Consider the following 57,149-nt stretch of genomic DNA (forward strand, 5'->3'; position numbering starts at 1 on the left):
CTGCCGAGCCTGTAAGGCCCCTCCTGTAGGAGCGAGCCTGCTCGCGAAAAACGCCTGGGCAACGCGGGCATTCAGGCAGGGCGCGTTATCGTTGACGACTATCGCGAGCGGGCTCGCTCCTGCAGTGGATTGTGTAAACCCTGTGGGAGCGGGCTTGCCCGCGATAGATTTTGCGTCGGACAAGAATAAATAAGGACGAGAAATGCAACAGCCAGCGAAAGGTTTGAAACGAGGGCTCTCAGCCCGACATATTCGCTTCATGGCACTGGGGTCGGCGATCGGCACCGGGCTGTTCTACGGTTCTGCCTCGGCCATTCAAATGGCCGGCCCGGCGGTCCTGCTCGCTTACCTGATTGGTGGCGCGGCGGTGTTCATGGTCATGCGCGCCCTCGGTGAGATGGCGGTGCACAACCCGGTGGCCGGCTCGTTCGGCCAGTATGCCAGCACCTATCTGGGGCCGATGGCAGGCTTCATCCTCGGCTGGACCTACGCGTTTGAAATGGTCATCGTCGGTATGGCCGACGTGACGGCGTTCGGCATTTACATGGGGTTCTGGTTCCCGGAGGTCTCCCGCTGGATCTGGGTGCTGGGCATCGTCTCGGTGGTCGGCGGCCTGAACCTGTGCAACGTCAAAGTCTTCGGTGAAATGGAGTTCTGGCTGTCGTTGCTCAAGGTCGCGGCCATCGTCGCGATGATCCTGGGCGGCTTCGGCATCATGCTGTTTGGCATCAGCAGTGCGCCAGGTACCCAGGCGACGGATATCAGCAACCTCTGGACCCAGGGCGGCTTCATGCCCAATGGCGTGGGCGGTCTGATCGCCTCGTTTGCGGTGGTGATGTTTGCCTTTGGTGGCATTGAAATCATCGGTGTTACCGCCGGTGAAGCCAAGGATCCGCAACATGTGCTGCCAAGAGCAATCAATGCCGTGCCGTTGCGTATTCTGCTGTTCTACGTGTTGACGATGCTGGTGCTGATGTCGATCTTTCCATGGCAGCAGATCGGCAGCCAGGGCAGCCCGTTCGTACAGATTTTCGACAACCTGGGCATCAGTTCGGCGGCCACTATCCTCAACATCGTGGTGATCTCGGCGGCAGTGTCGGCCATCAACAGTGACATCTTCGGTGCGGGTCGCATGATGTATGGCCTGGCTCAGCAAGGGCACGCCCCGAAAGGCTTCGCCCGATTGTCGCGCAATGGCGTACCGTGGCTGACGGTCGTTGTGATGAGCTGTGCGCTGTTGCTGGGCGTGTTGCTGAACTACCTGATCCCGGAAAACGTCTTTCTGCTGATCGCCTCCATCGCGACCTTTGCCACGGTGTGGGTCTGGCTGATGATTCTGTTGACTCAGGTGGCCATGCGTCGCTCCATGAGTGCCGAGCAGGTTGCGCAACTGAAATTCCCGGTGCCGTTCTGGCCCTATGCGCCGATGGCGGCGATTGCCTTCATGCTGTTCGTCTTCGGTGTGCTGGGCTATTTCCCGGACACACAGGCTGCGTTGATCGTCGGCGTGGTCTGGATCGTGTTGCTGGTGCTGGCCTACCTGACGTGGGTTAAACCGATGGCAGGACAGGCGGCCCTCATTACCAACGATCAGCCTCTCTCTCAGCGTTAATCTGATTTGAGTGAGCTACGAGAGAAACTGGCCGGCTGACAATTGTCAGCCGGCCAGTTTCGCTTTCAAGGCATCACCAAACGATAACGGCGTCACTTTTTCGCTGATTTACCGCTGGTTGGGATGTGCAGGTACGACATCACGCTTTCTGTCAGTTCGGTCGCCAGTTTGACCGCCTCTTTGTTGCGCGCCATCACGCCGGCAACCAACCCTTCGATCAGGGCAAGCATTGCGATGTTGGAACTGGTCAACACCGGATGATCGCAAGGCGCAAACAGCACGTGCTCGGCAATGCCGGTAAGCGGCGAGGCGGGCGAGTCGGTAATTGCCAGCACCGATGCGCCACGTTCATTGGCGAAGCGTGCCAGTTGCAGGGTGTCGAGGGAGTAGCGCGGCAGGGAGATCGCCAGCAATACGTCCTGATCAGTGATCGCGGCCAGTCGGTACGCGGCATTTTCGTTGCCGCCTTCCATGCTGATAGCGGTGGCGTCGGCGCAGAAGGGCATCAGGGTCGAGGCGGCGAGGCCGGCGAAGTAGACACTGTTGCCGAACCCCAGGATATAAATCTTGCGTGCGGTGGTCAGGCGAGTGACGAACGCTTCAAAGGTGTCGGCGTGGTTATTGGTCGACGCCGTGGCGAGGTTGCTGCTGGCGCTCTGGATTTGTTCATGCAGGCCGAACGCGCCGCCCGGACGATGGGCCAGTTCGTTGCGTAGCTTGTCGACCGGCGACACCATCTGCTGCAACGTTGCGACCAGTTCGGTCTTCATGCCGGTGTAGCCACCGAGGTCCAACGCCTTGGCCAAACGGTTGACGGCGGCGGGTGAGGTAGACGTTTCGTGAGCCATTTCCTCGATGGTCAGCGTCGCGGCTTTCAACGGGTGGCGCAGGATAAAATCCGCGACCTTTCGCAGTGACGGTGGTAGCTCGGAAACGATTTCCGTCAGTTTGCGCATGACCGGCGCGGCGTAGACCGTGGTGTCTCTGGATGGGGTTGGCATATCCGGCTCAACAGTTCCTGAAGGTGGGAGAAGGGCTGTGCCTGATGCCCCGACAAGGTTGGCTGGAGTGTATCTGAAGCCAACCCGGTCAGGGCAGCGCAGCGCAATCGATCGCCGAGCAGCAGACTACTTCAGGCTCCCGGCCAGAAACTGCTGAAGTCGCTCGGACTGAGGATTGACCAGCACTTCACGCGGGTCGCCGCGCTCTTCGACCAGGCCCTTGTGCAGAAACACCAGTTGGTTGGAGACCTCTCGGGCAAACCCCATTTCGTGGGTCACGACCACCATGGTGCGACCTTCCACAGCCAGATCCTGCATGACTTTGAGCACTTCACCCACCAGTTCGGGGTCGAGGGCCGAGGTTGGTTCGTCGAACAACATTACCTCCGGCTCCATCGCCAGTGCGCGGGCAATCGCCACGCGCTGCTGTTCGCCACCCGACATATGGGCTGGCCAAGCATCCTTGCGGTGCGCCACACCGACTTTGTTCAGGTAGTGCTCAGCCTTTTCCCGAGCCTCTTTCTTGCCCAGGCCCAGCACATGTACCGGGGCCTCCATGACATTTTCCAGCGCACTCATGTGCGACCACAGGTTGAAGTGCTGGAACACCATCGACAGGCGTGAACGCATGCGTTGCAACTGCCCGGGTTCGGCAGCCTTGAGCCCGCCAAGTTTGTTGGCCACAAGTTTGAGCGGTTCGCCGTTGAGCACAATGTTGCCGGCGTTGGGCTGCTCCAGCAGGTTGATGCAGCGCAGGAAGGTGCTTTTGCCCGAGCCACTGGAGCCGATGATGCTGATCACATCGCCGGCCTGGGCTTGCAGGGATATGCCCTTGAGTACCTGGTGGTCGCCGTAGCTTTTGTGCAGGTCCTGAATTTCAAGTTTGTACATGGTTTGAACTCTCTGGCATCAGTCGCTGAGCAAGCGGCCTTGGCGAATAGGGGTGAAGCCTGCGACTTTGGCCAGCCACAGACCGGGCTGGGCAAAACGCAGACGTTCGCGGGCGTAGAGGATGCCGTCGGTGCTGGCGCGCACTACGCTATGACGGTCGTTCAGCGGGTCAATGACTTCGAACAGTGGATCGCCGACCTTGACTCGAGCTCCCAGCGGTTGCAGAAAACTCACCACCCCCGGATGCGGTGCACACGCGTATTGCGCCCCGGCGAAGGGCATCGCTTCGCAGCCATTCGGCGGGGCCGCCGGCCATTCACCGCTGATCAGGCCTTGCTCTGCGAGGTAACCGAGAATGGCCTGAGCGCTGTCGATGCATTGCTCGCGTTCGGTGTCCGCCATGCCTCGCAACTCGATGGTGGTGGCCGTGCACGACAGCGGGATATTGGCTTCAGGGAAGAGTTCGGCCAGGCGTAACCAGGGAATCGCGCAGGCTTCGTCGAAGGCACTGCCGCCCGCACCTTCGGCCAACAGCGTAACCCCGGCGCCTAGGCGCGCAGCCAGTGACTGCAAGCGTGGCCAGTGTTGGGGCATCGCGTACAACAACATGATCGATTCGAAATCGCAGTGCAGGTCCAGCACTACATCGGCGTCGCAGGCATGCTGCAGTAGCACGCGGAGCAGGCCGTCCAGCTCCGAGGCCGGTGGCGGCATGTCGGCGAGCGCATCGGCCATGGCACTGCGGATCAGTGCGACGTTGGCGTCGGCGTCATTTCCCAGTCGACCTTCCAGCAACGGTGCGACGGCTTCGGCCAGCTCCGGGAAGTCGCGGTTGAAGTTCTTGCCGCTGGAGAACTCGAAGCGACCTTGGTGAGTGGCCTGGAACATCTGGCCGATACCGATCGGGTTGGCCATCGGTACCAATTCGACGACCCCTGTCAGGCGGCCTTGTGCTTCCAGTTCAAGCAGGCGGCGCTTGAGTTCGACGGCGACACGCATCCCCGGCAACTCGTCGGCATGCAAGGAGGCCTGGATGTATGCCTTGCGTGGCCCGCTGCCAAAACGAAACAGCGACAGCGTTCGTTCAGTGCCCGAAGCACTCCACGGCAGCAGGTATTGAATGTGTTCCATATCAGCTCCTTAATGCTTGCGCGGTGCCAGATACGCCAGCCAGTGGCGCTCGGCCAGCTTGAACAGACGCACCAGAATGAAGGTCAGGGCGAGGTAGATGAGGCCGGCGGTGATGAACGCCTCGAACGGCAGATAGAACCGTGAACTGACCGTGCGTGCCGCGCCGGTGATATCCACGAGCGTGACGATGGAGGCCAGGCTGGTGGTTTGCAGCATCATCAGCACCTCGTTGCTGTACTGCGGCAATGCGCGGCGCAAGGCCGACGGCAAGAGAATGCGGCGATACAGGGTCAGGCGGGACATGCCCATGGCCCTGGCGGCTTCGATCTCGCCATGGGCGGTGGCTTTCAGACTGCCGGCCAGCAGCTCTGCGCTATAGGCACTGGTGTTGATTGCGAAGGCCAGGCAGGCGCAAAAGGTGGCGCTGGAGAGGTAAGGCCAGAGCACGCTTTGGCGCACGGCTTCAAACTGCGCCAGGCCGTAATAGATCAGGAACAATTGCACCAGCATCGGCGTGCCACGAATCACATAGGTATAGAGCCAGGCCGGGAAATTGATCAGCGGCGATCGTGACACCCGCATCAGCGCCAGTGGAATCGCCAGGACCAGGCCCAGGGCCAGGGAAATGAGCAGGACCTTGAGGGTCAACAAGGCGCCATTGAAGTACAGCGGTAGGTTTTCCCAGATCAGGTTGTAGTCGAGAATCATGGGCGGGTTCCCCTCACAATTCGGCGGCTTTGATGCCGACCGAGTAGTGTTTTTCCAGATAGCGCAGCACCAGCAAGGACAGGCTGGTGAGCATCAGATACAGCGCTGCCACGGCGAGGAAAAACGTGAACGGCTCGTGTGTGGCATCTGCTGCGTTCTTGGCTTTGAACATCATGTCCTGCAAGCCGATCACCGAGATCAGCGCGGTGGATTTGGTCAGTACCAGCCAATTGTTGGTGAACCCGGGAATGGCGAAACGAATCATCTGCGGTACCAGAATTCGCCAGAACACCTGCGCCCCGCTCATGCCATAGGCCAGGCCGGCTTCGGCCTGACCTTTGGGGATCGCCATGAACGCGCCGCGAAAGGTTTCCGAGAGATAGGCGCCAAAAATGAAGCCCATGGTGCAGATGCCGGCGATAAAGGGGTTGATGTCGATATAGCGGGTGTAACCGAGCACCAGGGCGATGCGGTTCACCAGGTCCTGGCCGCCGTAAAAGATCAGCAGGATCAGCACCAGGTCTGGAATGCCGCGTATCAGGGTGGTGTAGCTTTCCCCGAGCATGGCCAGCCATTTGAGTGGCGACAATCGGAAGGCCGCACCGATCAGCCCCAGGGCAATCGCCAGGGACATGGAGGTCAAGGCCAGGTTTATGGTCAGCCAGGCGCCATCGAGAATGCTCGATCCGTAGCCGTGAAGCATGATGAAGTTCCTCAAGCGAGCGCCGCAAGGCGCGCAAGACAAGCCCGAATCGGCGCCTGCAATGAGCTGGCACCGGGGCTGTGGGTAAGGCTTACTCGCCGTAGATATTGAACGCGAAGTACTTGGCCATCACTTGCTGGTACTTGCCGTTGGCGCGGATGGCGTCAATCGCCGCACTCAGGCGCGCAACGTTGGCGGTGTCACCTTTGCGCACGGCGATCCCGGCGCCCCTGCCGAAGTATTTCGGGTCGTTGATGTCCGGCCCGGTCAACGCAAAACCCTGGCCGGCCGCAGTCTTGATAAAGCTTTCGTCGGTGTTGACGATGTCGGCGAGGGTGGCGTCCAGCCGACCCGACGCGAGATCGAGGAAGGCTTCATTTTGTGAGGAGTAGCGCACCACGACAACGCCGGCTTTTTCCAGTTGCTCGCTGGCAAAACGATCGTAGGTCGAGGAGCGTTGCACGCCGAGTTTCTTGCCCTTGAGGTCCACCAAAGGGTCATTGATCACGTTGCCGGCCTTCATCGCGAACTTGCCCGGTGTGTGGTAGTACTTTTTGCTGAAGTCCACGGACTTCATCCGGTCTTCGGTGATCGACATCGACGACAGCACGGCATCGATCTTGCGCACCTTGAGCGACGGGATCATGCCGTCGAATTCCTGAATGACCCACTCGCATTTGACCTTCATTTCTTCGCACAAGGCGTTGCCGATGTCGTAATCGAACCCGCTGACGTTGCCCTCCGGCGTCTTGAAGGAGAAGGGCGGGTAGGCGGCTTCGATACCGATACGCAGGCTGTCTTCGTCGGCATGTGCCAGGAAGCTGAAAGCGCACAGCGCCAGAGCACCTAGAAGTTCTGTCTTGTTCATATTGTTGACTCCTTGGAGGGCATTGGGGGGAAACGGGTGCCCGCCATCCGGGTTGGCGCGGTGGATCAGTTCTGTGATCGGCGGGACTATAAATGACACAATAAAAATCAATATGCAATAAAATGAAAAAAAACATATCAGAGTCGGATGTGACAAAGCGCAACGACACCTGGCCGGTGCGGGCACTTCAGCACACGACGAAAGCGTCGGTCATACTGTGGTCGGCATCTTCCAGCCAGCAAGGTATTGCGCGACGCAGCATCAGTCATTCCCTCGGAGCAACGAGGCCATGCTCGGCGATCAACCCACGAATCTGATTACCTTTGGCCGTCGGCAGTACGATTAAGCCGGCCCGGATGCGATAGTTCGCGTTCCTGTAGCTGCTGCGCCCAATGGTGCGCACCGCCACAACCTTCCATGTCGGTTCACAGCCGGGTTCGATCCCTTCCAGTACCGTTTGAAGCCTGCGATCGTGCGACAAACACTGACGCCAGACTGGCCAGGATAGCGAGGTGAGGGGGAGTCAATGCCATTGCCATTGCCATTGGCTGGGGATTCAGCGGTCGGCAATCGACTCCGTCAGGCATAAATTTTTTACGCATTTTTTACGGTAGCTGTTTTTGTTCGCAACGATACTGGCTGCGATTTTTTATCGTCCATGCGCCCGTACCTCCAATGCCCCTGGCAAATCGTATTGCCCAAGGATGGCGTGCAGTTCCTTCCCGTAGTTTGAGAGAAACGTCCCTTGAGTAAAAAAGTCGCCAGTGCGAACGAAGGCTCCGAAACCAAAACGTCAGGAGTGGCCTTGCTTGTTGCCGCTGTCGGAGTGGTTTATGGAGACATTGGCACCAGTCCCCTCTATACGCTCAAGGAAGTGTTTTCCGGCCACTATGGCGTTCAGTTGAATCACGACGGCGTACTGGGCATTCTGTCGTTGATCTTCTGGTCACTGATCTGGGTAGTCTCCATCAAGTACGTGCTGTTCATCCTGCGTGCCAACAACCAGGGTGAAGGCGGCATCATGGCGTTGACGGCCTTGGCCCGCCGTGCGGCTGCGCCTTACCCCTGCATGAGCAAAGTATTGGTTCTGCTGGGGCTGTTCGGTGCGGCATTGTTTTATGGGGACAGCATGATCACCCCGGCCATTTCGGTGCTCTCGGCGGTTGAGGGGCTGGAGCTGGCATTTGATGGAATAGAGCACTGGGTCGTACCGCTGTCAGTGGTGGTACTGGTTGCGTTGTTCTTGATACAGAAACACGGCACAGCCCGGATCGGCATTCTGTTTGGCCCGGTCATGGTGCTGTGGTTTGTGGTGTTGGGGACACTCGGGATCTATGGCATTTTGCAGCGCCCGGAAGTGCTACAGGCGCTTAATCCCGTTTGGGCGGTGCGTTTCTTTGTAGTCCACCCGGGAATGGGCGTGGCGATTCTGGGCGCTGTAGTGCTGTCGCTGACCGGTGCTGAAGCTTTGTATGCCGACATGGGGCACTTTGGTCGAAAACCGATTTCTCGTGCCTGGTTCATGCTCGTCTTGCCCGGTCTGGCACTCAATTACTTTGGCCAGGGCGCCTTGATCCTGGGATATCCGGAAGCGGTGCGCAATCCGTTCTATTTACTGGCACCTGACTGGGCGCTGTTGCCGATGGTCGCTCTGTCCACACTGGCAACCATCATCGCCTCTCAAGCCGTAATCTCCGGCGCGTTCTCCCTGACTCGCCAGGCCATTCAGCTGGGTTACGTGCCTCGCATGTTTATCCAGCACACTTCCGACCAGGAGCAGGGGCAGATATACATAGGCACAGTCAACTGGGCGTTGATGGTCGGAGTTGTATTACTGGTGATCGGTTTCGAATCCTCCAGTGCCTTGGCTGCCGCTTATGGGGTTGCGGTGACGGGAACCATGTTGATCACCACCATCCTGTCCTCGGCTGTCGTACTGCTCCTCTGGAAAACACCGCGCTGGCTGGCCATCCCGATGTTGCTCGGATTTCTGTTGGTGGACAGCCTGTATTTCGCGGCCAATGCGCCAAAGATTTTACAGGGCGGTGCGTTCCCGGTGATTGCCGGCATCGGCCTGTTCATTTTGATGACGACCTGGAAGCGGGGGCGGAAGATTATTGTTGAGCGGCTGGACGAAACCGCGCTTGCGCTTCCGTTCTTCATCAGCAGCCTTCGTACGCAACCTCCTCATCGCGTACAAGGCACGGCAGTGTTTCTTACCGCCAGGTCCGATGCTGTTCCTCATGCACTGTTGCACAACCTGCTGCATAACCAGGTGTTGCATCAGCAGGTGGTGTTGTTGACTGTGGTCTCCGAAGACAGTCCGCGAGTGCCTGTGGATCGTCGGTTCGAAGTTGAATCCTATGGCGAAGGCTTCTTTCGGGTCAGCCTGCACTTTGGTTTCACCGAAGAGCCCGATGTCCCGCTCGCATTGCGAGCCTGCCATCTACCCGAACTGGATTTCAGCCCTATGCGCACAACCTATTTCCTGAGCCGGGAGACGGTTATCCCGACCAAACGCATCGGTATGGCGAAGTGGCGTGAGTACTTGTTTGCGTTCTTGCTCAAGAACGCAAACAGCAACCTGAAGTACTTCAAGTTGCCATTGAACAGAGTCATCGAGTTGGGCACACAGGTCGAAATGTAGTGATAGGTTGCAATTGAGTCGGGATCAGGAGCAGCGCCGAGCACGGTTGGAAGCGCCACGCTTCGATATCGAGCAGAAACGGGTCGGTCTGTTAAGCCCTGGCGGTGCGTCCTGTGCCTTACATCCGCAGGCGCAACGTTTCAAAGAGTTGTCGATCTTCCTTTCTGGCCGAACGGGCATGACGCCGAATGACCTGCAACAGGCAGTCGGTGAAGCAGAGTGCCGGGTTGCTCAGCGACCCGTTGCGTCGGGTGACGATGCTCAGTTGTCGGGGCTCGAATTGCTCGGTCAGCCCCAGGGACACCACGCGACCCAGGAATGGCGGGGCTGTGCTCACAATGGACGGCCCCCAGGTGCACATGTTGGCCCGTTCGACCATCATCTGCAAAATGGCCAGTGAATGGGCGCGCACGATTCGGTTCTCATCAATTTGCGCGCCGTGTTTCCAGAACAGTTCCTGCATCAGCCCATCGTGTCCGTCCGGTGCGTAGTTCAGGGTCCAGTTTTCCTCCAGTAACTCGTGGATCGATCGTGCGTGTTGTCGGGCGTGACCCTCGCGGACCAGCACCGAAGTCTGGTAATCGAGCAAGGTTTCGCAAGCGAATTCCTGAGTCGATTGTGCTGGATGGAGCTGACCGATCGCGAAATCCATGCTGCCGTCGCGCAACAGCGGTTGGGCAACGGCCATCAGGCTTTCAAACAGCTCCAGTTTGATTTGCGGCATGCGCTCGCGAAAAGCCAACACCACTTCGGGCAGGAAGGTCAGGGCGATCCATGGGGTGATCCCGACGCAGAGCCGTCCCTGGGCCTTGCCACGCATATGATCGAGCTCGGTCTGCGCATGTTCTAGCTGCTTGATCACCAGCCGCGCGTGGGTCAACAAGACTTTCCCGTATTCGGAGAAGTGCAGGCCGCTGGGGGTTCGGGTGAACAACGGCAGTTGTTGACTGGTTTCCAGTTCGCGCAACGCTTTGGTCACGGCGGCCTGGGAAATCCCCAGCGAACGCGCGGCCGCGCGGATGCTGCCGGTTTCGGCGCTGGCAATCAGCGCCTGTAATTGATGCAGTTTCATCTGACCACCTTGATGACAACCAGTGGTTGTCATCATAACCAAACTGCGCCTCCCCAGCCCAGCGCCCGTTCCCTAAGATCGACCCCAACAGCGCTTTCGCTGCTGCACAGACCCTGTCGAAGGAGAACACCCATGAATGCCGGCCTGGTCCTGCCTGGTATTGCCGCGATGCAAGATGAAATGATCGCGATACGTCACAGCATTCACGCGCACCCTGAGCTGGGGTTTGAAGAGTTCGCCACCAGCGAGCGGGTGGCGCAGTGTTTGACCCGGTGGGGTTTTCAGGTCAGCACCGGCGTGGGCAAGACCGGGGTCGTTGCCACTCTGAAAAATGGTGAGGGCCGGTCCATTGGTTTGCGCGCCGACATGGATGCGTTGCCGATACAGGAAGCCACCGGTTTGCCCTATGCCAGCGGGATCGACGGTGTCATGCATGCCTGCGGCCACGACGGCCATACGGCAATCCTGCTGGCAGCAGGTCAGTATCTGGCCCGGACACGGGCGTTCAAAGGCACGCTGCATCTGATTTTCCAGCCGGCGGAAGAAGGGCTGGGCGGTGCCAGGAAAATGCTCGAGGAAGGGCTGCTCGAACGGTTTCCGTGTGATGCGATCTTTGCCATGCATAACGTGCCGGGCTATCCCGTCGGGCATTTGGGCTTTTACAGCGGGCCGTTCATGGCGTCTGCCGACACGGTGAACATCAGAATCCTCGGCAATGGGGGACATGGCGCGGTGCCGCACAAAGCCGTCGACCCGGTGGTGGTTTGTGCCTCGATCGTGATGGCTCTGCAAAGCATCGTTTCGCGCAATGTCAATCCGCAGGAAATGGCAATTATCACGGTGGGCTCCCTGCATGCCGGAAGCGCCTCGAATGTCATTCCGTCCAGCGCCGACATGAGCCTGAGCGTGCGCGCCCTGACCCCCGAGGTTCGCCACTTGCTGGAGGTCAGAATCACTGAATTGGTCCAGGGCCAGGCTGCCAGTTTTGGCGCCCAGGCTCACATCGATTATCAGCATTGTCATCCGGTGTTGATCAACGATCCCGAACACACTGCATTTGCCCGTGAAGTCGCCCGCGACTGGTTGGGAGAGCGGCACCTGATCGATGACTTGCGGCCGTTCACGGCCAGTGAGGACTTTGCTTTTGTCCTGGAAAAGTGCCCCGGCAGCTATCTGGTGATTGGTAACGGCGAGGGAGAAGGCGGGTGCCTGCTGCACAACCCCGGCTATGACTTCAATGACGGCTGCCTGCCGGTGGGCGCGAGCTACTGGGTCAAGTTGGTCGAACGTTTTCTGTGTTGAGACGGCGCATTTTCGCCCGTTATGCCTGTACAAAATCTGCGGCCTGAAGAGGAATAAAAATGAACAAGATGATTGCAGCCGTTTCCCTGGTGTTCCTGACGGCGACGAGCCTGGCGGGTGCGGCCGACTGGTCTGGCAAAGTGCTGAAGCTGGGGGTGGACCCGACGTACCCTCCGCTGGAATACAAGAATCAGGACGGCACGCTGACCGGTTTCGGGGTCGACATCGCCGAGGCGCTCTGCGCCGAACTGAAGGCACGATGCGTCTGGGTGGAAAGCAGCTGGGACGGGATGATCCCGGCACTGCTGGCGCGCAAGTTCGATGCGGTGGCGTCCTCGATGACCATCACCCCCAAACGTTTGGAGCAGATTGCGTTTACCGACAAGGTGTCCAATGCACCGGCACGGTTAGTGGCCAAACGTGGGGCGGGATTACAACCGACCCTCGAATCGCTCAAGGGCAAGCGCATTGGTGTGGAGCAGGGCTCGACTCAGGAGTCCTATGCCAAAGCGGTCTGGGGTTCCAAAGGCGTGGAAGTTCTTTCCTATCAAAATCAGGATCAGGTGTACGCCGACCTGGTGGTGGGGCGACTTGATGCCTCGTTGCAGGGTTCCATTCAAGCCAGCTACGGCTTTTTGAAAACAGCGGCGGGCAAAGACTATGAGTTCGCCGGTGCCACCCTGGATGATCCGGGCTTCTTCGGCGTGGGTGATGGCCTCGGTCTGCGCAAGAGCGATGTCGCCTTGCGCGAAGACTTGAACAAAGCCCTGGCAACCATTCTCGCCAACGGGACTTACGCGCGGATCAACAACAAGTACTTCGATTTTGACGTCTACGGTGCCAAGTAACCCACGGCCGATTCGTTGAGCAGGGCGCTCGCTCGAGCGCTCTATTGCCCCCTTCACCTCACCCTGACAAGAACAAGGAGAGTGAGATGCTTCTGGAAGGCTTTGGCCCGCAGATTCTGCTGGGCACCCTGGCCACCATCAAACTGGCGCTTTGGTCATTACTGATCGCCGTCCTGGCCGGGCTGATGGGCGCCAGTTCCAGGTTATCGTCCAACCGTTTGCTGCGTGCGTTGGCCACGGGGTATACGACCGTGATCCGCAGCATGCCTGACCTGGTGATCATGTTGCTGCTGTTCTTCAGCCTGCAGATGTTGCTCAACCGGATGACCGATTGGCTGGGCACCGCTCAGATTGATATCGACCCGTTTCTGGCCGGTGTCGTGACGCTGTCCTTCATCTACGGTGCCTACTTTACCGAGACGTTTCGCGGTGCCTTTCAGGCGGTCCCTGTCGGTCAGATCGAAGCGGCGAGGGCCTACGGCATGACCCGTGGGGAAACCTTTCGCAAGGTCCTCTTTCCCCAAATGCTGCGCCACGCCTTGCCGGGCATCGGCAACAACTGGCAGGTGCTGATCAAGTCGACGGCGCTGGTGTCGATCATCGGTCTGACTGACGTGGTCAAGGCCACGCAGGATGCGGGCAAGGGCTCGATGCAGTTCTTTTACTTCACCCTGGTCGGCGGCCTGATCTACCTCGCCATTACCACAGTCTCCAACGGCGTGTTGCTGTGGCTTGAGCGCCGTTATTCGGTCGGTGTCAGGAAGGCTGCGCTATGACCGGCATTCTCGAATCCTACTGGCAGGCGTACCTGTGGAGTGACGGGCCGCATCTTTCCGGGCTGGTGGTGACCTTGTGGTTGCTGATCCTGGCGGTGGCGATGGGGTTTGTGCTCGCGGTGCCATTGTCGATTGCCCGCGTCAGCCGCAACCCGCTGCTGCGCCTGCCGGTCTGGTGTTACACCTACGTGTTTCGTGGCACCCCGTTGTACATCCAGCTGCTGTTCTTTTACACCGGGGTGTACAGCTTGCATGTGGTGCGGTCCCAGGATTTTCTCAACGCGTTTTTCCGTGATGGCTTCAACTGCACGGTGCTGGCGTTCGGGCTCAATACCTGCGCCTACATGACCGAGATTTTTGCCGGTGCAATCCGGGCAACTGCCCACGGTGAAATCGAGGCCGCCAGTGCCTACGGAATGAGCCGGTTCACGCTTTATCGGCGGATTATTCTGCCGTCGGCGTTGCGCCGGGCGCTACCGTTTTTCAGCAATGAAGTGATTCTGATGCTGCATTCCACCTCAGTGGCCTTTACCGCCACGGTGCCCGATTTGCTGAAGATCGCCCGGGATGTCAACTCGGCGACCTATGCCTCCTTTACCGCCTTTGGCATTGCCGGGGTGCTGTACGCCGCCAGCGCGTTTTTCCTGATCTGGCTGTTTCGTCGCGGCGAACTGCATTGGCTGGCCTACCTCAAACCGCGAACGCACTGACCCCTATCGGACTAGCTCGAATGTATAAATTGATCGTTGAAGATGTGCATAAGAACTACGGTAACCATGAAGTGCTCAAAGGGGTTTCGCTCAAGGCAAGGGCAGGTGACGTGATCAGCATCATCGGCTCCTCCGGGTCTGGGAAAAGTACCTTCTTGCGCTGTATCAATCATCTCGAACAACCGTCGTCCGGGCGCATTGTTGTCAATGACGAAGAGTTGCTCACCCGCAGAAACTCAAAGGGCGAGTTGTGTGTGGTGAACCCCGGGCAGCTACGGAGCCTGCGCAGCCGGTTGTCGATGGTGTTTCAGCACTTCAATTTGTGGAGCCACATGACCGTGCTGGAAAACATCATCGAGTGTCCGATGAACGTGCTCGGTATCAGTCGGGCGCAGGCACTGGAGCGGGCACGTCATTACCTTGCCAAGGTGGGCCTGCCACAAAAAGTCGAGACCCGGTACCCGGTGCATTTGTCCGGCGGCCAGCAACAGCGGGTGGCCATTGCACGTGCGCTGGCCATGGAGCCTGAGGTGATGCTGTTCGACGAACCGACCTCAGCCCTCGACCCTGAACTGGTGGGTGAAGTGCTCAAGGTCATGCAGCAATTGGCCGAAGAGGGCAGGACGATGGTGGTGGTCACCCACGAGATGGCGTTTGCCAGGCAGGTGTCCAGTCACGTGATCTTTCTGCATCAGGGGCGGGTGGAAGAACAGGGCACGCCGGGCAGTGTTCTGGAGCATCCCCGCAGTGAGCGCTTGCAGCAGTTTCTGGCGGGGAGCCTCAAGTAACGCTAAGCGCTGCTCAATGCTTCAATGTCGACGCTTGAAAGACGGCGGCGCCTGCAAAAGAATCTGGATCCTGATCGCGAGCAAAAGTCATTTCTGTCCCCGCCGGGTTTGCGCCAACCGGTGATCGCACCCAGCCCCAGTGCCCGTGATTGCCCAATATCGCTGCTCATTTCGATCATTAATTTGTCAGTTGCGGTCATTGAGCGACAGCGGCGCGACTCTTAGTCTGTCGAACATGACTGATGGGGGCCGTAGAGCTCCTGCACTTTCCGTGATCGCTCGATGTGGAGTTACCGATGACCGTCGCTCAATACCCGCACCTGTTGGCTCCGCTGGACCTGGGTTTCACCACGCTGCGCAATCGCACCCTGATGGGGTCGATGCACACTGGCCTTGAAGAGAAACCGGGTGGTTTCGAACGCATGGCGGCGTACTTTGCCGAACGTGCCCGTGGCGGTGTCGGCCTGATGGTCACCGGCGGTATCGGCCCGAACGATGAAGGTGGCGTGTATTCCGGTGCGGCCAAGCTGACGACCGAAGAAGAGGCGCTCAAGCACCGTATCGTCACCCGTGCCGTGCATGACGCGGGCGGCAAGATCTGCATGCAGATCCTCCATGCCGGTCGTTATGCCTACAGCCCGAAACAGGTTGCGCCTAGCGCGATCCAGGCGCCGATCAACCCGTTCAAGCCCAAGGAGCTGGACGAGGAGGGCATCGAGAAGCAGATCAGCGATTTCGTCACCTGCTCGGTACTGGCACAAACCGCCGAATACGACGGTGTGGAAATCATGGGCTCCGAAGGTTATTTCATTAACCAGTTCCTCGCCGCCCACACCAACCACCGTACCGACCGCTGGGGTGGCAGCTATGAAAACCGCATGCGCCTGCCGGTGGAAATCGTCCGTCGCGTGCGTGAAGCGGTCGGTCCGAACTTCATCATCATTTTCCGTCTGTCGATGCTCGACCTGGTCGAAGGCGGCAGCACCTGGGAAGAGATCGTTCAACTGGCCAAGGCCATCGAGCAGGCCGGCGCGACCATCATCAATACCGGTATCGGCTGGCACGAAGCGCGGATTCCAACCATCGCCACCAAAGTGCCGCGCGCGGCCTTCAGCAAGGTCACGGCCAAGCTGCGTGGTTCTGTGAACATTCCGCTGATCACCACCAACCGCATCAACACGCCGGAAGTCGCCGAACAGATCCTGGCCGAGGGCGATGCCGACATGGTGTCCATGGCGCGGCCGTTCCTCGCCGACCCGGATTTCGTCAACAAGGCCGCTGAAGGTCGCGCCGATGAAATCAACACCTGCATCGGTTGCAACCAGGCCTGCCTTGATCACACCTTCGGTGGCAAGCTGACCAGTTGCCTGGTCAACCCGCGTGCCTGCCACGAAACCGAGCTGAACTATCTGCCGGTGCAGCAGTTAAAGAAAATCGCCGTGGTCGGTGCCGGCCCTGCCGGTTTGTCCGCCGCGACCGTGGCGGCCGAGCGTGGCCATCAGGTGACGCTGTTCGATTCGGCCAGCGAAATCGGCGGCCAGTTCAACATCGCCAAGCGCGTTCCGGGCAAGGAAGAGTTCTACGAAACCATTCGCTACTTCAATCGCAAGCTGCAGACCACTAACGTCGAGGTGTGCCTGAACACCCGCGTCGACGTGGCCAGGCTGGTCGAGGGCGGCTACGACGAGATCATCTTGGCCACCGGCATTGCGCCGCGCGTGCCGGCGATTGCAGGGGTGGAAAACGCCAAGGTGTTGAGCTACCTGGATGTGATCCTGGAGCGCAAACCGGTCGGCAAGCGTGTCGCGGTGATTGGTGCCGGTGGTATCGGTTTCGACGTCTCCGAATTCCTGGTGCATCAAGGCGTGGCTACCAGTCAGGATCGCGCCGCGTTCTGGAAAGAATGGGGCATCGATACGCACCTTGAGGCACGCGGTGGCGTTTCCGGTGTCAAGGCCGAGCCCCATGCGCCGGCCCGCGAGGTGTTTCTGCTGCAACGCAAGAAATCCAAGGTCGGCGACGGCCTGGGCAAGACCACCGGCTGGATTCATCGCACGGGTCTCAAGAACAAGCAGGTACAGATGCTCAACAGCGTTGAATACCTGAAGATCGACGACGAAGGCCTGCACATCCGCATCGGCGAAACCGGCGAGCCGCAGGTGCTGCCGGTGGACAACATCGTGATTTGCGCCGGGCAGGACCCGCTGCGTGAGTTGCATGAAAGCCTGGTGGCGGCGGGGCAGAACGTGCACCTGATCGGCGGCGCGGATGTCGCGGCAGAACTGGATGCCAAGCGGGCGATCAATCAGGGTTCGCGGTTGGCGGCGCAGTTGTAATACACAGGTCCAGCGTGCCAATGGCTTTCGCGGGCTTGCCCGCGAAGGCGTCCTCAAGGCTGTTAAGATGCCGGTTCCCTACTTGGATCCGGCGTCAATGCTTCTCCCTCTCTCCACCTGGCTACCCCAGGCTCCCCTCGAACGCCTTAATCTCGACTGGCTCACTGACGCCGGCATCGAAGTGGCGATCCTGCGCCTGGACCTGATCGACCCGCTGATCAGCGGCAACAAATGGTTCAAGCTCGTCGAACACCTGAAGACCGCCGACCGCGTTGGTGCCGAAGGCATCATCAGCCTGGGCGGAGCACACTCCAATCACCTCCACGCGTTGGCGGCGGCGGGCAAGCGTTTCGGCTTTTCCACCGTCGGCCTGTTACGCGGACATCCTCAGGAAACCCCGACGGTCAAAGACTTGCAGGCGTTCGGCATGGAGCTGCACTGGCTGGGTTACGCAGGTTATCGAGCGAGGCATGCAGCGGCTTTCTGGCAACCCTGGCACACCCGCTACCCGACGTTGCATCCGGTGCCTGAAGGGGGAGGTGGTTTACCTGGCGCCCTGGGTTGCCTGCCATTGCGGGCCGCTGTGTGCGCGCAATTGCAGGGCTTGGGCTGGAGCGACTATGACGGCTGGTGGCTGGCTTGCGGAACCGGCACGACGCTGGCTGGCCTGGTACTGGCCGAAGCGGGGGATCATCCGGTGTACGGTGCCCTGGCGGTGCCGGATGATCACGGGGTGGCGCAGCAGGTCGAGCGGATCGTGCAGGAGGCCGGTGTGGTCGATGCAGTGTATGAGCTGATTGCGGCCAGTCGCGGCGGCTTCGCGAAGGTCGATCCGCTGTTGCTCGACTTCATCGAAAAGACCGGGCAGGCCAGCGGCATTCCTCTTGAGCCGCTGTACACCGGCAAGGCGCTCATGGCCTTCGAGCAACAAGTCGCCGCGGGCAAGTTCGCCCGAGGCTCGCGGCTGATCTTCGTCCACACCGGTGGTTTGCAGGGGCGACGGGGGTTCAGTCCACAAGTCTGAAGCACACATGCAAACTCATGTGGCCTCAGTTATCGCGGTTTACGCTCTTGGGCATCATCCGCAGCAAGGTGTTATCGCCCACCACGTAATGGTGATACAGCGCGGCCGCGGCATGCAGGCCGATGAGCCAATAGCCGATAGTGGCGCCGAGCTCGTGCCAGTCCTGGAGTTGTCTGGCCAGGTCTTTGTTTTCCGCAATTGGCATCGGCAGGTCGAAGCCGTAGAACATCACCTGATTGCCTTTGGCGCTGGTGACCAGCCACCCGAGAATCGGCGTGACGATCATGAAAATGTACAGCGCCCAATGCATCAGCCTGGCCAGCGTCGTTTGCCACTGCGGCGAAGCCGGGAAGACCTGCGGCGCGGGGCCGAGACTGCGCGCGAACAAGCGCAGCCAGACCAGAACGAAGACGGTCAGGCCGAGCATGAAGTGTGATTCGACGATCAGCGTGCGCCCGCCGCTGCCCTTGGGAAACATCCCGCGAAACTCGATACAGGCGTAAACCAGCACCAGCAGGACCAGCATCAACCAGTGCAGCGCGATCGATACGGTGCTGTAGCGCGAGACGGAGTTTTTCCACGGCATACGGTATTCCTCAGAGGTCCGGTTTAAAGCCACCGCACTGGTTCGGCGGTGTTTGGTAACTTTAATCCTGTTTCACCGGGTTTGCCTGAGGCGATTGGCCGCTGGATGCTCTGGTTCGGCTAACGGACAGAAAAAACTGTAGGAGCGAGCAAGCTCGCTCCTACAGGGGGGCGTTGCGTTTTTTAGCTCGATTGCGGCATTTCGCCGTTGGCCAGACGCTTGTTGATGTCGGCGATCACGTCCGGCAGGTCGGTGATGGTGTCGATCATGTAGTGTGGGCGCGAACCTTCGAACATCCCATGGATGCGCTTGCGCTCAGTGTCCAGTTGGTCGCTGCCCAGAGCGCGATAACCTGCGTAGTCCAGGCCCAGGGCGTTGCCCGAGCAGATCAGCGCCACGGTCCACATGCCGGCGCGCCGACCTTCGAGAATGCCCGGCACGGTGTCATCGATCTTCACGCACGCGGCGACATCGTCGATGCCCAGGGCGATGACGTTGGCCAGCGCCTGGGCGGGCCATGGGCGACCATTCGGGACTTCGTCGGTGGCGACCACGTGATCGGCCACGTAGCCGTTGGTGGCGGCCAGTTCGACCACTTTGTCCATGACCTGTTTCGGGTAACCGGAGCAGGAGCCGATCTTGATCCCTTGCTGGCGCAGGTTGGTGATGGTTTCCAGTGCGCCCGGGATCAATGCCGAGTGTTCAGCGATTTTTTCGATCTGCAGCGGCATGAAGCGTTGGTAGATCGCGGTGACGTCATCGTCGGTCGGTGTGCGGCCGAAGACTTTGCGATAACGCTCGGCAACGTCCGGCAGATCGCACAGGGTGCGGATGTGGTCCCACTTGCCCATGCCCATCGGGCCACGGGCTTCTTCGATGGACACCTGGACGTCGAACTCGGCGAAGGCCTCGACGAAAATCTGCGTCGGGGCGAAGGAGCCGAAGTCGACCACGGTGCCGGCCCAGTCGAGGATGGCGGCTTGCAGTTTGGTTGGGTTGGCGTAGTTCATGGTGATCAAGTCCTGTGGCAACTATTGGTGGGGGGCGTTGCTTTTTTTGTGGGAGCGAGCCTGCTCGCGAAAGCGGTGGATCGGTCGATATCGGTGTCGAATGTTCGACCGTCTTCGCGAGCGGGCTCGCTCCCACAGGGGAGCTGTGGTGAATCAGATTTCGAGCACTTCCATCTCGCGTAGTACTTCGCCAATCGCGGCCACGGCTTCGCGCATTTGCGCCGGTTGGACATGGCCGATGCAGCCGACGCGGAAGGTCTCGACCTGGGTCAACTTGCCGGGGTAGAGGATGTAACCCTTGGCCTTGACCCGTTCGTAGAACTCCTTGAACTGGTAGCGAGGGTCTTTCGGGGCATGGAAGGTGGCGATGATTGGCGCCTGGATCGCGGCCGGCAGGAAGCTGCGCAGCCCCAGTTTGCCCATCTCTTCCATCAGTGCCTGGCAATTGGCGGCGTAGCGTTCGTGTCGCGCCGGCAAGCCGCCTTCTTCGTTGTATTGCAGCAGGGCTTCGTGCAGCGCGGCGACCACATGGGTCGGCGGGGTGAAGCGCCATTGGCCGGTCTTCTGCATGTAAGCGTGCTGGTCGTGCAGATCCATGGCCAGCGAATGCGAGTTACCGGCGGCGGCTGCCAGCGACTCTTTGCGAGCAAAGACAAAACCCATCCCCGGCACACCTTCCAGGCACTTGCCGGAAGCGGCGATCAGCGCATCGAACGGCACCTGTTGCGCATCCACCGGCAGCGCGCCGAAGGAACTCATGGCGTCGATGATCAGGCGCTTGCCGTGTTGCTCGACGACCTGGGCGATTTCCGGCAGCGGATTGAGAATGCCGGTGCTGGTTTCGCAGTGAATCAGGGCGACGTGGGTGATGCCGTTATCGGCGCGCAGCAGGCGGTCGACATCGGCGGCGGTGGTCGGCTCGTCTTCGGCGGTTTCGAAGGTGCTGAAGGAGCGGCCCAGCACTTCGCAGATCTTCGCCAGGCGTTTGCCGTAGGCACCGTTGATCAGTACCAGAACCTTGCCGTCCCGAGGCACCAGCGTGCCGATCGCGGCCTCGACCGCGAAGGTGCCGCTGCCTTGCAGGGGCACGCAGTGGTGCGTGGCGGCGCCGTTGATGATTGCCAGCAGTTGCTCGCAGAGACTGGCGGTCAATTGATTGAAGCGGTCATCCCATGAACCCCAGTCGATCATCATCGCCTGACGGGTGCGGGGCGAAGTGGTCAATGGGCCGGGGGTGAGCAGGATGGGTTCGGCAGTACTCATTCTCATGTCCTCGCAATCGATGGGATGAAGCTACGGGGCTTAAATTGCAATTTGCCGTGTTATCAATCAAATTGTTTATTGTTATGCCAGCCATCAGTGAGGGTTATTCATGAATCTGTTTCAGCTCCGCGCCTTCGATGCCGTGGCGCGCGAAGGCAGCTTTACCCGGGCGGCGGCGCGGTTGTTTATCAGCCAGCCGGCGGTTACCGGGCACATCAAGGCCCTGGAGGAGCACTACCAGATCACCCTGTTGCGCCGCACCGCCCGGCGAGTGGAGCTGACGGAGGAGGGCACCAAACTGGCGGCCATCACCCGGGCGATGTTCGGCCTGGCCGAAGAGGCGCAGGTGATGCTTGAAGCCAACCGGCAATTGCTGACCGGGCGCCTGGAGGTGGCGGCGGACGGTCCGCACATGGTCATGCCGATGCTCGCCAGCCTGCGCGCACGCTATCCGGGAATCACGGTGAACCTGCGCCTGGGCAATGCCCAGGAAACCCTGGCGGCGCTGCTGTCCGAACATGCCGACGTGGCGGTGCTGACCGAGGTTGAGCCGCGCAAGGGCTTGCATCTGCAAGCGCTGAACGAATCCCGGATTTGCGCGCTGGTGCCCGATGGGCATCCCTGGGTGCAGAAGACCAAAGGCGTGCAGCTCAAGGAGCTGGATCAGGTGATCATGGTGCTGCGCGAACCGAGTTCGATCACCCGGCGCACCTTCGATGAGGCTTGCGCCCAGGCCAGGGTCAATCCGCGTGTGTTGCTGGAGCTGGACAGCCGCGAAGCGGTGACCGAGGCGGTGGCTGCCGAATTGGGGGTGGGGGTGGTGTCGTCGGTGGAAGTCAGCCACGACCCGCGAGTGGCGGCGGTGCCGATCATTGGCGAGGGGTTGGTGAACCGGCACATGATCGGGTGCATGGAGCGGCGCAGGGATTTGCGATTGATTCAGGCGTTTTTCGGGCTGGCGTCAGTCAGGTAGACCGGGGTGCTCGCGAAGGGGGCGGACCTGCCTACGCCAGACTCTCGCGCACCATCTCCAGAAACGTCGCCACCACCCGCCGCGAACTCTGCTCGCGCAAGCACACCAGCGTTTCAGTCAGTCGTCGTTCGCAGTCGGTAATCGGCAGCGCGCACACCCTGGAGTCCGCGCCAAACTCGGCAGCCGATACCACACCCACCCCGATCCCGACCACCACCGCTTCCCGCGCAGCCTCCCGGCCCTCGACCTGAACCGCCGGGCGAATGCGGAACCCGGCGCGTTGCATTTCCTCTTCCAGGGTCTGTCGGGTCACCGAGCCGATTTCCCGCAACACCAGTGGCGTGTCGTCGAGGTCCGCGAGGGTGATGGATTCGCGGTCGGCCCACGGGTGATGGCGCGACACGAACGCCACCATCGGGTCGTTGCGCAGGGGCAGGGAGATCAGGCGCTCATCGCTGACGTCACGACCCAGCAGCGCCAAGTCGGCCTGGTAGTTGAACAGTCGGAAAAGCGACTCATCGGTGTTGCCGGTTTCGATCTTCACGCTGATCCCGGGGTAGCGTTCGCAGAACCGGGCAATCTGCGGCAGCACGTGCACCGGTGCATCCACTGCCAGAATCAGACTGCCGGTCTGCAAGGCCTGGGATTCCTGAAGCAGTTCCTGGGCTTCCGCCTCGATCACAAAAAGCCGCTGGGTAACGCTCAACAGGCGTTCGCCCAGATCGGTCAGGCGCACCGAGCGTTTGTTGCGGTGAAACAGCAAGACACCGTAGCGCTCTTCGAGCTTGCGCACCTGGTCGGAGATCGCCGGTTGCGTCAGAAAAAGCCGCTCGGCGGCTTTGGTAAAGCTTCCATGGACCGCCACGGCGTGGAACGCCTTGAGCTGGGCGTGGGAAACCGACATGGCAATCTCCAGTAACAATCTGACCTTATATTTGAAATACGATAAATCGATTTCACTTATTAATCAGTAATTGTTTTTATCCACCTCAGCCCCTCTGACTGGTCAGTCGAACAGCAGCGGGCGCCATGAGCCTGGGCATGCAATAACAGGACTCATCTGACCGGTATCCGCCGTAGGGACAGGGCGATACCGCAGTGCTCAACAATAAAAAAACAGGCGTTTTCTTCCAATTCTGCCGGCACACTCACACCCTGAGGTCAGAACCACAATGAACAAGCACATCGGCACCATCAAGCGTTGGCGCGTGCAGATCTTCGCGATCACCTGGCTCGCCTACGCCGCTTTTTACTTCACCCGCAAAGCCTTCTCGGTGGCCAAGCTCGGCATCGCCGAAGACCCGACCTTCATGCTCGACAAAATGGCCATGGCCAACCTCGACGCCATCTACCTGACGGCCTACGCCGTCGGCCAATTCACCTGGGGCATCCTTGCCGACCGCTTCGGCCCGCGGGTGGTGGTGCTGGGCGGGTTGCTGATTTCCGCCTGTGCGGCACTGGTGATGGGCAGTTTCGCAACGTTACCGATTTTCGCTACCTGCATGCTGATACAAGGCCTGGCGCAGTCCACCGGTTGGTCGGGGCTGTGCAAGAACCTCGGCAGCTTCTTTCCCGCCGAGCAGCGCGGGCGGGTACTGGGCCTGTGGAGTTCCTGCTACGCCTTTGGCGGTCTCGTGGCGTCGCCGTTTGCCGGGTGGTGGGCGTATACGCTCATCGGCACCTGGCATGCGGCGTTTGTTTCCAGTGCGGCGGTGGTTGGGCTGGTCGCCGTGCTGTTTTTTATTTTTCAACGCAACAAACCGGAAGACGTGGGCTTGCCGGCCGTGGAGCCGGAGCCCGAACTGACGGCCGAAGAAACCCTTGTCCAGAGCAAAGTCAGTCTCTGGGAGCCTCTGAAGGAAATCCTGCGCAACCGTACGGTGCTGGTGTTGGGGCTGGCGTACTTCATGCTGAAACCGGCGCGCTACGCGATTCTGCTGTGGGGGCCGGTGATCGTCTTCGAACAGATGCCCTCGGTGGGCAAGGTTGGTGCGGCGATCATTCCGACCTCGTTCGAACTGGCCGGGTTGCTGGGGCCAATCATGATCGGCCTGGCCTCGGACAAACTGTTCGGCGCCCGGCGCATGCCCGCTTGCGTGCTCAGCCTGTTGGCGCTGACCGTGTCTCTGGCACTGTTCATGGGCGCCCTGCACACCGGCAGCGTAGTCCTGGTGGTGGCGCTCCTGTTCGTCATGGGGCTGACCCTCTACGGACCGGACTCGATGATCAGCGGCGCGGCGGCCATCGATTTCGGCACGGCCAAGGCCGGTGCGACGGCGGCCGGGTTCGTCAACGGTTGCGGTTCGGTGGGGGCGGTGCTCGGCGGATTGTTGCCGGGTTACTTCGACTCGGTCACGGTATTTATCGTCTTCGCCGGCTGCGCCATGTTCTCGGCGCTGGTGTTGATCCCGCACTGGAACAGCCGCCCGGGCGGCCTGAAAACCAATTACCCCTTCGTGCCCAATCGGGCGATGAACATCAAACCCCTGCGTACCTGAATCCTGTCCCTCGCGGCCTGCTGCGTCTGCGGCAGGCTGGCGTGTGGGCCACTGACTGGAGATTTCCCCATGAGACCCTTTTGGCTGGACCAGGCCTTGAAGGCTGATGCATCCGAAACCTGTCCGCCACTGGAAGGCGACAGCCGCGCCGACGTGTGCATCGTCGGTGGCGGTTATACCGGGTTGTGGACCGCGATCATGCTCAAGGAACAGAACCCCGAACTGGACGTGTTGCTCATCGAAGCGGACATCTGCGGCGCCGGGGCCAGTGGACGCAATGGCGGTTGTGCGTTGTCGTGGTCGGCCAAATATTTCACCCTGGAACGGTTGTTCGGCGTCGAAGAGGCCGTGCGCCTGGTCAAGGAGTCCGAGCGCAGCATCCATGCCATCGGCGCCTTCTGCGAACAGTACGCGGTGGACGCCGATTACCGCCTCGATGGTACGCTCTACACCGCCACCAACCGTGCGCAATGCGGCTCGACCGATGCGGTTATCGCTGCACTTGAGCGCAACGGCATCAACTCGTTCACTCAGCGGCCGGTGGCCGATGTGCAGCGCATGGCCGGTTCCAGCAAGCACCTGGAAGGCTGGTTTTCACCGGCTGCGGCCAGTGTGCAGCCGGGTAAACTGGTGCGCGGTATGCGCCGGGTTGCGCTGCAACTGGGTGTGCGGATTCACGAAAACACCGCGATGACCGGGCTGGAAGAGGGCAAGCCGGTGGGTATTCAAACCCCCAACGGCACCGTTCGCGCCGATCGCGTGGTGCTGGCGATGAACGCCTGGATGGCTCGGGCGTTCCCGCAGTTCGAGCGCAGCGTGGCGATCGTTTCCAGCGACATGCTGATCACCGAGCCCCGGCCGGATTTGCTCGATGAAATCGGCTTGACCAGCGGTGTCACGGTGCTCGATTCGCGGATTTTCGTGCACTACTACCACAACACTCCGGACGGCCGGATCATGCTTGGCAAGGGCGGCAATACCTTCGCTTATGGTGGACGCATATTGCCGGTGTTCGATCAGCCTTCACCCTATGCCGGTTTGTTGCACAACAGCCTGGCGGATTTCTTCCCGGCGTTTGCCGACGTCAAGGTCGAAGCGACCTGGAATGGTCCGTCGGACCGTTCCGTGACCGGGCTGCCGTTTTTCGGGCAGATGAGCGCCAGTGGCAATGTGTTCTACGGTTTTGGCTACTCCGGCAGCGGTGTCGGACCCTGCCACATGGGCGGGCAGATTCTGGCGTCGATGGTCCAGGGCCTGGACAACCCCTGGACCCGATCGCCGCTGGTCAATGGACCGCTGGGTTTCTTCCCGCCGGAGCCGATTCGCTACATCGGTTCGCTGATGGTGCGCAACGCTATCCGCCGCAAGGAGCGCGCGGAGGATCACGGGCGTCGACCGCGGCATCTGGATGTGCGCCTGGCAAAGTTTGCCGCAGCGGCCGGAAAGGCTGACAAGGGCTGAGCGTCAGGGTGCAAGGTCCGAGCGGTTGAGCAGCCAGTCGAACAGCAGGCGGGTATCGCCGTCGGGCTCGCGTGGACGAGGGCGGCGAGGTTGTGGCCTTGGGCTCATGGCCGTACAGAGCACCGGGCGATCCGGGTCACTGTCGAGGAAAACCACCAGTACCTCGCTGCCAGCCACGGGCAAGCGGGTCGGATCGATCCAGTCCTCGGCGGTGGTCAGCGCCAGTGGTAACCACAGGCCGGTGGGCACTCCGTTGGCTGATTGCGTGGCAGGCCAGAGGATCACCTGAACCCGGCCATCCTCATCCACTTTCTCCGGTTGCCCGACCGGGCCGCACACCAGGGCGGGCTGATACCCGGGGATACTTGGCCGGGGTTGTTCGAGCGCTGGCCTGAACACCGTCGACCACGGGATGGCGCTGAATTGATTGCGGTAACCTTCGGCCATGCCCGCTGTGTCGTCGAGCAGAATGGAGGCGTGACGCCCCTGATGGCGGACTTCGGTGACCAGCCATTGATCGTTGAAATTCGCCAGCCGGTGCCCGGCCACCTGTACGATCCGGCCGCTGCGTAATGCTCCCTGGTTAGTTTGACCGTGGATCTGCAGGTGCCGGCAACGCAGGCGTTCCAGGTGTCGACGGCTGAGCTGGTCGCGATGTTGCTGTTCGCGAGCGGGAAAGTGTCTCGCCGTGGCGAACGAGTGATTGGCGGCACCGTCGCCGCTGCCCGGTGCTCCCGGATTCCTGGCACTTGGGCGCGCGGGGGAGGGCGGAGCGTCATGGCGCTGGAACAATTCGCTGATCACGGGTTCGTGATGTTCGTCGAGTGCGTCGCTGCGCAACGGTATGAGCAACGGTTCCTGGGGGAAGCTCAGGCTGTCATCGGCCAACACCAGGACATGGCCGTCGCGGTGATGTTCGAAGTGATAGTGAATACCTTCCTCCTCGCACAGTCGTTGCAGCAACGCCAGGTCGGTTTCTTCGTACTGGATGCAAAAAGGTCGCAGGGGATAATGCCCGGTTGCCAGTTCAAAGCGATAGCTGTCGGCGGGCAGCCCATGTTCCTCCAGTAACTGGCGCAGGATCATGGGCACGCTGGCGTGCTGCAAAACTCGCCGGCATCGTTGCCGATCCAGCGCCTGGATACGGGACACCAGCAGCAGTTTGTAAGCGACCCGATGCCCGCTTCGGTGTTCACAACTGGCGCTGTCCAACACGCCATGAATACCTTGGTCGTGGCCAAATTCGAGGAACGCCGGTTGGTGCAACAGTCGTTCAAGGTTCAGGGCCGGTGCCAGCCCGATCACCTCGATGTCGAATCGATAGGGCTGGTTGAGTGCTTCATGACCACTGAACCGGACCACCTGGAAACTCAGGTCGTCATCGAGAAGGGTCAGGGTGGCGGGACTTTCCTTGTCGTTGAGCATCGAACACACCGCTGCCGTGAAATAGGGGGCAGAGCGTACGAAACCCCGACGAATTGCGGGCACGCTGATGCGACATTTCCGAATCGCCCTACAACCGCTGGTGAAGATGTCGATACCAGTCGGGATTTTTTGGTCGATTGCCAACTTTAGGCCGTATAAACTTGCACAAAGCGCCGGCCAATCGTTGTCTCGGCGCCACAGATGCCACAGATAAGAGAGTGAGAAATGGGCGCACAGTGGAAGGTTAAACATAAAGAAGCGGCAGCCAATGCCAAGGGCAAGATCTTCGGCAAACTGGTGAAAGAAATCACCATTGCTGCGCGTAACGGCGCTGATGTTGCTACCAACGCACACTTGCGTCTGGTCGTTGAACAGGCCAAGAAAGCCTCGATGCCCAAGGAAACACTGGATCGTGCCATCAAGAAAGGTGCGGGCCTGTTGGGCGAAACCGTGCAATACCATCGCGTGACGTACGAAGGGTTCGCCCCGCATCAGGTGCCCCTGATCGTTGAATGCGTAACCGACAACATCAACCGTACCGTCGCCGAGATCCGCGTGGCGTTCCGCAAGGGCCAACTGGGGGCTTCCGGTTCGGTGGCCTGGGACTTCAACCATGTCGGCATGATCGAAGCATCGCCGGACACCCCGGACGCCGATCCGGAAATGGCCGCCATCGAAGCCGGTGCACAGGATTTCGAACCGGGTGAAGACGGTGCAACCCTGTTCCTGACCGAGCCGACCGACCTCGACGCGGTACAGAAAGCCTTGCCGGAACAAGGCTTTACCGTGCTGTCGGCTAAACTGGGCTACCAGCCGAAAAACCCGGTCAGTGGCCTGAGCGACGAGCAGATGGCGGAAGTCGAGGCGTTCCTCGAAGGTCTTGATAACCACGACGACGTGCAGGACATGTTTGTCGGGTTGGCGAGTTAAGTCTTGGTGTCAATGACGGTCATGTTGTTTGACAGACCGTCATCGTCGGATCGCCGCCCGGAGCGAGCTTGCTCCGGGCGGCGATCCGACGATTGACCGCGCAGCGGTTACAGATTTTCCAGTTGCTCCACGACTTCGCTGAACCCCGGCCGTGCCAGCACTTGCGGCTGACAGCAACGCTGCTCCAGATCCTCCAGCACCCCACGCAGTTCATCGCTCAGCCCCGAGTCGATCCGCTCCAGCAACTCCCCCAGCAAGACCCCGAACGCCCGCACCTCGATCCGCTGCAAGGCACGGCTTTCAAGGCTGTCGGAAATCGCATGGAACGACGCCGCGCCAAAGTCCCCCAGCAAGCAATCACCCTGTTCATTCCACAGAATGTTGTGCCCATAGAGGTCGCCGTGGGTGATGCCATGGCCGTGCAGGTGCTCGGCCACCGAGGCAATGCCCGAGGCAATGCGCAGCGCCACGGCAGCACTCAAGCGCAAGCCGTCGGGGTAAATGTCGCGGCTGCACGACGCCAGGCTCGGCAGCGCGGCGAGGTTGCGGTAACTCGGTGCGATCAGTTGCATCACCAGCCCGGCGGTTTGCTGCGGGTGATCGACAATCCGCCCTTCGACGCGGATCAGGTTCGGGTGCAGGCCCGCGGTGATACAGGCGTTCATCTCGTGCAGTGGCGAACCGTCGCTGGTCATTTCGCCCTTGTAGAGTTTCACCGCAACGGCCATGGACGGCCGGTCGGCCGGTTGCCAGGTGGCCTGATGAATCACCCCCGACGCACCTTCTCCGAGTTTTTTCTCCAGACGCAATGCCGACCAGCCGATGCGCGGTGTGGCGTCGAGGGCCGCGGCATCGGCTTCGGTTTCCAGCGGATTGCCGGCGTACGCCAGCCAGGTCAGGCTCGGTAATTCCAGCAGCCATTGCGGCAACCCGGTCAACCGGTTGGCGGCGATGCGGATCAGTTCCAGGCGATGGCACTGGCGCAACGACTCCGGCAGCGCTTGCAAACGATTACCGGCGAGCATGAGCTTTTGCAGGAACGGGCGCTCTCCCAGTTCGCTCGGCAAGGTTTCGATGCAGTTGTCGGTCAGGATCAGCCAGCGCAGCAGCGGTGGCAGCGCCGCTGCTGGCACGTGGGCGATGCGGTTGGCCTTGAAGCCGATCATCGTCAGTGCGGCGCATTGGCCCAGGCAGGCCGGCAACTCGGTGAAGCGGTTATCGGAGCAGAACAGCACGCGCAAACGGGTCAGGCGATGCAAATCCTCCGGCAGGGCGCTCAAAGCATTACCGCTGAGGTTGAGCACCTCCAGCGAGTCCGCCAGATCGAAAATCTCCCGGGGGAATTCGGTGAGGCCTTCAACAAGATCCAGCCGCGTGATGCCTGACAACTCGCCGGCGCGCAATTGAGCAAGGGTATGCATGAACAGATTCGCTATTGATCAGGGTATAGGCGCGTGGCCCCGGAAATGCGCGACATGATAGCGGCAAAGTCGGGGTGACTGGCAGATTGCTTTCGCGAGCAGGCTCGCTCCCACAATGGATTCTTGTCGTGCCATCGATCCCGTGTGGGAGCGAGCCTGCTCGCGAAGGGGCCGGTCAATGCGACAAAAAAGATATCGATCAAACGGGCTCGCAGACTTCAACCAGTTGCCCCAGTCGACTGCGGGTGCGTGCCAGATCAATGGCATCGCCGTCCAGGCTTTCACGCAGGGCGTGTTGCCCGAGCAGCGTCAGGTGCTTGTCCTGGTCGTACAGCACGTCGATGAGGTTGATGAAGCGCTGTTGGGCGGCAATCGAGCACTCACCGAGCCGCGGCAGCTCATCGATGATCCAGGTATCGAAACGGCGGCACAGCTCCAGGTAATCCATCACGGCGGTAGGTTGGTCACACAGGTCGGCGAAGGTAAAACCGATGCGTCGCTCATCGCAGAAACGGGCCTGGAAATGCCGGGTACCCACGGGTAGTGACACAGGCTGGGCGCCGCGATCCGGCAGGTTCAATGATCGTCGCTGCACAGCGCTGGCCGGCCACACGTAATGGCCTTGGGTGAACAGTTGTTGCGCGTGGCTGCGGACCTGACTGCGATAGTCGTGCGGACCGCCGACTTCCATCACCTGCATGCGCGCATTGATCAAGTCGATCACCGGTTTGAAGCGGGCGTGGTACAGCGGATTGGGCAGCAGGCCTTCGGGCGGGTAATTGGAGGTGACCAGCAACAGGATGCCACGCTGAAACAGTGCCTTGAACAACCGGGTGATGAGCATCGCATCACCGATGTCGTGCACATGGAACTCATCGAAACACAGCACCCGGCAATCGCTGAGCAGTGCGTCGAGGGTGATCTCCAGGGCGTCGGCACGTTCGCGGTGCTCGAACATGCCCTGGTGCAGTTGGGCGAAAAACTGATGGAAGTGCAGGCGTTGTTTTTCCGCGAGGGGAATGGCCCGGAAAAACCCGTCGAGCAGCCAGCTTTTGCCGCGCCCCACGGCACCATGCAGGTACAGGCCGGGAAGGGGGGGCGATGCAGCACCCACCAGCATGCAAGCCTGCCGGGCCATGCAGTCGATCACGCGCTGTTGGCTGTGACTGAGGGTGTAGCCCTGGAAGTGGGCCTGGTGGCGGAAGTAATCGTGGATGACTTGACCCGCCGCGACGCTGCCGGCAGCCGGCGCCTTGCCGAAAAGGCGACGCAACGATTGCCAGCGCGATTTGATTCGCGAACGATTGGGTGGTCGAACGGCCACTGGGATATCACCTCTGGTCTGCGGGCAGGCTCTCCGACCTGCGGCGGCATAGTGTAACCAGAGCAGGGAATTTGCTTCCAGCTGTGTCAGCGCGCGTCGGAGCAGTTCCGACGGGGAGTGTCCGCCGATACGACGGGTCACCTGGAAGAGCCTGCAGGAGCGAGCCTGCTCGCGAAAAACGTCTGGGCAACGCGTTCATTCAGACGGTACGCGTTATCGTTGACGTCCATCGTCGGAACGCCGCCCGGAGCAAGCTCGCTCCCACAGGGAACTGCGTCGTTTACGAAATCGCTTTCTACCGTTCGATACTCCGGTTCCACCGGGCATTCCACGCGGGGCGCTGTTCGTTGACCTGATCCCAATCCACTGCGATGGCCGTCTCCAGGTATTGTTTCATCGCTTGGACCTGCCCGCGGGTCCGGTCGGAGGTCGGGGTATTGGGGTTGGAAGGAATCTGGTCGCCGTCTTCAAGCGCGGCGGCCTGGGCTTCGGGGGTGAGCAGGAACGCGGCGAGTTTTTGCGCCAGTTGCGGCTGCGTGTTGTTGGCGATGGCGCATTCGGCGACGTTGAGCACCACGGCGCCTTCCTTGGGTTGTGCGTATTCCACCGGCATGCCCTTGAGTTTCAGTGCGGTGACCTGGGTCGGTGTCAGCGGGAACAGCGCCGCTTCGTCGGTCTGGAGCATTTCTGAAATCTTTGCCGAGCTCGGAATATATTCCAGCACGTTGCGCCCGACGGTGTCTGGCCAAGCCTTGAAGCCCGGATCGACGTTGGTTTCGCTACCGCCTTGAATCCGGTTGAACATCAGGAAACCGTGCAGGCCGAAGGTAGAAGAGGCCATCGACTGGAATACAACCTTGTCCTTGTATCGAGGATCGGCCATGTCCATCCACGAGCTCGGCGCAGTCCAGCCTTTCTCCTTGAACAGGCGTGTGTTGTAGGCCAGCCCGGTGACGCCGAGGCTGACGGCCACCGCTTCATCCTTGATGCGCCCCTTGGTCGGAATTTGCGCCAGGGTCGGGTTGTCTTCGAGTTTGTCGCACAGGCCCATGGCGATGGCGCGGTACATGATGCCGTCGTCGAGGAACATCACGTGCATCTGCGGGTTGTCCTTGCTGGCCTGGACCTTGGCCAGGATATCGGCGGAGGTGCCGGGCACGATTACCACCTTGACATTGTTGGCCTTCTCGAAAGCCGGCAGTACCTTGTCGGCGTAAAGCCGCTCCATGGTCCCGCCGTTCATGCCCAGATAAAGCGTCGGTTCGGCGTGGGCCTGGGTGACGGTGAGCAGGGCGCTCATGCAGGACAAACCGAGCAGTGCGTTGCGTTTGAGGTTTTTCATTGGCGCGACCTTCCTCTATCAAGCTACGGAGATGGAGTGAAACCGGGTGATGGAAAACGCATCCAGCGACGTCTTTGACGCGCCGCTACAGATGATCTCGGTGAGCGCCTGGCCCACCGCCGGGCCGATCTGGAAACCGGCGCCGGCAAAGCCGAACGCATGCAACAGACCGGGCTGGGTACGGCTGTGGCCGATCACCGGTTGGCGATCGGGCAGATAACCTTCAGTGCCGCTCCAGGTCCGAATCGCCTGGGCGCCTTGCAGAAACGGGTAGAGCTCGACGGCCTGGCGCAGGATGTCCAGCACGGCGCCTTGACCGGGGCGGGCGCGGGCGTCGTCGAGGGCAAAACCCTGGCCGCCGCCCAACACGCAATTGCCGCGGGCGACCTGTCGCGCGTAGATGCCGCCACCCTCGACGCCGGTGCTGGCATCCATCACCAGCGGCAAGGGCTCGGTGACCAGCATCGCCGGGTGTCCGGAGTGCATCGGTACCGGCTCGCCGAATTGCGCGGCCAGGCTGCCGGCCCAGGCCCCGGCGCAGTTCAACAGCCAAGGCGCGTGCAGCTCCAGGCCGGTTTGCGTGCGCACGCGAAAGCGCTGGCCGTCGTGTTCCACGGCGGTGACCGTGCATTGCTCATGTATCTGCACACCGTGGCGCCGCGCCGCCCGGGCGAACGCAGGGGACACCAGGCGCGGGTTGGCGTGACCGTCATCCGGGCAATACGAGGCGCCCACTGCGACGTCTCCTACCCAGGGAAAACGCCTGCGCAGTTCGGTGCGCTCAAGCACCTGCAAATCGAGGCCGAAGCCCTGGCTGCTGGCGGCGTAGTCTTGCAGGGCGCGCAAATCATCTGTACTGCGGGCGAGTTTCAGGTGGCCGCTGCGTTGATATTCACCGTCGATGCCGATCAATTGCGGCAGCTGCGCCCAGATGGCGTGGGCACGTTGCGACAGCGGCAATTGCGACAACGGTCGGCCTTGGCGGCGGACACCACCGTAGTTGACGCCGCTGGAATGCGAACCGCAGAAGTCCCGCTCCAGCAGCACCACGCGACGCCCGGCCTTGCCGAGAAACAGCGCCGCCGAAGCACCGACAATGCCGCCACCGATGATCACTGCGTCGACTTCGGTCATGCGTCGATCTCCAGGCCAAAGGGCAGCGGTTTGATGGGAGCCTGGGCCCGTAGCCGGCCGATATCGGATACGGCGCGTCGGCTTTCACAGGCAATGATTTCCGCTGCGGCCGCCCCACACATCCGCCCCTGACAGCGACCCATGCCAACCCGGCAATGGGCCTTGACCCGATTGATTTCCCAGTGGCCCTCGCGCACCACTTCACGAATATCGCCGGCGCGGACCTCTTCGCAGCGGCAGACCATCACGTCATCGGTAATGCCGACGGCCCAGTTCTCGGGAAAGGCGAAGGCGCGTTCCAGGCCCCGGCGAAAATCGCCGATGCGCTCCAGCACCTGTTCAAGCTGTGCGGTGCGCTGCGTCGGGATCGGGCAGCCGATGTCTTCGAGTAACGCCAATGCGGCGCGTTCGCCGGCCATTTCCGCGGCGTCGGCGCCCATGATCCCGGCGCCGTCACCGGCCAGGTAGACCTCGGCGACGCTGCTGCGCCCGGCGCGATCGCGTTGTGGCAGCCAGGCACGGTTGAGCGGGCTCCAGGCAAACTCGCAGCCGAGCAGGTCGGCGAGCTGGGTTTCGCTGCGCAGGCCGTGGGCGAAGGCGACGGCATCGCAGTCCAGTCGATGTTCACCTTTTGCGTCGGACCAGATCAGCGCCTGCACCCGTTGTTCGCCTTCGACGTGCTTCAAGGTTGCGCCCTGATGAACCGAGATGCCGTGGGCGGTCAGCCAGCCACGGTAATAGATGCCTTTGGCCAGGGTGGCCGGTTGCGACAGCAGGTTGGGCAGGGCGCGAGCCTGGGCGCTGAAGGGCGAGCTGTCGAGTACCGCGATCACCTTGGCGCCGGACTTGGCGTATTGATACGCGACCAGGTACAGCAGCGGGCCGCTGCCGGCGAACACCACTCGCTCGCCGATGGCGCAGCCCTGGAACTTCAAGGCGATCTGCGCCGCGCCGAGGCTGTAGGCTCCGGGTAGCGTCCAGCCCGGCACCGGCAGAATTCGGTCGGTGGCGCCGGTGGCGACGATCACCCGGGAAAACTCCAGTCGTGCGGCACGTCCGTCCTGCAGGGTGTCCAGGGCACCGTCCTCGGCGTTCCACACCAGGGTTTCAGGGCGGTAATCGAGCTGATCGCGCAACGCGTCGATGGTCTGGTGCAACGCACTGGCTTTGCGCGCTTCGAAGCCATACAGCTTGACCGGAGAACGCTTGAAATTGGCCGGCTGACGCCGATAAATCTGCCCGCCACCGCGCGCCGCTTCGTCCAGCAGCACCGGGCGAACACCATGGGCGACCAGGGTTTGCGCGGCACGAATACCGGCAGGGCCGGCGCCGATGATGACCACGGGTCTCATGCGCACCTCATTTGTGAACGATCCGGAGCCCCTGTGGGAGTTGGGTTGCAGCAAGTGATGGAGCTGTTCATATCGATCGCCCCGGTTCGCGGTTGATGTGTTGCCCGGCTTCAAGCAACGTCGAGCACGCGCGCACCCGGCGGCCATCGCCCAGGCGCACCCAGCAGTCCTGGCAGGCGCTCATCAGGCAGAAGCCGGCGCGCGGTTCGGCGCTGAAGTCGCTGCCGCGCAAGTGTTCGCTGCAGGTCAGCACCGCCGTCAGCACGGTGTCGCCGAGCAGGCCGCTGGCCGGTTGGCCGTCGAGGGTAAAGTCCAGGACCGGGCGATCGCCTTCGGCCAGTCGTTTCAGCAGAGCCATGGCGCCCTCATTGTTTGCCCACCAGAACCCGATCCAGGCCATAGACCCGGTCGAGCAGAATCATGGCCAGCGCGGTCAGCGCGATGACCAGCGCCGACACCGCCGCCATCATCGGATCGATGGATTCGGTGGCGTAGACGTACATGCGTACCGGCAGGGTTTGCGTGGCCGGCGAGGTGACGAAGATCGACAGGGTGACTTCGTCGAAACTGTTGATGAATGCCAGCAGCCAGCCACCGGCGACCCCCGGCAAGATCATCGGCAAGGTGATCTGGCGGAACAGCGTGAAACGCCCGGCACCCAGAGATTGCGCAGCGTGTTCGGCGCTACGATCCAGGCCGATGGCCGAGGCCAGTACCAGGCGCAGCACGTACGGGGTGATCACCAGCACATGAGCAAAGATCAGCCAGGCAAAGCTGCCGTTGACCCCCATCAGCGCAAACATACGCAGCAGTGCCACACCCAGCACCAGGTGCGGAATGATGATTGGCGACAGAAAAAGCCCGTTGAAAAAATCCCGGCCAGGGAATTCGAAGCGAGTGATCGCCAGCGCCGCCGGCACCGCAATCAACGTCGCCAGACTGGCGGCGCTGAACGCCAGGATCAGGCTGTTGTAGAACGCATCGACAAAGTCGGCACGTTCGAACACCGCCCGGAACCAGCGCAGGGAAAACTCGGTGGTCGGCAGGCTCAGGGTATTCTCCGGAGTGAAGGCCACCAGGCACACCACCACCAGCGGTGCGAGCATGAACAACACCACCAGGGCGTGAAACAGCAGGGCGAAAGGACCGTTCCTGGACATGACGAATTATCCCAATGACTTCTTGTAGCGGCCTTCGATCATGCGGTTCCACGACAGCATGATCAGCAGGTTGATGAGCAGCAGGGCCACGGCGATGGCCGCGCCCATGGGCCAGTTGAGTTCCGACAGGTACTGGTCGTAGATCAGCGTGGCGACCATCTTCAGGCGACGCCCGCCGAGCAGGCCGGGAATGGCGAAGGAACTGGCGGCGAGGCCGAACACGATCAGGGTGCCGGACAGGATGCCGGGCATGACCTGCGGCAATACCACCTGGCGTATCACCGTGAAGTGGCCGGCGCCCAGCGACAGCGCGGCTTGCTCGGCGGCCGGGTCGAGTTTCTGCAGCGAGGTCCACACCGGAATGATCATGAATGGCAGCATCACGTGAACCAGAGCTATCACCACCGCGAACGGCGTGTAGAGCAGCTTCATCGGCGAGCCGCCGAGAGCTTGCAGGACCTGGTTGACCAGGCCGTCGGCGCCGAGCAACAGGCTCCAGCCGAAGGCGCGCACCACCACCGAAATCAGCAGCGGGGTGAGGATCAGAATCAGGAAGATCGAGCGCCATGGCGTGCCCATACGGCTGAGGATGTAGGCCTCGGGAACCCCGATCAGCACGCAGAGCAGGGTGGTCAGCGCGCTGATCCACAAGGTGCGCAGGAAGATCTCGTAGAAGTACGGATCGCCCAGCAGGCTGCCGTAGTGGTCGGCGGTGTAGGCGTCGCCCTTGATCCCCGAGCCGTAGTCGAAGACGTTGAATGACAACAGCAGCGTCAGCATCAGCGGGATCACCAGCAGGCTGACATACAATGCCAGGGCGGGTGCCGACAGCAGGTAACCCTGACGGCCCTGGCGAATGGCGGCGAGTGCACTCATGCCGGCACCTCGTCGACACTCAGTACCCGCAACAGCTCCGCGTCCCAGTCCAGGCCGACCGCCGTGCCTTCGCTCAATGGCGTCGAGCCGTCGTTGCGGCGCACCACGCAGAGTTCGCCGAGGGTCGTCGACACACCGTACAGCCATTGGCTGCCGAGGAAGAAGCGGCTGCTGACCTTGCCTTGCAAGCGACCGTGGCCTGCATCGCGCAGATCGATTTTTTCCGGACGCAGGCTCAGGGTCAGGTCGCCATCGCCACGTCCGCACACCTGAACCACACCGGCCGTGTCGCGCTCACCGGGCAGCAGGTTGGCTTTGCCGACGAACCCGGAAATGAACTCGGTACGCGGGTGTTCGTAGAGGGTGTAGGGCGCGTCGATCTGGGTGATGCGCCCGGCCTGCATCACCACCACGCGGTCGCTGATCGACAGGGCTTCGGACTGGTCGTGGGTGACCATCAACGTGGTAATGCCGACTTCGCGCTGGATGCGGCGGATCTCGAATTGCATCTCTTCGCGCAGATTGGCGTCGAGGTTGGACAGCGGTTCATCGAGCAGCAGCACCGGCGGCTGGATCACCAATGCCCGAGCCAGGGCGACACGCTGGCGCTGGCCGCCGGACAGTTCCCGTGGATAACGCTCGGCATGCTGATGCAGGCGCACCAGTTTGAGCACCCGCTCGACCCTCTGCTGGATCTCGGCGTTCGGCACCTTGCGCATGCGCAGACCGAAGGCAACGTTGTCCTTGACGGTCATGTGCGGGAACAGCGCGTAACTCTGGAACACCACGCCCAGGCCACGGCTGGCGGGCTTGGCATGGGTGATGTCACGACCGTCCAGGACGATGCGCCCGCTGGTGACTTCGACAAAGCCGGCGATCATTTGCAGGGTGGTGGTTTTACCGCATCCGGAGGGGCCGAGCAGGGAAACGAATTCGCCTTTCTCCACCCAGAGGTCAGTGGCGACCACGGCATCGATTTCACCGTAGCGTTTGCCGAGTTTTTCAAGTTGCACAAAAGCCATGAGTGCGCCTCCACCTGAGATTGTTATGCGTCGCCCGCAGGCGCGCTTTCTTGTATGGGCAGATACGAAAAGATGTTGCCGGGGGGCGTTGGCGCTCGACTTGAGTCGGCTGCCTCTGTTGTTCGAATCGCCCCTGTCTGGACGCAGATTAGGACGAAGACTAGGATGGGCTCAATGGTCAATTTCACTGAGGCGATGACTATTTTCAGTTTCATTCGCTGAGTAAATTAAACGTCGAGAAAATCAATGTCAGATTCCATTGAACGGAATGAAAATAAAAATGAAGTCGGTGTGGGTGCCGTCTCAAGACTGTTTGCGGTGCTGCGGGCGCTGGGTGATACCGTCGAGGGCGGTGAACGGGTGACGCAACTGGCCCAGCACATCGGCTTGTCGCAACCGACGACTCATCGTTTGCTGCGCAGCCTGATGGACGAGGGCATGGTCGAGCAGGATGCGCGCAGCAAACGCTATCGGCTCAGCCTGGACTTTTTCGCCCTGGCCGCTCGTGCGGGCAACAGCGGCAACCTGCGCGAACTGGTGCGTCCGGCGTTGTTGCGGCTATCGGCGTCGCTGGGCGATTCGTTGTTTCTGCTGGCGCGCAGCGGTTTCGATGCGATCTGCCTGGACCGCAGCGAAGGGCCGTTTCCGATTCGTACCTTCACCGGCGATATCGGCGGACGCGTGGCCCTGGGCGTGGGGCAGGGCAGCCTGGCGATTCTCGCGTTCTTGCCGGAAGAAGAGCGCGACACGGTGATCCACTACAACTTGCCGCGGCTGAGGGACTTCCATCTGTATGACGAGGTGTTCCTGCGCTCGGAGGTCGAGAACGTGCGCAAACTCGGTTACGCCGGGCGCAACACCGGTGTGTTGCAGGGCATGGCCGGGGTGGCGGTGCCGATTCTCGATCGTGAGGGCCGGGCGGTGGCGGCGTTGAGCGTGGCGACCGTGAGTGACCGCCTGGGGCCGGATCGTTTGCCGACGGTGGTGGAGATGCTCAAGCGCGAAGCGGCGTTGATCGGGCCAAGGATCAATCCGTTTGATCCGTTGCTGCGGCGGCCGTCCCAAGTATTTGGACAGAATTGAAATGTGCGCAGACCCCTTGTGGGAGCGAGCCTGCTCGCGAATACAGTGTGTCAGTCGCCATTGAAATAGCCTGACTCGCCGCCCTCGCGAGCAGGGCGTGGTGTTATGGTCAGAACTGTGTGGCCTGCCTGAGCATCTGCGCCGCCGCCGTATCCGCCGGGCTGACCATCGCGTAGTTGTAGCCGCCACCTGACCAATATTCGGCCTGCAAGTCGCCATCGCTGCGGCTGCCTCTTGGCAGCATGAAGTTTTTCGGTCCCGGTGGGCGCACGTAGAAGCTGATCTTTTGTCCCCTCAGGTTCTGGTAAACCACCATCGCCGCTGGCCCTTGATCGGTGCTGAGCAAGCGCCCGCTGACCGGTTTGAATCCGGCGCCGGCGAGGTCGGGCAAGCGATTGGCCCGGGTGAAATAGCGGTCGAGCCAGCCCTGCATGTCGCCGTCATCGCCAGCCTTGTAGTCCGCCGGCAGGATCTCTTGCTGGGCAATCAGGCGATAGGCTTGCAGGGCGTCGGTCATTGGAAGCGGGGCGCCGACCAGGGTCATTTGCCGTGCCTGCCAGCCACTGAAACCACCGACGCCGACAGCGATCAGCAGCACAGCGGCGCTGGCCAGGTGTCGGCGGGACTGACGTTTGAGGCGCCGGCGAATCAGTGCCGGATCGAGGTTCGGGTTGGCCGGTTGCTGCAAGGCACCGCCGAGGGCTGCGCGCAGTTGCTGGGCGTCCAACTGCCAGGCGCGCACTTGCGTGGACATTTCTGGATTGTTCGCCAGAAAAGTCTCGACCAGGCGTCGGTCAGCGTCGCTCAACTGGTGGTCGACATAGGCGTGCAGGTCACGCTCGCTGGGGGGCATGCTGATCATTTGAGTCTCCGCAGGGATGGGCGGTTGATTTCGCCATCGCTGAGTTGGCGCAAGGCCTGGCGAGCCCGGGACAGGCGGGACATCACGGTGCCGATGGGGACGTCGAGAATCTCGGCGACCTCTTTGTAACTCAAGCCTTCCACCGACACCCAGAGCAGCAGCGCGCGTTGCTCCGTGGGCAGTTGATCGAAGGCGTTGAGGGTGGATTGTGCCATCACGGTGCGTTCCACCGAGGGCTGGGGATCGTCGCGCCCGGTGAAGAATTCGAGCATGCGCGCATAACGCCGGGAGCGGCGGTGCGCATCGAGAAACTGCCGATAGAGAATCGAAAACAGCCAGGCGCGCAAGTCGCCCTCGGCGCGTTTGCCACCCCAACTCGACAGCGCCCGCTCCAGGCTCGCCTGCACCAGGTCGTCAGCGCTGCTGGTGTTGCGCGTCAACGACACAGCGAACCGCCGCAATCGGGGAATGATTTCTCTCAGTTGTTCGTCGATATCATTCATGAAGTTCTGACTAGTTACTACGCTTGGGACTAGGAAGACGCCCCGTGCCGGAGGTTATTCCACCCTTGAAAAAATAAATACTGCGCATGGGAATAATCCTGTGTGCGGTTCGTCTGCTTGATTCTTCTCACTTGTGGCCGATGGCCCTGGAGTCTTTCATGGTAGATCGATCATCACCGCCAACCCGGCCACCCTTGAGTGCGACGAGCCTGACGTTGCGTCTGGCTGGCATTGCCGTGGTCGTTGCCTCAGTGGCTGGGGCGTTTGCCTACGTCAACGGCACCTTCGACCCACAGCGCCTGACCCCGAAGAAACTGATCAACGTACTGGAAACCAACAACGGCGTGCATCCGGGTTTCCGTCGCAACCATGCTAAAGGCGTGTGCGTGATCGGCCATTTCGAGAGCAGTGGCGAGGCACGCAGCTATTCCACCGCTCAGGTGTTCAACGAAGCGCGGACGCCGGTGGTCGGGCGTTTCGCCTTGCCGGCCGGTAATCCCTATGCGCCGGACAGTGCCGTGCCGATCCGCAGCTTGGCATTGCGCTTCACTCAGGCCAACGGCCAGCAGTGGCGTACAGGGATGAACAGCATGCCGGTGTTCCCGGTGGGCACGCCCGAGGCGTTCTATCAATTGCAAAAAGCCCAGTCGCCAGACCCGGCCACCGGCAAACCGGACCCCAAGGCGGTACCGGCGTTTTTTGCTTCGCACCCGGAAGCCGCACCGTTCCTGGCCTGGATCAAAACCACCAAGCCGTCGGCCAGTTACGTGACCGAAAACTACAACAGCGTCAATGCGTTCTATCTGGTCAACGCGGCTGGTCAGCGCCAGGCCGTGCGCTGGAACATGGTGCCGTTGGCCCAGGACGCACCAGGTGTCACGGCACCGGAAGGCAGTGATTTCCTGGAGAAAGACCTGGTTCAGCGCATCGCCGCCGGCCCGTTGCGCTGGCAGTTGAACATCACCCTGGCCAACCCCGGCGATCCGGTCAACGACGCCAGCAAGGCCTGGCCAGAGGGGCGCAAGGTGTTGAACGCTGGCACCCTGGTGCTGGAAAAGACTCAGCCGCAACTCAACGGTGAATGCCGTGACATCAACTACGACCCGCTGGTGTTGCCTGCCGGGATCGAAGGTTCCGACGACCCGTTGCTCGCTGCTCGTTCAGCCGGTTACGCCAATTCCTACCTGCGTCGCACCAGCGAAGTCAGCCAGTTGCCCGCCGCCAAACAGGAGGCCCAGCAATGAGCACCCAACCGAACCACTTCGCCCCGCTGGCGCGCCTGCTGCACTGGCTGATGGCGCTGATGATCATCGCCATGCTGTTTATCGGCGCCGGCATGGTCGCCTCGGTGTCCGAGCGGCATGAGTGGCTGATTCATCTGCACAAACCATTGGGCGTCGCGATTTTGCTGTTGGTGATCGTGCGGCTGGTGGTGCGTTTCTCCACCACGCAGCCACCGCTGCCGGCGGACCTGCCAGGTTGGCAGGCGCTGGCGGCCAAGGCGTCGCATGTCTTGTTGTATGCGTTGATGCTGGTCTTGCCGCTGCTGGGTTGGGCGATGATTTCGGCGTCGGGCGAGCCGGTAATGCTCAGCAGTTCACTGCAACTACCGTCGATTGTACCGGCGAACGCGCAGGGGTTTGCCTTCCTGCGCATGGCGCACGGGTATCTGGCGTATCTGCTGTTTCTGACCGTGTTGCTGCATTTGGCGGCGGCGCTGTTTCACGGCTGGGTGCGCCGCGATGAGGTGCTGGACAGCATGTTGCGGGGTAAGGATCGCGGTTGAAAGCTGCCGATCAATCATTGTGGCGAGGGGGCAAGCCCCTCGCCACAGGTGGTCAGCGCAGGGTATCGACCATATCGGCCAGCGTGGTCAGTACATCCTTGCCCAGCTGTTTCGAACGCTTGCCCGACCAACCGGTTTCCGCATTCGGATGATCGTCGTGATCCTTGAACGGCATTTCCAGGGTCAGCGACAGGCAGTCGTATTTCTGTCCGACGCTGTTGCACGCCAGGGTCATGTTGGCCTGGCCCGGTTCGTCGCGGGTGTAGCCGTACTTGGTCTGGAAGTCCTTGGTGGTGTGCTTCAGATGGTTACGGAAGTGCTCCTCGAGCTTTTCGATCCGCGGCGTGTAACCGGGGTTACCCTCGCAACCGGCGGTGAATACGTGGGGGATTTCCTCGTCACCATGGACGTCAAGGAACATGTCGACGCCGTATTTTTCCATCTGTTGCTGAACGAACAGGACTTCCGGGCTGATTTCCTGGCTGGCGCTCTGCCAGGCGCGATTGAGGTCCTGGCCCATGGCGTTGGTGCGCAGGTGCCCGTGGAAAGCACCATCCGGGTTCATGTTCGGCACCAGGTACAGGTCGGCGCTGGCCAGCAGTTTATTCAGCACAGGGTCGTCGTGTTTTTCAAGGCGTTCGATCACGCCTTCCATGAACCATTCGGCCATGTGCTCGCCCGGGTGTTGCTGGGCAATCATCCACACCTTGCGTCGGCCTTCGGCCCCGGTGCCTTTGCGCAATAACTGGATGTCGCGACCTTCGACACTTTTGCCCGTGGCCAGCAACTCAGTGCCAGCCTTGCTCAATGCCTGTTCGATCAGCCAGTCGTGGCGGCCACGGCTGTAGGGCTCGAAGTAAGCGAACCAGGCGTGGGTCTGCTCGGCTTCGAGGCTGAAGCGCAGGCAGTCGCCTTCAAAAATGGTCGGTACGCGGAACCAGTTGACGTGATCGTAGGACGCCACTGCCTGATAACCGGTCCAGGCCTTGTTATAGGAAGACTGGCTGGCATTGTTCAGGCGAAACCAGTGCTCTTGCCCGACATGCAGGCCGCTGGCCTTGAAGTGGAACCACTGGAAATGAGCACTGCGGGTGTCCGGACGAATAGCCAGAAGAGGTTTGAGCGGGTCGCTGATGTCGATGACTTGGATGTTGCCGCTGTCGAAGTTGGCAGTGATGTCGAAAGAGGATTTTCCCACGGTCATAATCGAGTCCTGAATATGATTTTTATGGCGGCTACTTTACACGCAAGAGTGGGGCGAAACCGAGGGAAATTGCGGGGTGCAGGGGGGCGTCCTCCTTGACGCTGTCGCAGCTTAGAGATTATGAGATTGATTCTCAACTGCTATTTGTCGCTGGTTTGAACCAATGATGCCGGGCTTCGCATGCCAAGCGGCATTCTTTTGATATCATCCGCGCCATTGAATTTGCGACACTCAAAGACTTCATTAGCCTGAAGCCAAAAGCCAGAAAACTGGCAAAAAAAGACCCGGCAAAAAGCCGGGTCAAAAACCGTGATTAGCCTGATGAGGAGATAGTCCAGGAGACCGACCTGAGGTCATCTGGTCCATCGACTGATCTCGCGATCAGCTGGTGCAATAATAATCATTCTCGTTTGCAGGTCAAGCGTTTTTACCTGCGCGACAGGAAAGTTCTTTCCTGTCCTCTCGATTTGCCTTCTTACCTCATCCCTTTTCAAACTTCTCCAGCGATCGATCGACCATCGCCTTGGCCATCTCGATCATGTGCACCGTCGAAAACGCCAGGTCGCGGTTTGCGCCTTGCAGATGACTGGCCGATTCATACGCGGTGGCGGCAGCACAGCGCAACAGGTCCAAGGCATGAACCAGCGCCTCTTCGCCGCTGATATTGCGGTTCACATCAAAAAAACGCGGCTCGGCCACTTCCTCCGAAGTAGCGGGTTTCAAATAATAGTCCAGCGCGCGTTGTGCTGCCGCTGAACCCTGGGGCGAGGTGAGGGTGGTGTCGATTTGCATATCCTGCAGGTCATTGGCGGGTGGGTTCATGGGGATGGCAAGCTCCGTGTCAGATTCAGATCCGTGAATCGATACTAGTACGAACTGTATTTGTGACGATAATTTAAATACTACAATTTGTGTTTTGATGGCCGGAGTCACCCACGTATCGTGCCGCACATGGATAAATGGATCGAATTGGTCAAGGCCAAGATGAGTGAACTCAAAATCACTCAAGAGATACTCGCCGAGCGCCTCGGGATGTCCCAGGGCGGCATTGGCCACTGGCTCAACAAGCGTCGTGAACCCGGCATCGAAGACATGAACCGTGTGCTGCGGGCGCTGGGCCTTGAGTTTCTCGAGGTGGCGCTGGTGATCCGGGAGCCGCAGGTGTCAACCGACGACGAAATCCCCCTGACACAGAAGTACAACCCGTACTTTCGCTACCCGATCAGTGACTGGCGCAAACCTGCCGAAGTGCGCGAGGGCGAGGTCGCGATGTATGCAAAGGGGCACTTTGAACTGTCCGATTACCACGCCCGGGGGCCGGCATTCTGGCTGAGAGTGGCAGGCGATGCGATGACCGCACCCAATGGCATCAGCATCCCGGAAGGCATGCTGATTCTGGTGGACCCGGCCGTGGAAGCCGTGCCTGGCAAACTGGTCATTGCCCAGTGGCCGGACTGCGCCGAAGCCACGTTCCGCAAGTTGATCGAAGAGGGCGGGCAGCGTTACCTGGTCCCGCTCAATCCGACGTATCCGAAAGCCTTGTACACCGAAGAATGTCGAATCATCGGCGTGGTGGTACAGGCGACAGCCAAATTCTGATCAGATCGGTCCTCGCAAGGCGTAGGACCGATCTTCATTTCACGCTTCTTCCAGTTCGACCAGCGCACTGCCTTCACTGACCATCTCGCCTTCCTGGCAATACAGCACCTTGATCACCCCGGCGTGCGGTGCACGAATGCTGTGCTCCATCTTCATCGCTTCCAGCACCACCAGTTGTGCTCCGGCTTCGACCGATTGTCCGGCCTCCACCAGCACGCGCACGATGCTGCCGTTCATCGGTGCGGTCAGCCCGCCGTGATGGCTGTGGCTGGCCTCGACGGCGCTGATCGGGTCGTAAGCCTCGATGCGGCGCAACTCGCCATCCCACTGCAAATACACGTACTCGCCACGGCGTATGGCCCGGTGTTGACGGCGCACGCCAGCCTGCTCGGTCAGCAGATGCTCGCCTTTGAGCCGAGCGCTGTGGGCATCGATGTCGCCCAGCGTCAGCGCACGGTCCTGGCCTTCACAACTCAAGTGAAGGGTGATTTCCCTCGGCAAGCCGGCACGCAACCCGTTACCCGCCGCCCATGGCGAACTCGGGTCATCGGTGCGGGTTGCTGGCGGCTGGCTCTGGGCAAACGCCTGGGCGGCGGCTTGCCAGAAATCATCACTGAGTTCCACAGGCGTCGGCAGCAACTGTTCCTGATAGCGCGGAATGAAGCCGGTATCCAGTTCGGCTGCGGCAAATGCCGGGTGGCCGATGATGCGCCGCAGGAAATTGATGTTGGTCTTCAGGCCGCCGATGGCGAATTCGTCGAGCATGCCGAGCAGGCGCAAGCGCGCCTGTTCACGATCTTCGCCCCAGGCAATCAGCTTGCCGAGCATCGGGTCGTAGAATGGCGAAATTTCATCGCCTTCCTCAACGCCGCTGTCCACTCGACGCCCCGGCCCCTGGGCGGATTCGCGATAAAGCTCCAGGCAACCGGTCGCCGGCAGGAAGTCATTGCCCGGATCTTCGGCATACAGCCGTACTTCGATCGCGTGCCCCACCAGCGGCACCTGATCCTGAGTCATCGGCAACGCTTCGCCGCGTGCCACGCGAATCTGCCAGGCCACCAGGTCGAGGCCGGTGATGGCTTCGGTGACCGGGTGTTCCACTTGCAGACGGGTGTTCATCTCCATGAAGAAGAACTCGCCGCGCGCATCCAGCAAAAACTCAACGGTACCGGCACCGACATAACCGATGGCCTGGGCTGAACGCACGGCGGCCTCACCCATGGCGCGACGCAGTTCCGGGCTCAGGCCTGGTGCCGGGGCTTCTTCGACGACTTTCTGGTGCCGCCGCTGAATCGAACAGTCACGTTCGTTGAGGTACAGGCAGTTGCCGTGCTGGTCGGCGAACACCTGAATTTCCACGTGGCGTGGCTTGAGCAGGTATTTCTCCACCAGCATCCGCGAATCGCCGAACGACGATTGTGCCTCACGCTGGGCCGAGGCCAGGGCTTCGGCCAGTTGGCTGACGTCCTCCACCACTTTCATGCCTTTGCCGCCGCCACCGGCGGTGGCCTTGAGCAGCACCGGGTAGCCGATGCGCTCGCAGGCGGCGCGGAAGGTTTCCAGGTCCTGGGCTTCGCCGTGATAACCGGGCACCAACGGCACACCGGCTGTTTCCATCAAGGCTTTGGCGGCGGATTTGCTGCCCATGGCGTCGATGGCCGAGGCAGGTGGGCCGAGGAATATCAGACCGGCGCTTTCAATGGCGCGGGCAAACCCGGCGTTTTCTGACAGAAAGCCATAGCCGGGGTGAATCGCCTGGGCGCCACTGGCCTTGGCGGCGGCGATCAGTTTGTCGATTTGCAGGTAGCTGTCGGCGGCTTTGCTGCCACCGAGGTCGACACGAATGTCGGCTTCGCGGCTGTGCCGGGCGTCACGGTCGGTGGTGCTGTGCACGGCCACGGTCGTCAGGCCCAGCGCCTTGGCGGTGCGCATTACCCGGCAAGCGATTTCGCCACGGTTGGCCACCAGCAGGGTGGTGAGGACAGGTGCGCTCATCAACGGGGCTCCTTGGTGGTTTCGGCTTGCCAGCTCGGCGGACGTTTTTGCAGGAAGGCGCGCAGGCCTTCCTGGCCTTCCGGGCTGACGCGGATGCGGGCGATGGCATTTTCGGTGTAGCGGCGCAATGCCGGGGTCAGTGAACCGTCGCCGACTTCGCGCAACAGATCCTTGCTGGCGCGCATCGCAGCCGGACTGTTGAGCAGCAGGTTGTCGATCCACTGCTCGACTTTCTGTTCCAGCTCGGCACTTGCATAGCTTTCCGACAACAGCCCGATTTCCCGTGCCCGTTGCCCGCCGAAGCGCTCAGCGGTCAAGGCATAGCGACGTGTGGCGCGCTCGCCGATGGCTTGCACCACGAACGGGCTGATCACCGCCGGCGCCAGGCCGATGCGCACTTCCGACAGGCAGAACTGCGCGTCATCGGCACCGATGGCCATGTCGCAGCAACTGATCAGGCCCAGCGCGCCGCCAAAGGCCGCGCCTTGCACCACGGCCAGGGTTGGAACTTTCAGTTTGGCCAGGTTGTACATCAACTCCGCCAGTTCCCGGGCGTCATCGAGGTTGGTGGCGTAGTCGAGTTCGGCCGATTGCTGCATCCAGGCCAGGTCGGCGCCGGCGCTGAAATGTTTGCCACGGCCGCGCACGATCAGAAATCGCAGGCTGGCATCGCTCGCGACTTTGTCGAGGGCGAGGATCAGTTCGCGGATCATTTCGGCGTTGAAGGCGTTGTTCTTTTCTTCACGGCTGAGCCACAGGGTGGCAAAACCACGCGGATCGGTCAGCAGTTCGAGGGTGTTGAAGTCGCTCATATTGTTCGTCTCCACAACTCTGTTCTTCTGTAGGAGCGAGCAAGCTCGCGATGGTCTTGAGGACGCCGCTGGGTGTCAGGCTTTCAGCGTTATCGTTGATGACCATCGCGAGCAAGCTCGCTCCTACAGAGGTCGGATCACATCCGGAACACGCCGAAGCGGCTCGGTTCGATTGGCGCATTCAACGACGCGGACAAGGCCAGGGCCAGTACGTCGCGAGTCTGGGCCGGGTCGATCACACCGTCGTCCCACAGACGCGCGCTGGAATAGTAGGGGTGACCCTGTTCTTCGTACTGGTCGAGGATCGGTTGCTTGATCTCGGCTTCCTGCCCGGCACTGAAACCATGACCGCTACGTTCGGCCTGCTCGCGCTTTACCTGCACCAGAACACCGGCAGCCTGTTCGGCGCCCATCACGCCAATGCGCGCATTCGGCCACATCCACAGGAAGCGCGGATCGTAGGCGCGGCCACACATGCCGTAGTTACCGGCGCCGAAACTGCCACCGATGATCACCGTGAACTTTGGCACCTTGGCGCAAGCCACCGCCGTCACCAGTTTCGCGCCGTGCTTGGCAATACCGCCGGCTTCGTATTTCTGGCCGACCATGAATCCGGTGATGTTCTGCAAGAACAGCAAAGGAATGCCGCGCTGACAGGCCAGCTCAATAAAGTGCGCGCCTTTCTGCGCCGCTTCAGCGAAGAGAATGCCGTTGTTGGCGAGGATCGCGATCGGGTATCCGTGCAGGTAAGCAAAACCGCAAACCAGCGTTGTCCCGAACAGCGCCTTGAACTCGTCGAACACCGATCCGTCCACCAGTCGCGCAATCACTTCACGCACGTCAAACGGTTGCTTGGCATCAGCCGGGACCACACCGTACAACTCGTCACTGCTGTAGAGCGGGGCGATCGGCGTGCGTTGCTGAACCTCACCTTGCTTGCGCCAGTTGAGGTTGGCGACGCTGCGACGGGCCAGCGCCAGAGCGTGTTCATCGCTCTCGGCGTAATGGTCGGCCACCCCGGAAATCTTGCAATGCACATCGGCCCCGCCGAGGTCTTCGGCACTGACCACCTCACCGGTCGCGGCTTTTACCAGCGGCGGGCCGGCGAGGAAGATCGTCGCTTGTTCGCGGACCATGATTGCTTCGTCGGCCATCGCCGGTACATACGCGCCGCCAGCGGTGCAGGAGCCCATGACCACGGCAATCTGCGGAATGCCCATGGCGCTCATGTTGGCCTGGTTGAAGAAGATCCGCCCGAAGTGCTCGCGGTCCGGAAACACTTCATCCTGACGCGGCAGGTTGGCACCGCCCGAATCCACCAGATAGATACACGGCAGGCGATTCTGCTGGGCGATGGTCTGGGCACGCAGGTGTTTTTTCACCGTCAGTGGGTAATACGAGCCACCTTTTACCGTGGCGTCGTTGGCGACGATCATGCATTCGACACCCTCCACACGGCCGATCCCGGCAATCACGCCAGCCGCTGGAACGTCTTCGCCATACACCGCGTAGGCCGCCAGTTGGCTGATTTCCAGAAACGGCGAACCCGGATCCAGCAAACGGTTGATGCGCTCGCGGGGCAGCAATTTACCCCGCGAGGTGTGGCGTTCCTGAGCCTTCGGGCCGCCACCTTGGGCGACTTGAGCGAGCAAGGTGTGCAGGGCGTCGACCTGTTTGAGCATTGCCGCGCTGTTGGCGGCGAACTCCGCTGAACGAGGGTTGAGCTGGGTATGCAGGATAGCCATGGGCAGCTCCGTTTAGCGGGTTTCGTTGAACAGTTCGCGACCGATCAGCATGCGACGGATCTCACTGGTGCCAGCGCCGATTTCGTACAACTTGGCGTCACGCAGCAGACGGCCGGCGGGGAATTCGTTGATGTAGCCGTTGCCACCGAGAATCTGGATCGCGTCGAGGGCCATTTGCGTGGCACGTTCTGCGGAGTAGAGGATTACCCCGGCGGCGTCCTTGCGCGTGGTTTCGCCACGTTCACAAGCCTGGGCCACGGCGTACAGGTAGGCGCGGCTGGCATTGAGTTGGGTGTACATGTCGGCGACCTTGCCCTGGATCAGCTGGAATTCGCCGATGCTCTGGCCGAACTGCTTGCGGTCGTGGATGTACGGCACGATCAGGTCCATGCACGCCTGCATGATCCCGGTCGGGCCACCGGACAGGACAACGCGCTCGTAGTCGAGGCCGCTCATCAGCACTTTCACGCCGCTGTTGAGCACACCGAGGATGTTTTCTTCCGGAACTTCGACGTCATCGAAAAACAGCTCGCAGGTGTTCGAACCGCGCATGCCGAGCTTGTCGAACTTGTTGCTGCGGCTGAAGCCTTTCCAGTCGCGCTCGACGATGAAGGCGGTGATGCCATGGGGGCCTTTTTCCAGGTCGGTCTTGGCGTAGATCACGTAGGTGTTGGCGTCCGGGCCGTTGGTGATCCAGGTCTTGCTGCCGTTGAGCACATAGTGATCGCCGCGTTTATCGGCACGCAGTTTCATCGAGACCACGTCGGAACCGGCATTCGGCTCGCTCATGGCTAACGCGCCGATATGCTCGCCGCTGATCAGCTTCGGCAGGTATCTGGATTTCTGTTCGTGGTTGCCGTTGCGATTGATCTGGTTGACGCAGAGGTTGGAGTGGGCGCCGTAGGACAACGCCACCGAGGCCGAGCCACGGCTGATTTCTTCCATGACCACCACGTGGGCCAGGTAACCCAGGCCGGCACCGCCATACTCTTCCGGCACGGTAATGCCCAGCAGGCCCATGTCGCCGAATTTGCGCCACAGGTCGGCGGGGAACAGGTTGTCGGTGTCGATCTGAGCGGCGCGAGGGGCGATCTCTTTGGCGACGAAGGACTGAACCTGATCGCGCAGCATGTCGATGGTTTCACCGAGGGCAAAGTTCAGGGATGGGTAGCTCATGGGTCACCTTTTGGCTTTTTTGTCGGTTGGTGAGGCAGTCAATCAGTTCTCACCTTTACGTTAACGTAAACCTGTGACGAATGGCTGTCAATCACCCTTTACGTTAACGTCAACTTGAGCGAGAGTAGAGGCAGTTCAAGATAGAACGCGGACGAATCTTGTGGGAGCGAGCCTGCACGCGAAAGCGTCGGATTAGACAGCAGTGATGTTGAGTGTGCCGGCCTCTTCGCGAGTAGGCTCGCTCCCACAGATGGCCGCGAGTAGCCCATTAAAAAAGACAATAGGGGTCGTCATGGATCAACCCAGTGCAAGCCCGCAACGCAGTTACACCCGTGGTTCCCAGGATAAAGCCTTGCTGGCGATGACCATCGGCCAGGCGTTCGACAACACGGTTGCGCAGTACCCGGACAGGGAGGCGCTGGTGGTGCGCCATCAACAACTGCGTTACACCTGGTGGCAATTGGCCGAGACCGCGGACCTGCACGCCAGGGCGCTGCTGGCGTTGGGGCTGAAAGCCGGGGACCGCCTTGGCATCTGGGCGCCGAATTGCGCGCAGTGGTGCATCAGCCAGATTGCCACCGCGAAAATCGGCGTGATTCTGGTCAATATCAACCCCGCGTATCGCAGTTCCGAACTCGAATACGTACTCAAGCAATCCGGGTGCCAATGGCTGGTGTGTGCCGGGGCCTTCAAGACCTCGAACTATCACGCGATGCTGCAAGGTCTGGTGCCGGAACTGGCCGAGCAATCCATTGGCAAGTTGCACAGCGAGCGATTGCCGGAGTTGCGGGGCGTCATCAGCCTGGATGCGCAGCCACCATCAGGGTTCCTGCCATGGTCGCAACTGGCCGCTCTGGCGGGCAGCGTGACGGTCGAGCAACTGCATGAGCGCCAGGACAGCCTGCATTTCGATCAGCCGGTGAATATCCAGTACACCTCCGGCACCACCGGTTTCCCCAAGGGCGCGACCCTCAGTCACTACAACATTCTCAACAATGGCTACATGGTCGGCGAAAGCCTGGGCCTGACGGCGGCCGATCGACTGGTGATCCCGGTACCGCTGTATCACTGCTTCGGCATGGTCATGGGCAACCTCGGTTGCATCACCCATGGCAGCACCATGATTTATCCGAACGACGCGTTCGATCCATTGCTGACCCTCGGCACCGTGGCCGACGAAAAAGCCACGGCGCTGTACGGCGTGCCAACCATGTTCATCGCCATGCTCGATCAGCCACAACGTGCCGGGTTCGACCTGTCGAGCCTGCGCACCGGCATCATGGCGGGCGCAACCTGTCCTATCGAAGTGATGCGCCGGGTCATCAGTGAAATGCACATGAGTGAAGTGCAGATTGCCTACGGCATGACGGAAACCAGCCCTGTGTCGTTGCAGACCGGTCCGTCGGACGATCTGGAATTGCGCGTCACCACGGTCGGGCGCACCCAGCCGCAACTGGAAAGCAAGATCATTGACGAGGCGGGCAACCTGGTACCTCGTGGCACCATCGGTGAGCTCTGTACCCGTGGCTACAGCGTGATGCTCGGCTACTGGAACAACCCGCAAGGCACCGCAGAAGCCATCGATCAGGCAGGCTGGATGCACACAGGTGACCTGGCGAGTATGAACGATGAAGGTTATGTGTGCATCGCCGGACGCAACAAGGACATGATCATCCGTGGCGGTGAGAACATTTACCCGCGGGAACTGGAAGAGTTTTTCTTTACTCATCCGGCTGTTGCGGACGTTCAGGTGATCGGCATTCCTTGCTCGCGCTACGGCGAAGAGATCGTCGCCTGGATCAAGTTCCACCCCGGCCACAGCGCCACCGAGCAGGAACTGCAAGCCTGGTGCAAGGAGCGCATCGCGCACTTCAAAACGCCGCGCTACTTCAAGTTCGTCGAGGAATTTCCAATGACTGTGACCGGCAAGATCCAGAAATTCCGGATGCGTGAGATCAGTATCGAGGAGTTGCGCATTAACAAGGCCTGACACAAAACCTGTGGGAGCGAGCCTGCTCGCGAAAGCGTCGGATCAGTCGACATCACTGTTGAATGTGCCGACCTCTTCGCGAGCAGGCTCGCTCCCACAAATCTGGTCGGTTAAAACCTGAAAGCCAGACAGCACAAAGGGGAGCCGAGGCTCCCCTTTAATTTGTCGTTGCGCGTGCTCTTTTTTTATTATTGAGGGTCGGTCTGTTTTTGTTTTTGGCAACCGTTGCCCTTTACCGCTGTTTTTGGTGATCCCCATCCGGGATCAAGAGCAAACGTATTTTTTTGAGCGCTGATCTACTTTTTCGCCTAGCGATCCAACCAGTTCGGGAGCTACCTGAAGGTAGTTTTATTCTTCTCTGCCCGGTTGCGGGTAACTCCGAAAAGCACCCTGAAAGCACATCTTCTCCAAAAAAATCTGTTAGCTGCGTCTCTGCCGTGTTGTTTTTGTTATGTCAGAGTCGTTACGTCTTGTTTTTATTAGGTTTGCTGCAATTTTTTTATTCTTGTTATGCGATAGATAAAGCAGGAGGCATGCCAACTTTTAAAAGTCCTTTAAAATCAACTGTTTGCTGTTTTGTAGGATTTTGCGCCTCAGGCAAAACCCTACATTTTGTTTCCGTGTTACTCGCTTGCGCCCACGTTTGAGTCCGAGCGGTAACACCCGGACACACTCAACGCACTCACTGTGCGCTGCGAGCCTTCGCCACGCGGGAACCGGTAGGGCGACCCAATACGCTGCAAATCTGCTGACCGGCGAGCATCAAGGTGTCGAGATCGATGCCGGTGTCGATGCCCAGGCCGTTGAGCAGGTAAACCACGTCTTCGGTCGCGACGTTACCGCTGGCGCCCTTGGCATAGGGGCAGCCGCCCAGGCCGGCGATGGAGCTGTCGAACACCGAGATGCCTTCCAGCAGACTGGCGTAGATGTTGGCCACTGCCTGACCGTAGGTGTCGTGGAAGTGACCTGCGAGTTTTTCCCGGGGCACATCCTTTGATACCACTTCAAACATCTTGCGGGTTGCGCCAGCGGTGCCGGTGCCGATGGTGTCCCCCAGCGAGACCTCATAGCAGCCCATGGCATAAAGCTCGCGAGCGACCCGGGCGACTTGCTCGGGTGCGACGTGACCTTCATAAGGGCAACCCAGCACACAGGACACGTAACCGCGAACCGTTACGCCGTGCTGTCTCGCCGCGTCCATGATCGGTACGAAACGCTCCAGGCTTTCGCTGATCGAACAATTGATGTTGCGTTGGGAAAAAGCTTCGGATGCCGCCGCGAACACAGCCACTTCCTTGACCCCGGCGGCGAGGGCATCTTCGAAACCGCGCAGGTTGGGAGCGAGCGCGCCATAAACCACACCCGGTTTGCGCTGTATCTGCGCGAAAACCTCAGCGGAACCGGCCATCTGCGGCACCCACTTGGGCGAAACGAAACTGCCGACTTCTATATAGCCGAGCCCGGCTGCGGTCAGTGCATCGACCAGTTGCACCTTGTCGGCGACGCTGATGGGCTGGGCTTCGTTCTGCAGGCCGTCGCGAGGGCCGACTTCGACAATGCGTACGTGGGTGGGGAGGGACATGGGCTTCGACCTGTGTTGATTGTCTGAATGTGCAAAAAACTGTAGGAGCGAGCTTGCTCGCGATGGGCTCCCATGCACTGCGTTTATCCAGCAGACACGCGTTATCGTTAACGGCCATCGCGAGCAAGCTCGCTCCTACAGGGGGCGGTGTGGATTTACTGAACCGATTCCTGGCTTTTGAGCGTCTGCTCCAGCGCCTGCACGCAGCGCTCTTCGGCAGTATCCAGCTCCAGTTTCATCTGTTCGATGTCCAGCAACTGCTGCTCCAGCTGCTCACGGCGCTCGCTGATTTTCGCCAGCATGCTGTGCAGTTGCTTGGTGTTACCGCTGGACGGGTCGTAGAGCTCGATCAGCTCGCGGCATTCGGCCAGCGAGAAACCGATGCGTTTGCCCCGCAGGATCAGCTTCAGGCTGACCTTGTCGCGAGGCGAGTAAATGCGTTCCTGGCCACGACGCTCGGGGCTGAGCAGGCCTTGCTCTTCATAAAAGCGAATGGCGCGGGTGGTGATATCAAGCTCGCGGGCGAGATCGGAAATGCTGTAGGTCTGGCTGCTCATGGGCGCGCTCGCAATAGGTCATGGCGCTAAGCTAATGGCAGGTTGACGTTTACGTCAAGGGGCAGAGGTTTTCAGTGTGCTGACGGGCCTCTTCGCGAGCAGGCTCGCTCCCACAGTGGATATCCAGTGAGCACAATCTGTGTGGGAGCGAGCCTGCTCGCGAAAAGGGCACCTCGATATCAAACCCTACACCTTCTCGAGCTTTTTCTCCTGCGCCGTCACCTGCTGGCACAACTCGATCATCTGCTCGCGCATCCAGCGGTTCGCCGGGTCCTGATCAGTGCTTTCGTGCCAGTAAAGGTGGGTTTCCACCGGCGGCACATCGTTGACTGGCAGATAAAAGGCGTGCAGGTCGTTGCGGCGGGCGAAGCGTTCCGGCACGGTCATGACCATGTCCGTCTGCTGCAACACTTGCGAGGCCATCAGGTAATGCTGGGAGCGCAGGGCGATCTTGCGCTGGATGCCCATTTTGCCCAGCGCCAGGTCGACATAGCCGAGGCCACTGCGGCGGCTGGAAATATGGATGTGGGTCAGGCTCAGGTAATCATCCAGCGTGAGTTTCTCTTTGCCCGCCAGCGGATGCCCCTTGCGCATGGCACACACGTAGCGGTCTTCCATCAACTTGACGTGACGTACCTGCGGGTCGGTGTTGAGCGGCGCATCCACCGCGAAGTCGAGGCGTCCGGCTGCCAGTTCCTTGGTGGTTTCGCGGCGTTTTGACAGAAAGCTTTCGATGATCACCGTCGGCGCGAGGCGGCGCAGGCGTTGGAACAGCGGCGGCAGGATCACCGCTTCGGTGAGGTCGGTCATGCTGATGCGGTAGGTCTTGACCGCCTGCTGCGGATTGAATATGCGGCTTTCCTGCACCGACACGCGCAGCAGCGAGAGCGCGTTGCGCACCGGGCCGATGATGTTCTGAGCCATGGGCGTCGGCACCATGCCCTGGGCGGTGCGCACGAACAGTGGGTCGTTGAAGGTCTCGCGCAGACGCGCCAACGCATTCGACACTGCCGGTTGGGTGATGCCGACGATTTGCCCGGCGCGGGTCAGGTTGGCTTCGGTGTAGATCGCGTCGAAGACGATGAAAAGGTTGAGATCGACCTTGCTCAGATTCATTACGCGGCTCTCTTGTTGTGTGGGCGAACTGACCGTGACGATCAGTCGATCATATATCGGTGATGAATGTTAATACACGCTGAGAATAGGTTAGGTAAATTATCAACGCTGTTCTAGCATCGATACATGATCTAAAACAACCTCCCCCAAGAAGGTATCTTGCTCATGGATTTCGCTTATTCGCCCAAGGTTCAGGAACTGCGCGAGCGCGTGACAGCGTTCATGGACACCTACGTTTATCCCGCCGAAGCCGTGTTCGAACGCCAGGTCGCCGAAGGCGATCGCTGGCAGCCGACCGCGATCATGGAAGAGCTGAAACTCAAGGCCAAGGCCGAAGGCCTGTGGAATCTGTTTCTGCCTGAGTCCGAACTGGGGGCCGGCCTGACCAACCTCGAATACGCGCCGCTGGCGGAAATCATGGGCCGCTCGCTGCTGGGGCCAGAGCCGTTCAACTGTTCGGCACCGGACACCGGCAACATGGAAGTGCTGGTGCGTTACGCCAACGAAGAGCAGAAACAACGCTGGCTCGAACCCTTGCTGCGCGGCGAGATCCGCTCGGCATTCGCCATGACCGAACCGGATGTCGCATCCTCCGACGCCACCAACATGGCCGCCCGTGCAGTGCGCGATGGCGACGAGTGGGTGATCAACGGCAAGAAATGGTGGACGTCGGGTGCTTGCGACCCACGCTGCAAGATCATGATTTTCATGGGGCTGAGCAATCCGGACGGGCCACGTCACGCCCAGCACTCGATGATTCTGGTGCCGGTGGACACCCCCGGGGTAAAAATCCTGCGTCCGCTGCCGGTGTTCGGCTACGACGACGCTCCCCACGGTCACGCCGAAGTGCTGTTTGAAAATGTCCGGGTGCCGTATGAAAACGTCCTGCTGGGCGAAGGCCGCGGCTTCGAAATTGCGCAAGGTCGCCTTGGCCCGGGCCGGATT

The 57,149-nt window shown here is 60.7% G+C and carries 51 protein-coding genes (1 of these 51 running past the window's edge); 19 read left to right on the plus strand and 32 right to left on the minus strand.

Annotated features, from left to right (window positions below):
• Positions 1–202: 202 nt before the first annotated feature.
• Positions 203–1,612: an amino acid permease gene (locus CAF65_RS22500; protein ID WP_085718241.1), complete on the plus strand. Its 1,410-nt coding sequence runs from the start codon at positions 203–205 to the stop codon at positions 1,610–1,612.
• 92 nt (positions 1,613–1,704) lie between these two features.
• Here CAF65_RS22500 and CAF65_RS22505 read toward each other — a convergent pair whose 3' ends face one another.
• From CAF65_RS22505 to CAF65_RS22530, 6 genes are all read right to left on the minus strand, one after another.
• Positions 1,705–2,613, minus strand: a complete 909-nt coding sequence (locus CAF65_RS22505; RefSeq protein WP_085718242.1) for a MurR/RpiR family transcriptional regulator — start codon at positions 2,611–2,613, stop codon at positions 1,705–1,707.
• Between the two features lie 126 nt (positions 2,614–2,739).
• A complete protein-coding gene (locus CAF65_RS22510; protein ID WP_085718243.1) occupies positions 2,740–3,504 on the minus strand; it encodes an ABC transporter ATP-binding protein in 765 nt (254 codons plus the stop codon).
• Positions 3,505–3,522: 18 nt separating this feature from the next.
• On the minus strand, positions 3,523–4,635 hold the full coding sequence (locus CAF65_RS22515) for a succinylglutamate desuccinylase/aspartoacylase family protein (RefSeq protein ID WP_085718244.1): 1,113 nt from the start codon (positions 4,633–4,635) through the stop codon (positions 3,523–3,525).
• A gap of 9 nt (positions 4,636–4,644) precedes the next feature.
• On the minus strand, positions 4,645–5,343 hold the full coding sequence (locus tag CAF65_RS22520; RefSeq protein ID WP_085718245.1) for an ABC transporter permease: 699 nt from the start codon (positions 5,341–5,343) through the stop codon (positions 4,645–4,647).
• Positions 5,344–5,356: 13 nt separating this feature from the next.
• The gene (locus tag CAF65_RS22525; RefSeq protein ID WP_085718246.1) at positions 5,357–6,046 is read right to left on the minus strand and encodes an ABC transporter permease; all 690 of its coding nucleotides are present in this window, start codon (positions 6,044–6,046) and stop codon (positions 5,357–5,359) included.
• A gap of 91 nt (positions 6,047–6,137) precedes the next feature.
• Complete coding sequence (locus CAF65_RS22530; protein WP_085718247.1) at positions 6,138–6,914, minus strand: ABC transporter substrate-binding protein; 777 nt, start codon at positions 6,912–6,914, stop codon at positions 6,138–6,140.
• A gap of 745 nt (positions 6,915–7,659) precedes the next feature.
• Here CAF65_RS22530 and CAF65_RS22540 point away from each other — a divergent pair.
• The gene (locus CAF65_RS22540; protein WP_085718248.1) at positions 7,660–9,561 is read left to right on the plus strand and encodes a potassium transporter Kup; all 1,902 of its coding nucleotides are present in this window, start codon (positions 7,660–7,662) and stop codon (positions 9,559–9,561) included.
• A 118-nt stretch (positions 9,562–9,679) separates the two neighbouring features.
• On the opposite strand, the gene CAF65_RS22545 is transcribed toward CAF65_RS22540, so the two are convergent.
• Positions 9,680–10,633, minus strand: coding sequence for a LysR family transcriptional regulator (locus CAF65_RS22545; RefSeq protein ID WP_085718249.1), 954 nt, complete (start codon positions 10,631–10,633; stop codon positions 9,680–9,682).
• Positions 10,634–10,765: 132 nt separating this feature from the next.
• On the opposite strand from CAF65_RS22545, the gene CAF65_RS22550 reads away from it, so the two are divergent.
• The 7 genes from CAF65_RS22550 to CAF65_RS22580 all read left to right on the plus strand — a co-directional run bounded on the left by CAF65_RS22550 (position 10,766) and on the right by CAF65_RS22580 (position 18,417).
• The gene (locus CAF65_RS22550) at positions 10,766–11,935 is read left to right on the plus strand and encodes a M20 aminoacylase family protein (RefSeq protein WP_085718250.1); all 1,170 of its coding nucleotides are present in this window, start codon (positions 10,766–10,768) and stop codon (positions 11,933–11,935) included.
• Between the two features lie 59 nt (positions 11,936–11,994).
• Positions 11,995–12,783: an ABC transporter substrate-binding protein gene (locus CAF65_RS22555; protein WP_085718251.1), complete on the plus strand. Its 789-nt coding sequence runs from the start codon at positions 11,995–11,997 to the stop codon at positions 12,781–12,783.
• An 86-nt stretch (positions 12,784–12,869) separates the two neighbouring features.
• Positions 12,870–13,559: an ABC transporter permease gene (locus CAF65_RS22560; protein WP_085718252.1), complete on the plus strand. Its 690-nt coding sequence runs from the start codon at positions 12,870–12,872 to the stop codon at positions 13,557–13,559.
• Positions 13,556–14,269: an ABC transporter permease gene (locus CAF65_RS22565; protein WP_085718253.1), complete on the plus strand. Its 714-nt coding sequence runs from the start codon at positions 13,556–13,558 to the stop codon at positions 14,267–14,269. The genes CAF65_RS22560 and CAF65_RS22565 overlap by 4 nt, the downstream gene beginning before the upstream one ends.
• Positions 14,270–14,289: 20 nt before the next feature.
• Complete coding sequence (locus CAF65_RS22570) at positions 14,290–15,057, plus strand: ABC transporter ATP-binding protein (protein ID WP_085718254.1); 768 nt, start codon at positions 14,290–14,292, stop codon at positions 15,055–15,057.
• 296 nt (positions 15,058–15,353) lie between these two features.
• The gene (locus CAF65_RS22575) at positions 15,354–17,393 is read left to right on the plus strand and encodes an FAD-dependent oxidoreductase (RefSeq protein ID WP_085718255.1); all 2,040 of its coding nucleotides are present in this window, start codon (positions 15,354–15,356) and stop codon (positions 17,391–17,393) included.
• 97 nt (positions 17,394–17,490) lie between these two features.
• Entirely contained in the window at positions 17,491–18,417 is a 927-nt protein-coding gene (locus CAF65_RS22580; protein ID WP_085718256.1) for a 1-aminocyclopropane-1-carboxylate deaminase/D-cysteine desulfhydrase, read from the plus strand.
• A gap of 25 nt (positions 18,418–18,442) precedes the next feature.
• Here the strand turns inward: CAF65_RS22580 and CAF65_RS22585 are convergent, their stop codons facing one another.
• The 3 genes from CAF65_RS22585 to CAF65_RS22595 all read right to left on the minus strand — a co-directional run bounded on the left by CAF65_RS22585 (position 18,443) and on the right by CAF65_RS22595 (position 21,276).
• On the minus strand, positions 18,443–19,003 hold the full coding sequence (locus tag CAF65_RS22585) for a cytochrome b (protein WP_085718257.1): 561 nt from the start codon (positions 19,001–19,003) through the stop codon (positions 18,443–18,445).
• Between the two features lie 182 nt (positions 19,004–19,185).
• Positions 19,186–20,013, minus strand: coding sequence for a phosphonoacetaldehyde hydrolase (gene phnX / locus CAF65_RS22590; RefSeq protein WP_085718258.1), 828 nt, complete (start codon positions 20,011–20,013; stop codon positions 19,186–19,188).
• A 153-nt stretch (positions 20,014–20,166) separates the two neighbouring features.
• A complete protein-coding gene (locus CAF65_RS22595) occupies positions 20,167–21,276 on the minus strand; it encodes a 2-aminoethylphosphonate--pyruvate transaminase (protein ID WP_085718259.1) in 1,110 nt (369 codons plus the stop codon).
• Between the two features lie 109 nt (positions 21,277–21,385).
• Here CAF65_RS22595 and CAF65_RS22600 point away from each other — a divergent pair, with 109 nt between their 5' ends.
• Complete coding sequence (locus CAF65_RS22600; protein ID WP_085718260.1) at positions 21,386–22,249, plus strand: LysR substrate-binding domain-containing protein; 864 nt, start codon at positions 21,386–21,388, stop codon at positions 22,247–22,249.
• A gap of 31 nt (positions 22,250–22,280) precedes the next feature.
• Here the strand turns inward: CAF65_RS22600 and CAF65_RS22605 are convergent, their stop codons facing one another.
• Positions 22,281–23,153 carry a LysR family transcriptional regulator gene (locus CAF65_RS22605; protein WP_085718261.1) on the minus strand — a complete coding sequence of 291 codons (873 nt, stop codon included), beginning with the start codon at positions 23,151–23,153 and terminating at the stop codon, positions 22,281–22,283.
• A 268-nt stretch (positions 23,154–23,421) separates the two neighbouring features.
• Here CAF65_RS22605 and CAF65_RS22610 point away from each other — a divergent pair, with 268 nt between their 5' ends.
• Together CAF65_RS22610 and CAF65_RS22615 are read left to right on the plus strand one after the other, a co-directional pair.
• Complete coding sequence (locus tag CAF65_RS22610) at positions 23,422–24,747, plus strand: MFS transporter (RefSeq protein WP_085718262.1); 1,326 nt, start codon at positions 23,422–23,424, stop codon at positions 24,745–24,747.
• 69 nt (positions 24,748–24,816) lie between these two features.
• Positions 24,817–26,208: an FAD-dependent oxidoreductase gene (locus CAF65_RS22615; RefSeq protein ID WP_085718263.1), complete on the plus strand. Its 1,392-nt coding sequence runs from the start codon at positions 24,817–24,819 to the stop codon at positions 26,206–26,208.
• A gap of 3 nt (positions 26,209–26,211) precedes the next feature.
• Here the strand turns inward: CAF65_RS22615 and CAF65_RS22620 are convergent, their stop codons facing one another.
• A complete protein-coding gene (locus tag CAF65_RS22620) occupies positions 26,212–27,633 on the minus strand; it encodes a type VI secretion system Vgr family protein (RefSeq protein ID WP_085718264.1) in 1,422 nt (473 codons plus the stop codon).
• Between the two features lie 225 nt (positions 27,634–27,858).
• On the opposite strand from CAF65_RS22620, the gene CAF65_RS22625 reads away from it, so the two are divergent.
• Positions 27,859–28,563 carry a YebC/PmpR family DNA-binding transcriptional regulator gene (locus CAF65_RS22625; RefSeq protein WP_085718265.1) on the plus strand — a complete coding sequence of 235 codons (705 nt, stop codon included), beginning with the start codon at positions 27,859–27,861 and terminating at the stop codon, positions 28,561–28,563.
• Between the two features lie 107 nt (positions 28,564–28,670).
• On the opposite strand, the gene CAF65_RS22630 is transcribed toward CAF65_RS22625, so the two are convergent.
• The 9 genes from CAF65_RS22630 to CAF65_RS22670 form a co-directional block, all read right to left on the minus strand.
• Positions 28,671–29,984 (minus strand): leucine-rich repeat-containing protein kinase family protein, encoded by a 1,314-nt coding sequence (locus CAF65_RS22630; protein ID WP_085718266.1) that lies wholly within the window; start codon positions 29,982–29,984, stop codon positions 28,671–28,673.
• 199 nt (positions 29,985–30,183) lie between these two features.
• Positions 30,184–31,308, minus strand: a complete 1,125-nt coding sequence (gene zapE / locus CAF65_RS22635; protein ID WP_085718267.1) for a cell division protein ZapE — start codon at positions 31,306–31,308, stop codon at positions 30,184–30,186.
• 295 nt (positions 31,309–31,603) lie between these two features.
• A complete protein-coding gene (locus tag CAF65_RS22640; protein WP_085718268.1) occupies positions 31,604–32,650 on the minus strand; it encodes an ABC transporter substrate-binding protein in 1,047 nt (348 codons plus the stop codon).
• Between the two features lie 18 nt (positions 32,651–32,668).
• Positions 32,669–33,784 (minus strand): FAD-binding oxidoreductase, encoded by a 1,116-nt coding sequence (locus CAF65_RS22645; protein WP_085718269.1) that lies wholly within the window; start codon positions 33,782–33,784, stop codon positions 32,669–32,671.
• Positions 33,781–35,136, minus strand: coding sequence for an NAD(P)/FAD-dependent oxidoreductase (locus tag CAF65_RS22650; RefSeq protein ID WP_085718270.1), 1,356 nt, complete (start codon positions 35,134–35,136; stop codon positions 33,781–33,783). The genes CAF65_RS22645 and CAF65_RS22650 overlap by 4 nt, the downstream gene beginning before the upstream one ends.
• Before the next feature lie 67 nt (positions 35,137–35,203).
• A complete protein-coding gene (locus CAF65_RS22655) occupies positions 35,204–35,494 on the minus strand; it encodes a (2Fe-2S)-binding protein (RefSeq protein WP_085718271.1) in 291 nt (96 codons plus the stop codon).
• 7 nt (positions 35,495–35,501) lie between these two features.
• Positions 35,502–36,296: an ABC transporter permease gene (locus CAF65_RS22660; RefSeq protein WP_085718272.1), complete on the minus strand. Its 795-nt coding sequence runs from the start codon at positions 36,294–36,296 to the stop codon at positions 35,502–35,504.
• Between the two features lie 6 nt (positions 36,297–36,302).
• Positions 36,303–37,172, minus strand: coding sequence for an ABC transporter permease (locus CAF65_RS22665; RefSeq protein ID WP_085718273.1), 870 nt, complete (start codon positions 37,170–37,172; stop codon positions 36,303–36,305).
• Positions 37,169–38,194, minus strand: coding sequence for an ABC transporter ATP-binding protein (locus tag CAF65_RS22670; protein ID WP_085718274.1), 1,026 nt, complete (start codon positions 38,192–38,194; stop codon positions 37,169–37,171). Before CAF65_RS22670 ends, CAF65_RS22665 begins: the two co-directional genes overlap by 4 nt.
• A 246-nt stretch (positions 38,195–38,440) precedes the next feature.
• Here CAF65_RS22670 and CAF65_RS22675 point away from each other — a divergent pair, with 246 nt between their 5' ends.
• Positions 38,441–39,277, plus strand: a complete 837-nt coding sequence (locus CAF65_RS22675; RefSeq protein WP_085718275.1) for an IclR family transcriptional regulator — start codon at positions 38,441–38,443, stop codon at positions 39,275–39,277.
• Between the two features lie 109 nt (positions 39,278–39,386).
• Here the strand turns inward: CAF65_RS22675 and CAF65_RS22680 are convergent, their stop codons facing one another.
• Positions 39,387–40,139: an anti-sigma factor gene (locus CAF65_RS22680; RefSeq protein WP_085718276.1), complete on the minus strand. Its 753-nt coding sequence runs from the start codon at positions 40,137–40,139 to the stop codon at positions 39,387–39,389.
• Positions 40,136–40,642 carry a sigma-70 family RNA polymerase sigma factor gene (locus CAF65_RS22685; protein ID WP_085718277.1) on the minus strand — a complete coding sequence of 169 codons (507 nt, stop codon included), beginning with the start codon at positions 40,640–40,642 and terminating at the stop codon, positions 40,136–40,138. Before CAF65_RS22685 ends, CAF65_RS22680 begins: the two co-directional genes overlap by 4 nt.
• A gap of 158 nt (positions 40,643–40,800) precedes the next feature.
• Between CAF65_RS22685 and CAF65_RS22690 the strand changes: the two genes are divergently transcribed.
• Positions 40,801–41,886, plus strand: a complete 1,086-nt coding sequence (locus tag CAF65_RS22690) for a catalase family peroxidase (protein ID WP_085718278.1) — start codon at positions 40,801–40,803, stop codon at positions 41,884–41,886.
• The gene (locus CAF65_RS22695) at positions 41,883–42,428 is read left to right on the plus strand and encodes a cytochrome b (RefSeq protein ID WP_085718279.1); all 546 of its coding nucleotides are present in this window, start codon (positions 41,883–41,885) and stop codon (positions 42,426–42,428) included. Before CAF65_RS22690 ends, CAF65_RS22695 begins: the two co-directional genes overlap by 4 nt.
• A gap of 52 nt (positions 42,429–42,480) precedes the next feature.
• On the opposite strand, the gene CAF65_RS22700 is transcribed toward CAF65_RS22695, so the two are convergent.
• Both CAF65_RS22700 and CAF65_RS22705 read right to left on the minus strand, forming a co-directional pair.
• Entirely contained in the window at positions 42,481–43,632 is a 1,152-nt protein-coding gene (locus CAF65_RS22700; protein WP_085718280.1) for a M14-type cytosolic carboxypeptidase, read from the minus strand.
• 480 nt (positions 43,633–44,112) lie between these two features.
• A complete protein-coding gene (locus CAF65_RS22705) occupies positions 44,113–44,454 on the minus strand; it encodes a DUF6124 family protein (RefSeq protein WP_085718281.1) in 342 nt (113 codons plus the stop codon).
• A gap of 129 nt (positions 44,455–44,583) precedes the next feature.
• Between CAF65_RS22705 and CAF65_RS22710 the strand changes: the two genes are divergently transcribed.
• Positions 44,584–45,231, plus strand: a complete 648-nt coding sequence (locus tag CAF65_RS22710) for a LexA family transcriptional regulator (RefSeq protein WP_085718282.1) — start codon at positions 44,584–44,586, stop codon at positions 45,229–45,231.
• Between the two features lie 39 nt (positions 45,232–45,270).
• On the opposite strand, the gene CAF65_RS22715 is transcribed toward CAF65_RS22710, so the two are convergent.
• The 4 genes from CAF65_RS22715 to CAF65_RS22730 all read right to left on the minus strand — a co-directional run bounded on the left by CAF65_RS22715 (position 45,271) and on the right by CAF65_RS22730 (position 50,959).
• Positions 45,271–47,226: an acetyl/propionyl/methylcrotonyl-CoA carboxylase subunit alpha gene (locus tag CAF65_RS22715; protein WP_085718283.1), complete on the minus strand. Its 1,956-nt coding sequence runs from the start codon at positions 47,224–47,226 to the stop codon at positions 45,271–45,273.
• Positions 47,226–48,038 (minus strand): gamma-carboxygeranoyl-CoA hydratase, encoded by an 813-nt coding sequence (locus tag CAF65_RS22720; RefSeq protein WP_085718284.1) that lies wholly within the window; start codon positions 48,036–48,038, stop codon positions 47,226–47,228. Before CAF65_RS22720 ends, CAF65_RS22715 begins: the two co-directional genes overlap by 1 nt.
• A 137-nt stretch (positions 48,039–48,175) precedes the next feature.
• Positions 48,176–49,783 carry a carboxyl transferase domain-containing protein gene (locus CAF65_RS22725; RefSeq protein ID WP_085718285.1) on the minus strand — a complete coding sequence of 536 codons (1,608 nt, stop codon included), beginning with the start codon at positions 49,781–49,783 and terminating at the stop codon, positions 48,176–48,178.
• Between the two features lie 12 nt (positions 49,784–49,795).
• Positions 49,796–50,959 carry an isovaleryl-CoA dehydrogenase gene (locus tag CAF65_RS22730; protein ID WP_085718286.1) on the minus strand — a complete coding sequence of 388 codons (1,164 nt, stop codon included), beginning with the start codon at positions 50,957–50,959 and terminating at the stop codon, positions 49,796–49,798.
• Positions 50,960–51,251: 292 nt separating this feature from the next.
• On the opposite strand from CAF65_RS22730, the gene CAF65_RS22735 reads away from it, so the two are divergent.
• Positions 51,252–52,949: an AMP-binding protein gene (locus CAF65_RS22735; RefSeq protein WP_085718287.1), complete on the plus strand. Its 1,698-nt coding sequence runs from the start codon at positions 51,252–51,254 to the stop codon at positions 52,947–52,949.
• A gap of 682 nt (positions 52,950–53,631) precedes the next feature.
• Here the strand turns inward: CAF65_RS22735 and CAF65_RS22745 are convergent.
• The 3 genes from CAF65_RS22745 to CAF65_RS22755 form a co-directional block, all read right to left on the minus strand.
• Complete coding sequence (locus CAF65_RS22745) at positions 53,632–54,531, minus strand: hydroxymethylglutaryl-CoA lyase (RefSeq protein ID WP_085718288.1); 900 nt, start codon at positions 54,529–54,531, stop codon at positions 53,632–53,634.
• 155 nt (positions 54,532–54,686) lie between these two features.
• Positions 54,687–55,088, minus strand: coding sequence for a MerR family DNA-binding transcriptional regulator (locus CAF65_RS22750; RefSeq protein WP_007992801.1), 402 nt, complete (start codon positions 55,086–55,088; stop codon positions 54,687–54,689).
• Positions 55,089–55,274: 186 nt separating this feature from the next.
• Positions 55,275–56,204, minus strand: coding sequence for a LysR family transcriptional regulator (locus tag CAF65_RS22755; protein ID WP_007970503.1), 930 nt, complete (start codon positions 56,202–56,204; stop codon positions 55,275–55,277).
• Positions 56,205–56,369: 165 nt separating this feature from the next.
• Here CAF65_RS22755 and CAF65_RS22760 point away from each other — a divergent pair, with 165 nt between their 5' ends.
• Positions 56,370–57,149 carry the 5' portion of an acyl-CoA dehydrogenase gene (locus CAF65_RS22760; RefSeq protein WP_085718289.1) on the plus strand. It continues 450 nt past the right edge of the window, so the window shows 780 of its 1,230 coding nt (coding positions 1–780); its start codon is at positions 56,370–56,372; the stop codon falls past the right edge of the window.

This window comes from Pseudomonas sp. B28(2017), assembly GCF_002113025.1.
Lineage (GTDB): Bacteria > Pseudomonadota > Gammaproteobacteria > Pseudomonadales > Pseudomonadaceae > Aquipseudomonas.

Coding starts and splice junctions, on each gene's coding strand:
- CAF65_RS22615 (WP_085718263.1), top strand. CDS start 24,817: ATGAGACCCTTTTGGCTGGACCAGGCCTTGAAGGCTGATGCATCCGAA.
- CAF65_RS22610 (WP_085718262.1), top strand. CDS start 23,422: ATGAACAAGCACATCGGCACCATCAAGCGTTGGCGCGTGCAGATCTTC.
- CAF65_RS22525 (WP_085718246.1), bottom strand. CDS start 6,046: ATGCTTCACGGCTACGGATCGAGCATTCTCGATGGCGCCTGGCTGACC.
- CAF65_RS22545 (WP_085718249.1), bottom strand. CDS start 10,633: ATGAAACTGCATCAATTACAGGCGCTGATTGCCAGCGCCGAAACCGGC.
- CAF65_RS22690 (WP_085718278.1), top strand. CDS start 40,801: ATGGTAGATCGATCATCACCGCCAACCCGGCCACCCTTGAGTGCGACG.
- CAF65_RS22755 (WP_007970503.1), bottom strand. CDS start 56,204: ATGAATCTGAGCAAGGTCGATCTCAACCTTTTCATCGTCTTCGACGCG.
- CAF65_RS22650 (WP_085718270.1), bottom strand. CDS start 35,136: ATGAGACCCGTGGTCATCATCGGCGCCGGCCCTGCCGGTATTCGTGCC.
- CAF65_RS22505 (WP_085718242.1), bottom strand. CDS start 2,613: ATGCCAACCCCATCCAGAGACACCACGGTCTACGCCGCGCCGGTCATG.
- CAF65_RS22575 (WP_085718255.1), top strand. CDS start 15,354: ATGACCGTCGCTCAATACCCGCACCTGTTGGCTCCGCTGGACCTGGGT.
- CAF65_RS22625 (WP_085718265.1), top strand. CDS start 27,859: ATGGGCGCACAGTGGAAGGTTAAACATAAAGAAGCGGCAGCCAATGCC.
- CAF65_RS22585 (WP_085718257.1), bottom strand. CDS start 19,003: ATGCCGTGGAAAAACTCCGTCTCGCGCTACAGCACCGTATCGATCGCG.
- CAF65_RS22715 (WP_085718283.1), bottom strand. CDS start 47,226: ATGAGCGCACCTGTCCTCACCACCCTGCTGGTGGCCAACCGTGGCGAA.
- CAF65_RS22550 (WP_085718250.1), top strand. CDS start 10,766: ATGAATGCCGGCCTGGTCCTGCCTGGTATTGCCGCGATGCAAGATGAA.
- CAF65_RS22700 (WP_085718280.1), bottom strand. CDS start 43,632: ATGACCGTGGGAAAATCCTCTTTCGACATCACTGCCAACTTCGACAGC.
- CAF65_RS22605 (WP_085718261.1), bottom strand. CDS start 23,153: ATGTCGGTTTCCCACGCCCAGCTCAAGGCGTTCCACGCCGTGGCGGTC.
- CAF65_RS22670 (WP_085718274.1), bottom strand. CDS start 38,194: ATGGCTTTTGTGCAACTTGAAAAACTCGGCAAACGCTACGGTGAAATC.
- CAF65_RS22520 (WP_085718245.1), bottom strand. CDS start 5,343: ATGATTCTCGACTACAACCTGATCTGGGAAAACCTACCGCTGTACTTC.
- CAF65_RS22735 (WP_085718287.1), top strand. CDS start 51,252: ATGGATCAACCCAGTGCAAGCCCGCAACGCAGTTACACCCGTGGTTCC.
- CAF65_RS22500 (WP_085718241.1), top strand. CDS start 203: ATGCAACAGCCAGCGAAAGGTTTGAAACGAGGGCTCTCAGCCCGACAT.
- CAF65_RS22685 (WP_085718277.1), bottom strand. CDS start 40,642: ATGAATGATATCGACGAACAACTGAGAGAAATCATTCCCCGATTGCGG.
- CAF65_RS22705 (WP_085718281.1), bottom strand. CDS start 44,454: ATGAACCCACCCGCCAATGACCTGCAGGATATGCAAATCGACACCACC.
- CAF65_RS22655 (WP_085718271.1), bottom strand. CDS start 35,494: ATGGCTCTGCTGAAACGACTGGCCGAAGGCGATCGCCCGGTCCTGGAC.
- CAF65_RS22600 (WP_085718260.1), top strand. CDS start 21,386: ATGAATCTGTTTCAGCTCCGCGCCTTCGATGCCGTGGCGCGCGAAGGC.
- CAF65_RS22645 (WP_085718269.1), bottom strand. CDS start 33,784: ATGACCGAAGTCGACGCAGTGATCATCGGTGGCGGCATTGTCGGTGCT.
- CAF65_RS22555 (WP_085718251.1), top strand. CDS start 11,995: ATGAACAAGATGATTGCAGCCGTTTCCCTGGTGTTCCTGACGGCGACG.
- CAF65_RS22620 (WP_085718264.1), bottom strand. CDS start 27,633: ATGCTCAACGACAAGGAAAGTCCCGCCACCCTGACCCTTCTCGATGAC.
- CAF65_RS22595 (WP_085718259.1), bottom strand. CDS start 21,276: ATGAGTACTGCCGAACCCATCCTGCTCACCCCCGGCCCATTGACCACT.
- CAF65_RS22660 (WP_085718272.1), bottom strand. CDS start 36,296: ATGTCCAGGAACGGTCCTTTCGCCCTGCTGTTTCACGCCCTGGTGGTG.
- CAF65_RS22530 (WP_085718247.1), bottom strand. CDS start 6,914: ATGAACAAGACAGAACTTCTAGGTGCTCTGGCGCTGTGCGCTTTCAGC.
- CAF65_RS22665 (WP_085718273.1), bottom strand. CDS start 37,172: ATGAGTGCACTCGCCGCCATTCGCCAGGGCCGTCAGGGTTACCTGCTG.
- CAF65_RS22580 (WP_085718256.1), top strand. CDS start 17,491: ATGCTTCTCCCTCTCTCCACCTGGCTACCCCAGGCTCCCCTCGAACGC.
- CAF65_RS22720 (WP_085718284.1), bottom strand. CDS start 48,038: ATGAGCGACTTCAACACCCTCGAACTGCTGACCGATCCGCGTGGTTTT.
- CAF65_RS22730 (WP_085718286.1), bottom strand. CDS start 50,959: ATGAGCTACCCATCCCTGAACTTTGCCCTCGGTGAAACCATCGACATG.
- CAF65_RS22675 (WP_085718275.1), top strand. CDS start 38,441: ATGTCAGATTCCATTGAACGGAATGAAAATAAAAATGAAGTCGGTGTG.
- CAF65_RS22560 (WP_085718252.1), top strand. CDS start 12,870: ATGCTTCTGGAAGGCTTTGGCCCGCAGATTCTGCTGGGCACCCTGGCC.
- CAF65_RS22630 (WP_085718266.1), bottom strand. CDS start 29,984: ATGCATACCCTTGCTCAATTGCGCGCCGGCGAGTTGTCAGGCATCACG.
- CAF65_RS22710 (WP_085718282.1), top strand. CDS start 44,584: ATGGATAAATGGATCGAATTGGTCAAGGCCAAGATGAGTGAACTCAAA.
- CAF65_RS22725 (WP_085718285.1), bottom strand. CDS start 49,783: ATGGCTATCCTGCATACCCAGCTCAACCCTCGTTCAGCGGAGTTCGCC.
- CAF65_RS22570 (WP_085718254.1), top strand. CDS start 14,290: ATGTATAAATTGATCGTTGAAGATGTGCATAAGAACTACGGTAACCAT.
- CAF65_RS22750 (WP_007992801.1), bottom strand. CDS start 55,088: ATGAGCAGCCAGACCTACAGCATTTCCGATCTCGCCCGCGAGCTTGAT.
- CAF65_RS22565 (WP_085718253.1), top strand. CDS start 13,556: ATGACCGGCATTCTCGAATCCTACTGGCAGGCGTACCTGTGGAGTGAC.
- CAF65_RS22640 (WP_085718268.1), bottom strand. CDS start 32,650: ATGAAAAACCTCAAACGCAACGCACTGCTCGGTTTGTCCTGCATGAGC.
- CAF65_RS22680 (WP_085718276.1), bottom strand. CDS start 40,139: ATGATCAGCATGCCCCCCAGCGAGCGTGACCTGCACGCCTATGTCGAC.
- CAF65_RS22515 (WP_085718244.1), bottom strand. CDS start 4,635: ATGGAACACATTCAATACCTGCTGCCGTGGAGTGCTTCGGGCACTGAA.
- CAF65_RS22745 (WP_085718288.1), bottom strand. CDS start 54,531: ATGTCCCTCCCCACCCACGTACGCATTGTCGAAGTCGGCCCTCGCGAC.
- CAF65_RS22510 (WP_085718243.1), bottom strand. CDS start 3,504: ATGTACAAACTTGAAATTCAGGACCTGCACAAAAGCTACGGCGACCAC.
- phnX (WP_085718258.1), bottom strand. CDS start 20,013: ATGAACTACGCCAACCCAACCAAACTGCAAGCCGCCATCCTCGACTGG.
- CAF65_RS22695 (WP_085718279.1), top strand. CDS start 41,883: ATGAGCACCCAACCGAACCACTTCGCCCCGCTGGCGCGCCTGCTGCAC.